Genomic DNA, 57,671 nt, shown 5'->3' with positions numbered 1-57,671 from the left:
GCATCATCGGTCGAACGTCCCCGCCTTGGCAGCGGATGACTAAGGGGAATCGCGATTCACTCACCCGGCAAACAGGTTGTTCCGCTTTTCAAAGAATCATGGACGGCCGCATTGTTCGGCTATGTTTCCCGCGAGTAACGTCACGGCTCAATGCAGGTCGACCCTCAAGGAGACTCCCGAGCCATGAAGAAGAGCATCAGAAGGTCAGCCCTCGTGGTGTGCGCGGCCGCGTCGGCGCTGGGCCTCGCCGCCGCCCCGTCCTCTGCGGCGCCCTCCACGGTGTGGACCGTCACCCCCTCGCCGGCCAACTTCCAGGCGACGAACGTCGGCAACATCGTGCTGACCGCCACCATCCCCATGACGTGTACGGTCTCGAACGCCGCCGGGACGATGGCGAGCACCACCGGCAACCCCGGTGACGTCGCCGACATCACCACCATGAACTTCGGTGCGTCCGGCTCGCCGTGCACCAGCGTGCTGGGCAACGTCACCACCACGTCGGTCACCCCGTGGGACGTCGTCGCGGTGGACTACGACGCCGCCACCGGCGTCACCAAGGGCTACGTCGGCAACGTCAAGGCCAACGTGATCGCCGGCGCCTGCAAGTTCACGGTGACGGGCAAGGCGTCGGGCACGTACACCAACTCCACCGGTGTCCTGGCGATCAGCAGTACCGCCGGTGAACTGGTGGTCACCAACCCCGTCAACTGCGGTGCGATCGTCACGACCGCGACCAAGCCCACCTTCAAGGGCAACTACGCCGTCAAGGTCGCGGGCAGCAGCGTCATCCCGACCATCGTCGGCTCCAACCCGTAGGCCGCCGACCAGCCATGTCCGCCCGGTCGGCACCCCGGCCGGGCGTTCGCGGGCCGTACGCCGTGCCCGACGCCGGCGGCCGTACGCCGTGCCCGACCCTGCCGGGCCGTGTGCCGCGCCCCGAGAAGACCGGCCCCCGTCCGAGCCATCCGAGCGGAGTCGCATGAAAGCCAAGCCAGCCGCCGCCCCGCGGCCGTCCCGGGCCCGGGCCCGTGCCCGGGCCCGGGCCCGGAGCACGTCGATCGCCGCGTTCGTGGTGCTCGCCGCCCTGGTCCCGACCACCGCCTCGGCCTCGGGCACCCAGGAGGTCGAGGCCGAACTCCCCTACGTCTGCGCCCTCCCCTCGGGACAGTTGCCCGCGACGGTGCGGGTCGCGGCCGAGTTCCCGGCGCGCGCCGAGGTGGGCGAGGCGTTCACGCCGTCCGGCGTCACCACCACCGTCGAGCTCCCCGAGGAGGCGGTCGCGGACCTCGCCGGGCGGGGCGCGGCCGAGGTGCGGGCGGCCACCCGGCTCGACGTCGGCGTGGCCCAGAACGCGGCCACGGCGCGGGCTTCCTGGCGGGGCGGGGCGGAGCCGGTGGCGCTGCCCGAGTCGGGTCCGCTGACGCTCGTGACGCGGGGAGACGTGCCCTCGGTGGCCGGCCGGGGCGACGGCGATCTCACGTTCTCCGCGGGTTCCCTCGCCATCGACCTGACGCTCGCGGCGGCGGACGGAACCGCAACCGGCACGGCCACGGCCGACTCCGGCTCCGGCTCGGACTCCGGCTCCGGCTCGCTGACCGTCGACTGCACCCTCGCCGAGGACGCTCCCGGCCAGGGGCTGCTGGCCACCGTGCCCGTCGGCACGGGCACCGGGGCACCGAGCGGCTCGCCGTCCCCGACCGGACCGGCCGGGACCTCCGGAGCGCCGGACGACGGGCAGCCGGACGGACGGGGTGACCGGCAGCCGGAGCGGCAGTCCGAGCGGTCGCCCAAGGTGCTGGAGAACACCCCCGGCACCGCCCCGGACCGCGACGACGTCCCACCCTGCCGCTACGACGAGCAGCACCCGCCCACGGACGTGTCGCTCAACGCCTACGTCACCGGCTACGCCAATGTGAAGAAGTTGAAGGGCGCCGCCTACCTCCCGCCGTCCTGCGTGCTGATCGAGCAGGGCGTTCCCGTGCCGGGTCCCCCCGACCCGGACTACCTGATCTTCGACACCGTGTCGTACGCGAACTTCCACTACCAGGAGCGCAGGCAGACGCCGCCCTTCGAAGCGACCTTCCTGTCCTTCGACTTCGCCCCGGTGAAGGCCACCATGGTGCTGGAGCAGACGGACACGATGCGGATCGACTCCCGCATGAAGATGAGCATGACCGACTTCTCCACGACCACGGACACCTACGTCCGGGCCCCGCTGGTCCTGCACGTGCTGGACCTGGAGGTCAACGGGACGCCCCTGGACGTCGGTTCCGAGTGCCGGACCGAGACGTCCCTCGTCTCCGAGGACCCGGACCCCGCGAACTTCCCCGGTGACCACCTGGTGCTGTACGGCCGGGGCGAGCTGCTCATCGGCCAGCCGGCCACCGGTTATCTGCTGCTCAGCGGCGGCGTGCTGGCCGGCGAGGCGACCATCCCCGCCTTCACCGGCTGCGGCACCGACGGCGAGGACCTCGACCGCCTGCTCACCGCCTCCGTCTCCGGTCCCGGCAACCTCATCAAGCAGGTCCAGGGCCAGACGTGCGCGATCGCCGCCCCCGTGTTCCCGAGCCCGACCAACGAAGGCCAGTGCACCGAGGATCTCCAGCCCTACGAGATCCCCGTCGCCGAGCACTGACCCACCCCTCCCCCGACTCCACGGAAGGCCACCACCATGTCCCCGATCACCACCCGCACCCGGCTCGCCACCGTGTCCGCGCTGACCGCGCTCGGCGCCTTCGCCTCCCTGGGCACGGCCAGTGCCGCCGGTCCCGCGCTGAACGGCGAGTGGGCCCCCTTCACCCGCTGCCCCGTGGACGCACCCGCGATGCTGAACGCCGACGGCTTCGAGAAGACCCCGCAGTGCGTGGTGTCCACCTCGGCGAGCGGCACCATCAAGCTGGGCAAGACCACCGTGACGACCGGCAGGACCAACCTCCAGATGGGCGTCGTCCAGAACGCGGACGGCACCAGCAGCGTGGTCGCCCCGGCCTCCGGCGCGCTGGTCGCCGAGCCCGCCACCGTGCCCGGCGGACTGCTCGGCCTGATGTGCCCGAGCGACATCTTCGTCATCACGGGCATCTGCGAGTCGCTGGAGAACTCCAGCCTCAACAAGATCACCGCGACCATGGAGTCGGTCGGCACCCCCTACGCCTTCGACCAGACGGCGGGCGTGCTCACCGACATGCCCATCGTCGCCCTGCCGGTCCGCATCCACCTGGAGAACCCGCTCCTCGGCGACAACTGCTACATCGGGACGGCCGCGAACCCGATCGTGCTGCGCCCGGAGAACCGCAACCTCCCCGAGTTCGGCATGACCTTCTTCCAGGGCGACGGCACCGAGGACCCGGCCGGCGAGATGAGCCGGATCAACCTCACCGGCGCCACCCAGAACGACAGCACCTTCGCGGTGCCCGGCGCCACCGGCTGCGGCCTGAACGTGGGCCTGATCAACGCCGCGGTGAACGCGAAGACCGGGCTGCCCTCCGCCGCCGGGAACAACAGCGTCACCCTCAACGACACCCGGACCCACCTCACCGGACTCAACGCGCCCGGGACCGTCGTCCCCGACGCCGGCAAGGTCCTGGCCGAGAACTGGCACTCCGCCGTCGAGTAACGGCCAAAGGCACACACAACCGTGACACGATTCCTCCCCAAGAGATGTACAACACAACAAAGTTGATTTACCTTCAGCTTTGCCAGACCGGTGAACGCCCAGCGGGCCGGTCCAGGCGCCGCCCGCCCGGGGCGGGGCCCGGCCGGTCCGCCCCACCGGACATGTCGACGGCAAGGGATCACACATGCCCGCAATCGCGCGTCCCTCGGTGCTCGGTGAACCGCTCGACCCCCTCCCCAAGAAGTTCGCGGCCTTCATGCGACCGCTGCTGCCGGGGCTGCTGAACGAGATACGCACCGAGGTCACCCGCAGCTACCCGGTCTACGGCAGGCTGCTCAACGGCCCGGACGGGGACGCGATCCGCCAGGGCGTCGAGCAGGCGCTGACCGCCTTCGTGGACCGGGTGGCCGACCCCTCCAGCAGCTCGGAGCTGCGCGACGAACTGCTGCGCAGGTTCGGCCGGGTGGAGGCCTACGAGGGCCGCGACCTGGAGGTGCTCCAGGGCGCCTACCGGCTCGGCGCCCGCATCGCGCTGCGCCGGGCCAAGACCCTGGGCCGGCAGTACAGCCTCTCCCCCTCGCTGATCCTCGCCTTCGCCGACGCCCTCTTCGCCTACGTCGAGGAGCTGGAGGCGATCACCCGCGAGGGGTACGCGGAGGTCCGGGAGCGGGCCGCCTCCGAGGAGTCCGCGTTACGAAGACAGTTACTGCACTTCCTGCTGGCCTCCGCGCCGCTGCCCCGCACCGCCGTCTCCGAACTGTGCAAGGCCGCCGCCTGGGAACTTCCCGGGACCTGCTTCCTGGTCGCCCTCCAGTCCCCGGCGCCGGAGCAGATCCAGGCGGGACTCGACCGGGACGTCCTCGCCGACCTGGACATCCCCCAGCCCCACCTGCTCGTGCCGGGGGACGTCACCCCCGCCCGCCTCGACATGATCGCCACCGCCCTGGCCGGCACCCGCGCCGCGGTGGGCCTGACCGTGCCGATCACGCAGGCCGCCGACTCCGTCCGCTGGGCCCGCCGGGTGCTGCAGCTCGTTGACGACGATGTCATACCCGACGCTCCGCTGATCCGCTGCGAGGACCACCTGACGACCCTGTGGCTGCTGTCCGACCCCGCCCTGGTCGACCGGATCGCGGCCCGTGAACTGGCCCCGCTCGACGCGTTGCCGGCCCGGCGGCGCGACCGGCTGGTCGAGACCCTCCGCGTCCACGTCTCCACCCGGGCGCCCGCGGAGCAGGTCGGTGAGGTGCTGGGCGTCCACGCGCAGACCGTCCGCTACCGTCTGCGGACGCTGGACACCCACCTGGGCGACCGCCTCGCCGACCCCGACCACCGCTTCGCCATCGAGGTGGCGCTGCGCTCGCTCCACCTGCGCGGCCACGGCGACGCGGAGTGATGTCCGGGGCCGGCGCATGCGTCCGGGTCAGTGGGCCACGGGCCAGCCGCTGCTCCAGTCCAGCAGGTTGATGCCGAGCTTGGGCGTGCCGTTGTCGTTGCCGTCGTAGTAGTGGTAGACGATCAGGTCGCCGTCCACGTCGTTCATGATCGACTGTCCGCCGGGGCCGATGACGCTGCCGTGCGACTCCAGGACCGGCGTTCCGCCGTTGTTCATCATCGAGACGCCGTTGCGGTCCAGATAGGGCCCGGTGACGCTGGTCGCCCGGCCGACCTTGACCTTGTAGGTGGAGCCGGTGCCGGCGCAGCAGGTGTCGTACGAGGCGAAGAGGTAGTAGTACCCGTTCCGCTTGACCACGTACGGCGCCTCGACGGCCTTGGTGCCGGTCGGGCGGGAGGCCAGGGAGCGGCGGGCGGTGTCGGAGGCGTGCTGCTTGCCGGTGGCCGGGTCGATGCGGATCATCTTGATGCCGGTCCACCAACTGCCGAAGGAGAGCCACCACTTCCCGTCGTCGTCGACGAAGAGGTTCGGGTCGATGGCGTTGTAGTCGCTGGAAGAGTTCGACGTGTAGACGATGCCGTAGTCGCTCCAGCTGCCCGGCGCCCCGGTGGTGGAGCCCGCGAGTCCGATGGCGGAGGTGTTGGAGCCGAAGGACGAGACGGAGTAGTACATCAGGTACTTGCCGCCGTGGTACGAGATGTCGGGCGCCCAGGCCTCCGGTACGGACGAGTACCGCGACCACCAGCCGGGCCGGGTGCCGAAGGCGTCGGCGCCCGCGGCGAAGGCGGTGCGGTCCGAGGACGACTTGCTGCTGATGCCGCCGCCGGTGGCGTAGAGCCGGTACTGCCCGGACGCCGTGCGGATCATCGTCGGGTCGTGCGTGACGACGGAGCCGGTGACCCGGCCGGGGTTGGGGTAGGCCGACGCCGTGGAGGGGACGAGGGCGAGCAGGGCTGCGATGGGGAGAGCGAGGAGTGCGGCTCGTCTGCGACGCATGGGGGGCTCCTGTTCCACTTCTCGTGTTCTGTATCTCGAACACTGGTCGTGTTGTCGGACGCTGCGCAGTGACGGAACCTAGAATCGAAGCGCTTGCGCGTCAATGCCCCGGGCGACAGCGGCGGCCGATGTCCGGAAAACACCGGGTGTCGAAGGTGACCCGCGCGTGAATTCGAACCGGGGAGTCACCGCTTCCGCGCCCCGGCCCGCCCCTCCCCCGCCACCATGGCCTCCCGTGTCACCGTCCTGAGGGGGAGCCGGACGTGAGTGTGTCCTGGGGTTCCGTGGCCGCCGTCCTGGGCCTGGCCGTGCCCGTCGCTGCCGCACTGTGGGAGTTCGTGCTGGCGGGCCGCAAACGACTCGGCTACCGCGTCCAGCTGGACACCACCATCCGGGACTCGGCCGCCTCGGGACCCGCCACGACGGTGCTGCAGCGCATGCAGTGGGACGGCACGAACCTGCGCGACCCCTCGGTGGTCCTGCTGCGGATCGAGAACGCCGGCTGGAGCCCCGTGGTCGCCGCCGACTACGTCGCCCCGGCCAACGACCCCGTGGGCATACGCATCGCCTTCCCCGGCCGCCGCGTGGTCGGCATGACCGTCACCGAGCGCAGCCCGCAGGTGCCGCCCACCTTCTTCGTGCCGGGCGCCGAGGGCTTCGAGACCACGGGCCGGGAGGTCAAGCTGCCCAAGGTGATCCTCAACCGCCGGGCGCACTACAAGGTCCTGGCGGTCCTGGACCGCGAAGAGGGCTTCACCGAACCGGAGTTCCCCGAGCCGGAGGTCACCGCGGGCATCGTCGGCGGGGTGCGCGGCGGGAACATCAGGAAGACCGCGTACTACCCCTTCGCCTCGCGCCAGGTCCGCTGGCTGCTCGCCTCGCTGATCCTGGTGAGCGCCACCCAGTCCGCGTTCGCCCTGAGCGGCGGCGACGAGGTCGCCGCGCCGCTGGACTGCGCCGCCGGGACCCTGCACCTGTCGGGCTCCACGGCCTTCGCGCCGGTGCTGCGGGAGGCCGCGCGGCAGTACGAGCGGACCTGCCCGGACGCGCACATCCCGCTCACCGCGACCTCCTTCAAGGGCAGCGTCGACGGGCTGGACACCCTCGCCGGCGCCGGGGCGGACGCACGGCTCACCGACGGCCGGGGCCTGGGCGACCGGCTGGCGTTCAGCGACGGACCGAAGTCCGACGGCCGTCCGCGCCTGCTGCCCAGGCCCGTCGCGCTGTCCCTGTTCACCCTGGTCGTGCACAAGGACGCCGGAGTCGAGGACCTCTCCCTGCGGCAGGTGCGGGACATCTACGCCGGGAGGATCACCAACTGGAGCCAGGTCAGGGGCAACGACGTGCCCGTCCACCTGATCAGCCGCAACCCCGGCTCGGGCACCCGCACCACGCTCGAACAGCAGGTCCTCGACGGCCGCGCCCTCCCCGCGGTCACCGCCGCCGACTGCGCCGGGCTCGACCGGGACCGGCCGGGCCGCTGCGAGGTGGGCGGCACCGGGACGCTGCTGGACACGGTGGCCTCCACCCCGGGCGCCCTGGGGCACAGCGAGGTCGGCGCCGCCGCCACGCACGACGACGTCCGCCAGATCCGCATCGACGGCTACCCGGCCACCCTGGAGGGCGCCGACCAGGGGGCGTACCCGTACTGGCAGACGGAGATCGCCTACACCTACGGCGAACCGCCGGCCGACTCGATCGCGGCGGGCTTCCTGCGCTACCTCGCCAACGAGGTCGGCAAGGACATCGTCCGCTCCAAGGGCCACCGCCCCTGCGCCGAGCTGGACAAGCCGCTTCTGTGCCGGCCGGACGGCGCGCCCGCCGCGAGGTGAGCGCGGCGGGCGCCCCGGTCAGGACTCCGGGCACTCCTTCCACGCCAGGTGGTAGACGGTGCTGATGTCGCCGTCGGTGGAGTCCATGGTCATGAAGCTCACCCGGCCGGGGTCGGAGGTCCCGGTGCTCACCCGCAGCTCGGTGTTGATGTTGAAGTTGCGCTGGACCCCGCAGGGGGCCCAGACCAGCTGCGCCCAGTCGGTGCTGTCGGTGGCCTGCCAGTTGTCGTTGTACGGGCCGCCGAAGGGATGGGTGCGGTACTCCGTGTTCGGGGAGCCCTGGAAGTAGTACGAGGCCCGCTGGGTGCCCTTCGCACCGGGCTGGAGTGCGGCGAAGCCGCGGTAGTCGGCGCTGGCGACGGCGTAGGTGAAGCCCTGCGGGACGTGGACGAGCAGGTTGAGCTGGCAGTTCTTGCGGAAGTCGGTGGGCGCGGAGTCGCCGCCCGCCTGGGCGAGGTAGTCGCTGTAGGTGACGGTGAACGCCGTGTTGTCCTCGGAGACGGCGACCGCCGCCGTGCCCTGCGGACAGCCGGAGCCGTTGACGGTGGCGACCTTGATGACGATCTTGTCCGGCGGCGGGTCCTCGAACCCGCCGGAGGGCTGGTGCTGCGCGGGCAGCGCGGAGGTGAGGAGCGCGGCGATCGTGCCGCTCAGGAGCAGGCCGGTGGCCATGGGTCTCCCATCCCGGTCGGTGGGGGGTGGATGTGGTGGAACGAGATGTTGTTGAATGCGTCCGCCATCTACACATGGTGTGCACATGACATTCACGGACCGGTCGCATCGTAGGGAGCCCCGCCGGGCCCGCACAGACGCACTCCCGGCCATTCACATCGGGGCGTTCCCATTCCGGCGGGCCGGCCGCCCCACCCCCAGAAAGTGTGTGCGGTCCGTCCGCGCGGCGGTCCTCGTACCGGACCACGGTGCGTCCGCTGGGACAATGGCCCGGCACAGGCGGTCCCGGGCAGCCGACGGGATCCAGAGGTACCGCGCGCAACAGGAGGGGCTCCCTTGGAGCTCAGCAGGCCCCACAGGCTCGGCAGACGAGCGTTCAGCGCCCTCGCGGGCACCACCGTCCTCGGTCTCGCGCTGGGCGGCAGCGTGAGCAGCGCGGCACTGCCCTACTCCGGCCCCGGTCCCGTGCCCACCGGGCCGCCGCCCGGCCCGCCCGGCGCCGACGGCCGGCGCCACCGGGTCGCCCTGGACCGGTACTCCCTGCTGGTGGACGGCAGGCGGCTGGCGCTGTGGTCCGGCGAGATGCATCCGTTCCGGCTGCCGAGCCCTTCCCTGTGGCGGGACGTGCTGCAGAAGCTGCGGGCGTACGGCCACAACGCGGTCGGCGTCCGCCTCGCCTGGAACCAGCACTCCCCCGCCCCCGGCGCATACGACTTCACCGGCGTCCGCGACCTCGACCTGTTCCTGCGCACGGCCGCCGAGTGCGGCCTGTACGTCGTCCTGCACCCCGGCCCGTACATCGGCGCGGGCGTGGACGCCGGGGGCCTGCCCGGCTGGCTGACGACCGTCGGGGCCCGGGCCAGGACCACCGACCCGGCGTACCTGCGCCACGCCGACGAGTGGCTGAGCCGGGTGAACGCGATCGTCGCCCGCCACCAGTTCACCCGGGGCAGCGGGACCGTGCTGCTCTACCGGGCCGACACCCCCGAGCGCGGTGACCTGGACCATCTGCGCGAGCGGCTGCGCGCCGACGGCATCGAGGTGCCCCTGCTGCACGCCGACTCCCCGCTCGCCTGGGAGGAGCCCGAGCGGACCCGGGACGCCGCCGAGGCGCGGCGGCTCCACTTCGCCCGCCTCGCCCACGGGAGCACACTGCACAACGTCCACATGGCGTTCGGCGGCACCTCGTGGGGATGGCTGCCCGCACCGTCCGCGCCCTCTCCCACCTACGACCCCACCGCCGCGATCGACGAGGCGCGCCGCCCGACGGCCAAGCTCGCCCCGCTCCACCAGCTCGGCCACCTCCTGCGCCACGTCCCGGACTTCACGCGGATGACCCAGGCACCGGCGATCCGGGCCGCGGACGCCCGTATCCGGGTCCGGCGCCTGGTCAACCCGGACACCGGCGCCCAGGCGTACGTCCTGCGCAACGACTCCGCGGCCGACGTCACCTCGACGGTGCCGATGGGCGGGACCGAGGTGGAGGTCACCGTCCCCGCCCGGGACGCCAAGCTGCTCGCCACCGGGCTCCACCTGGGCGCCGGGCGCAGACTCGCGTACGCCACCGTGCAGCCCATGCTGGCCCTGAGCGTCGGGAAGCTGGACATCGCCGCGTTCGTGGGGCGGGCCGGCGAGATGGCCCACCTGGTCCTCGACTGCCCGAACGAGCCGTGGCCGACCCGGCTGGACGAGGAGGCCGCCTGGACCTTCGACCACGGCAAGCTGCACGTGATGGTGCCGCTGAAGGAGGACCGGCTGACCCGGGTGCGGGTGCGCAGCGGCGAGACCGACCGCACCCTGCTCCTCCTCTTCGCCGACGACGCCGCCTCGCTGCGGCTGTGGCCGTACGAGACCCCGTCGGGCCGGGTCCTGGTGCGCGGCCCCGAGCTGCTGCGCGAGGCCGCCCTGGACGGTCCCGTGATCCGGCTCACCGGCGACACGGTCGACGAGCGCGAGCTGGAGGTGTGGGCACCGCCCGGCATCACCGACGTCACCTGGAACGGCGAGCGGGTGCAGTCGGGCCTCGGCCGCGCCCTGAGCCTGATGACCGTGTGGCCGCTGCCGGGCGTGCCCGACCTGGTCCTGCCCGCGCTCGACGGCTGGCGGCGGCGCACGGAGAACTTCGAGCGCGAGCCCGACTACGGCGACGAGGGCTGGCCGGTCGCCGACCGCCGCACCTCGCACAGCACGACACCGGTCCCCGACGGCCGGCCCGTGCTCTTCGCCGACGACTACGGCTTCCACTACGGCGACGTCTGGTACCGCGCCCGGCTCACCGGCGCCTTTGGTCTGGAGTCGGTGTCCCTGTCGTACAGCACGGGTGCGCACGGCCTGCTGATGGCCTGGCTGGACGGCGAGCCGCTGGGCAGCCACCGGCCGGACGGGGCGGGCGACGGCAAGGGCACGTGGACGGCCACGGCGGACTTCCGGCTGCCGCGGGCCCTGCGCGCGCGGGGTGGCGACAACAGTGCACCCGCCGTCCTGTCCGTCCTGGTCCGGCGCACGCAGCACGGCCAGGACGCCTACCGGGCGGCCCGCGGCCTGACCTCGGCCCGCTTCGAGGGCGCCTCGCCCGACGTGCGCTGGCGGATCATGGGCGCGGCCGCCCCCGACCCGGTGCGCGGGCCGCTCAACCACGGCGGCCTGTACGGCGAGCGCCACGGCTGGCACCTGCCCGGGTACGACGACACCGCGTGGGAGCCGGGGTCCCCGTCGGCCGCCCCGGACGGGGACCGGCGCCAGGGCGTGACCTGGTACCGGACCACGTTCCGCCTGGACGTCCCACCGGAGATCGACGCCTCCGTGGGCCTCGTCCTGGACGGCTCCCCGGACTTGGACCTGCGCGTCCAGGTCTTCCTGAACGGCTGGAACATGGGCGAGTACGTGGGCGGCGCCGAGGGCACCCCCCGCACCTTCGTCCTCCCGAACGGCATCCTGCGCACCCGCGCCGCCGCCAACACCCTGGCCCTCGCGGTCCTGTCCCCCGGCACCGCGGCGCCGGCCCTCGGCCCGGTGCGCCTGGAGCTGCTGGGCAGCGCGGCCGGAGGAGTCCCGGTGAAGCCCGTTCCCTCCCCCGGCAAGCCCGATTGACCAGAAACGCATGCGGTGCTCGTCCCTGGCCGACGGACGTAGGGACCGCCGACGTCGCCGATGTCTGCCGTCGGTTGGTCCGACTGCCGTCGGTGTTGCCGTCGGACGACCTACTGCCGCGTCAGTCCAGCCGGGTCGATCGCGGCCTGGAAAGGGGCGTCCAGGCGTGTGGTAGCGCCCGCAAGTGCGGTGGTCCGCTCCACGTATCGGCCGCTTTCCAATTCATGGACGACGAGCATCGGGGCCGGGTCGAACTCCAGGCGCCAAAAGTGCGGGATGGCAGCCTCGGCGTAGAGCATCGGCTTGAATTTGCGGTCCACAGTGCGGTTGCCGGGAGAGACCAGTTCGATCACTAGCTGTACGCCCTCGGCGTCGACGCTGACACCGTCGTCGGCGGTCGCACCCGCGTCGGTCACCACGAGATCGGGGACCACCAGGCCGGAGGGCAGGATGACGTTGATGGCCTCCAGCACCTCGACCGGGGCCTCGGCGGCCTGGGCTGCCGCGTGAAGGATCATGGCAAGCCTGAGCGAGGCCCGCTGGTGGCGGATGCCGGGGGCGGGGGACATCACGAGGGACTCCCCCAGCAGCTCGTAGCGGGTGGTGCGGTCTTCGGGCAGGGCCAGGACGTCGGCAACGGTCCAGGGCCCGGTGTGGTCGATGGCAACGCTGCTCATTCCCTTTCACCTCCTGGTCCGACCGGCACTCGGGTTTGACCTCGACAGGCGGTACATGGCCAGCATACGGGTGCTCCCAGCCACTAACACAAGCCTCGTTCCGGATCGCTCGCAAAGGAATCGAGGTCCTCGCTACGAGCGCGATCCCCGCAACCGCAAGGCCCCCTGCGCCAACGTCGGCAGATGCCGCGCCTTCCCGATGCTCACACACCGTCAAGGGCCCAGAGTCCACTCCGGTTCGCGTCAATACAATGCAGCGCCACCATTGTGAGGCAAGAGGTCCTCATAGTCACACGCCGCAACTGCACGAAATCCCGCCGACCACAACGACCTCAGCACTTCGGATATTGTCTGCGCAACTTCTCCGAGTGATGCTCCTTCGATCGGCTCAAATTCCAAAACGGATGGCCAGCCGATAAAGTCATCGTCTGATTTCACTGTCCCTTCGTAGTCATTGCGCCCCAACTCGGCGACGGTGAACGGAAAGCGAAGTTCATTTTCTTCCACGCAAGCTTCGGGTGGATTTTCGAGCAGCGCGATCCTGACCCGCTCCCAGTTCCGCGTTGCGACATATATCGCACACTCCAGCTCCACATCCCACCTCACTTGATACGAACGAACGGACCTTGGTCAAAAGGTCCTCCTACCCTGATTACTGAGACATCCACGTGATCGACTTCATCACCCAAAGCCTTAGCAACATCCTTCTTGATACCACTGAGCCGAGGCCGCACGTCGCCCGCTGTTATCTTACCTGTCGCAACGGCATGGTCCCTAGTTCGCGCTTGACTGGAGCCAGGGTTAACAGAAGACCAGCGTTTCGCGATCAGCGCCTCAAAGGTTTCAGGAGACACGCGAACAGCGATATCTACATCAGATCGACCACCCGTATTACCCGATGCACGACTGCCCTGGATCGAGACCTCCGCCGGAAAACCGAGGTCTTTGTTGAATGACTTTCTCATAGCGGCAAGCTGATTAAGGTTCAAACCTTCAGGGACGCCGGTGACACGAACCCAGCTACCGCGGGGGCGCAGAGCGAAGAACCCCAACGAACCTCCAGTCATACCTGTCTGCACACCTATGTTAAGCAATTCCTCCCGCAACTCACAGACCGTATCGCCGGCTGCACACTTGAGGTCCATCTTCTGAGGGGCAGAGCCCGCTGCAGCTCCTGTCCCGCAGCTACTAGCCGCTGCCCACACGCAGACGCCATTTACCTCATAGCGATTACGGACGGGTGCTTTGACAGGCTCGGGCCCCTCCACAATGAAGTTATATGAAAAGTCTCCCGCTGTGTCACTTGCCACGGCGGTACCTGACGGGTAGATGTCAGCATCCACGAGGTCGTCGACGAAACCCTGCCCGCCATCCGGCCCCCAGTCGTAGAAATTTTCATCAGTACATGTGATCGGGTCGCATCCGCTGCCCCCTTGATCAAGGTGACGCATGAGGCCGGTCGGGTCGCTTGTGGTGACCGGGTTGTTGGCGGCGTAGCTGTATCCGTTGAGTGTTTGTGCGTCGGTGGGGGCGAGGACAGGGTCGACGCTGATGAATTGGCCGATGGTGGAGTCGTATTCGCGGGCACCGATGTGGGTGAGGCCGGTGGTGGTGTCGCGGGTTTTGCCGAGGAGTCCCTTGTCGTCGGGCCAGGGGCCGTACTGGGGTTTGCCGCGGTCTTCGCCGAAGGGGGTGGTGTAACGCTTGGTGAATTTCTGGTCGAGCCGGTCGACGGCCAGAGTGGAGGTGCCGTGGTGGTCGCTGGCGAGGAAGGTGACCTTGTTGGTGCCGGACTCGTTGGAGCGCAGGGCGGCGGTAACACCGCCCGCGGTGTAGTAGCGCTGGGCCCAGGTGGTGCCGTCGGTGCGGAGATGGAGTTCGGTGGTGCCGGCGTAGAGGACGCGTTCGCCGTTCTCGGTGGCGCGGATCAGGAGGGTGCCGTCGGCGCCGTAGAGGTAGTCGGTGGACTGGTCGCCCTCTGTGAGGCGGGTGAGCTTGCCTTCGTCCGACCAGTCGAGGCCCTGGGTGGTGTTGTCGGTGCGGCCTGGACGTTGGATTGTGTTGCCGGTGGTGTCGTGGGTGTAGGTGTGCTCAGGGTTGGTGCAGTCGGTTCTGGTGGTCGTGCCGGTGAGGGTGTGGGGCTGGTTGGTATTGGTGTAGCAGTAAGTGGTTTTGGAGGTGGCGGTGCTGGTGTGCTGGGTCTCGGTAGTGCGCTGGCCCGCGGTGTTGTAGGTGTAGCTGGTCCAGTACGGGGCTGGCCCAGAGAGTGCGGTGGCGGTGCGCGTCTCGGTGCACTTCTGGGAGGCGGGTGTCCAGGCTTCGGTCAGGCGCTGGTGGGTGTCGTACGTGAAGCACTGGGTTTCGGGGCTGCTGGTGCCGCCGAGGGTGGTGGGGTCGCTGATGGAGGTGACGTTGCCGGCCTGGTCGTAGCTGTAGTTCAGTTCCTGCAGGTGGTAGTCGTGGGTGTGGTCCTGGGTGAAGGTTTGGGTGAGGCGGCCGGTGCCCTGTTCGTACCGGTTGGCGACGTAGACGCGGTCTTCGCCGGTGCCCATGGTGAGCAGCAGTGGCTCGCTCAGGGCTGAGTAGTCGATGGTGGGCAGGTAGGTGCCGATGGCGGTGAGGTTGCCCAGGTGGTCGTGTTCGTAGCCGACGATTTCGGAGGACAGGCCGCCCAAGGCCGGGTCTTTGGTCTGCTGGGTCGTGCCGTCGGTGTTGTAGTGCGTCTCGAACGCCAGCGTGGCGGGCTGGCCAGCCTTGACGAAGGGGTCGTCGGCAGGCAGGTGCAGTTCGGTGTCGGTGGCGCGGCCCATGCGGTCGTAGGCCGTGACGGTCTGGGTGTAGGCGTCGCCGTTCTTGCCGCCGACGTAGCGGGTCGACGACGTGGGCAGGCCCTTGAGCAGGGTGTCGTAGGCGTAGCTAGTGAGCTGGCTGGCGTCGGTCTTCGATCCGGCCCAGGTTCCGGTGGGGCGGCCGAGTTCGTCGTAGGCGCTCAGGACCGACTTGCCGCGTGAGTCGGTCGTCTTGGTGACCTGGTCGAGGGCGTTGTACTGGGTAGTGGCCTTACCCTTGTCGGGGTCATCGGCGCTGGTCTGGCGGCCGAAGAGGTCGTAGCCGTAGGACCAGGTGGCGCCGTCCGGGCCGATGATCGTCTTCTGACGGCCGTCGAGACCGTAGGAGTACTTCGTGCGGGTGTAACTGGTGCCGGGGCCAGTACCGAAGTCCGTGTCGGCGGGGCTCTTGCCGGCGTAGGTGCGGGTTTCGGTGGTGCGGCCGCGGATGTCGGTGATGGTGCGCTGGGCGGAGCCGCCGTCGAGGGCGGTGGTGGCGGTGGAATCGCCGGTGTAGCTGGTCGTGGTGGTCCACTTCTTGACGCCGTCGACGAGCAGGGTGTTCGTGGTGGGTCGGCCGGCGCCGTCGAAGATGACTTCGGTTTGGGTGGGAGCACCGCCGTATTCGGCGCGGGTGTAGGTGCCGTTGGGAGTGCTGGTGTTGTCGAAGATGTCAGCGAACGTCTCGTCGGCGAGGCCGCGCGTGTCGTAGCGCGTGTCGGTCAGCAGCCGTCCGCCTTCAGGGGTCGGGGACTGGGTCTGCAGGGGCCGCAACAGGGAGTCGTATATCGCGTAGTTGGTGGTGTAGGTGTTGGCGTTGGTGAGCGTTGCCGTGGACACCCAGGACGGCTCGGTGTTGTCGACGTGGTAGGTGAACTTGACGTTCGGGCTCTCACTGCTGCTGACACGGTTGGGGAGCCATACGTCGGTGACGCGGCCGAGCGCGTCGTAGTGCTGAATGGTCTTCTTGGAGTTGGCGTCGTCGCTGCGCACGGTGAGGCCGCGGCGCGGGTCGAGGGTGTTGCCCGAGTGGTGGCCCTTGGGATCGACGGAGACGGTGCGCGTCAGCGGGCCAGTAGTAGCCGGGTAGTAGGCGGTCGAGGAAGTGTGGCCTGCGGCGTCGGTGACATTCAGCGGGCGGCCAAGGGCGTCGTAGGTGGTGGTTGCCACGGTCTGCCAGTCGGACGGCAGGCGCTGCCCGTCACTGCCGGCAGTGGTGGTGTAGCCGGTGGCACGGCCAGTCCAGGTGACCTGGCCCTTGGTCGGCTTCTGGGTGGCCAGCCAGGTCGTAGCGTCTGCCTTGTCGTATACGGCCGCTGTGTCGGCGAGGACGTCGCCGGATATGGTGCTGGTGGCGGGCAGGTTCAGGCTGGCGTCGGTGACCGAACACGTTCCGGCGACGGTGCGGGTGCGGGAGACCAGGCTGGTGATACTTGCATCGGGGTTACGGGCGTACCAGGTGCGGGTGCAGGTTTCATCGCCGCCCAGGCCGGCCTGGCCCCAGTCGTCGGCGGCGTACACCATGCCGAGGGCGTCGTACTTCTGGCCGGTGGTGTGGGTGCGCCAGGTCTCGGAGCCGGTGAGGTAGGTGCTCGTGTACGTGGAAGAGTTGCGCACCCACAGCGCGGTGTGGTCGGCGGCGTCGGGGACCGTCTGGGTGGCAGTGTTCTTGTAGGTGTAGTTCTTGAAGACGCTGCTGATGGGTTGGCTGCCGTTGTAGGTGACCTGCTGGCGCAGTACGCCCTTGTACCGGTCGCTGTCGTAGGGGGCGGAGAAGTCGACGTCCGTGTCCATCAGGGGTGGGACGGTGACGGACTTGGTGGTGCCGTCCTTCTTCTTGTCACCGTGCATGCCCTGCATGTAGAGGGAAACGGTCTTGGAGCGGGTGTCACCGGCCGTGCCGGTGTAGGCCGTGACCTGACGGTAGCCGCGCCAGTCGGACCAGGTCCGCTCGTCCTTCGGAGTGAACGGGTCGTCGTTGTAGTGCCAGGCCGCGCCGCTGTAGGAGTAGGCGTACTCCACGGCCGGGTTGATGACAGCGGCGTCGTGAACGGCGACGGCGGTGACTCGGTACTTGTGGAACCAGTCGATCGCCGCGTTCTCCGCGCCGTTGATGTGCCAGTACTGCGGGTAGCAGGAGCGGGTGTTGGTGTCCGGCGCCGCGCCTAGAACCTCGCTGCGCTTGCACTCGGGCGAGGACATGATCACGTTGGTGATGGCGCCGGTCTCGGACGTGATGGTGGAGATGCGCGGGCGGGTTAGCGGAAGGATGTCGTCGGTGCCGTCGACCCGGTTCGGCCGCGTCTGGTACGTGAACGTGATCGGGTTGACCTTGATGGCCGTGTCGCCGGCTTTTGCGGTGCGCTGGAGGTCGGTGAGGGTGAGTACCTGGTCGGAGCTGTCGCCGATGTCACCGCCGTCCAGGTACTTCTCGGTCAGGGCCCAGGAGTCCACCGGGTCGTAGGCGCTGGTGGTGGCGTTGTAGGAGGAGGTGTCGATGCTGGTCAGGCGCTTGCGAGTGAAGAAGGACGGGCCGGCCGCGTTGCATTCGTCGTCGTCCTTGGAGCAGATCGCGTCGAACGGCACGTCCGGCCAGTTCTCCGCGGTGTCCTTGGACAGGCTGCCGCAGTCGGAGACGGTGCAACGTTCGGCGTACTTGAGAGTGACCTTGGCGTCGGCCTTGTCGGTGAACAGGGCGTCCTTGCGCAGGCCGTACTCGATGCGGTCGAGGTGGCCGCCGCGGTCGTAGGGCTCGCTGGCCTTGGTCGCCTTGTTCTTCTTGTAGTAGTTCGATTCCTTGGTGTACCAGTACGTGGACGCGTTGCCGCGGGTGTCCTCGACGTAGTCGAGGTTCCAGCGCCAGGCCTGAGTCAGCGCCCGGTCGGCGAAGGCGTCGCCGCCGCCGTAGCCGGGCTCGCCGGAGTCGTCACCGAAAACCGGAACGGTCCAGGTCGAGTGCGTGCGCTGGCTGTCGGCACCGTCGAGCTTATTCTTGCCAAAGACGTACTTGGTGCCGTCGCCGGTGATGACCGTCCAGTACTCGCCGTTGTCGTCGTCGTTGTCGGCGCCGGTGGAGCGGGTCACCGTGGAAGCGTCGTCGTTCTCCAGGTGCCACTTGCCGCTGTCGTCGTCCTTGACCAGCCGGATCGACTTGCCGTTCAGGACCAGGCGCGCGTTGTCGTACTTCCAGCACTGGTCGAAGACGTCGTCAAGTCCGTCCTCGTCACAGGAACCGTAGGTGCGGGTGATGTAAGACTCCGTGAGAGTGAAGCCCTCGCCCACGGATGTGGTCTGGTTGTTCGTCGTGGCGGTGCGGCCGTCGACACTGCCCGAGTCGTAGGACAAGGACAGCGGCGGCACCGGGCCTGCCGCGGCCGGGGGCATGGTGAAGTCGTAGGACCAGGTGAAGGAGCCGGAGCTGCTGCCGGCCTGCCAGGACGAGGATTCGGACAGCTTCGTCGCCGAATAGTCACCCGCGCCCTTGGGTGACTGGCCGGAACCCGCCGAAGCGGCGGTCACCGCAAGAACGGCCGCGCTGGATGCGCCGCTGCCCATCTCGCCCATCAGCTGTGTGGACGGGCCGTTCGATGCATGGCCCAGGCGGACCCTTGCCGAGACTGTCTGATCGTGCAGATCATTGTTGGAATTCAGCGGTGTCTGCTTGCGGCACTCCGCCTTGGCCGGAGTTGTCAGTACACAGGCCGGCAGCTGGACCAGGCGCAGGCGCTGGGACCACCCGCCGCCGATCGCCGAGGCGAAGCCTGCGTACTCCACACGAACGTCAGCTGTGCCTGGTGTGTCGGCCGCTGCCGTCAGGAGCACGCCCGTGACGCCGACACTGCGGGCGGTCTTCTGGTCCAGGACCGTGATCCGTGCCTGACCCGCCGCAGCCGACGGGGCGAAGGAGCGGGTCTTCTTGGGTCCGGCGGACGGGGTCACGGTTACGGGCAGGCCGCCCGGGGCAGCCTTGCTGCTCGCGCCGCTGTCCAGGGTGACAGTTGCGGTCGCCTTCTTCGGCCAGGCCGCCTGCCGCTCGGCCGTCGCCTGCTTGACCTGCTTGGTGTTGGCCTCCCGTTCCTTGGCGACCTTGCCCCGCGCCTTCTTCACCCCCGAGGTGTCGAAGGGTTTGACCTTGGTCACCCTGGACTTGGGCACGTCGGGACGGCCCAGGCCGCCCTGTTGTTCCACGGCTGCTGCCACCTGGGCCAGGCCGGTGGGCACGATCAGGGCCAAGGCCAGCGACTGCGCCAGAAGGCGGCCTGCTCCTCGCCGAGCTGTCTCACCCCGCCGTCTTGACGTTCCTATGCCAAAGGTCATCGTTTCTCGTCCCACCAAGTCGCAAGTTGTGTGCCCGCGTCGTGCGAGCAGGCCATCGCTGCAAAACCGTCGTCTGATGCGGTGAGGACGCCCGCGCCGGATTCCGTCCCCACCGTCCGCCTATCAGTCACGCACGGTCTCTTCGAGCTGTTCGTAACTGGCCATCGCGCCGGCCCAGAGGCGTGCCTCGCTCACCCGGGCGGGCAGATAGTGCGCCCACGTCCCGTCGGAACTGCCCTTACCGAGAGCGAAGTCACCCGAGCCGATCTTCGCGGTGAAGGTTTGAGGATCCCCTGTACGGACGCTGCTCAGGTACAGACTGATCGTGCCTTCGGAAGCGTTGAAGACGCCGGTCAGCCGGACCGCCCCGTCCTCCACAGGCCCCGCTGCCGAGGCCACCGCGCTGAAGGTGCCGTTGGTGTTGAGCCTGCCGAAGTACCACGCGCCCACCGGCACGGCCTCGTCCAGGCCTGTGTCCCAGTTCGTCACGTACTCGACAGCTGTCTGTTTGTACCAGATGCCCCAGGCCGAGCCGTCGGCGGTGCGCTGACCCAGAACCTGTCCTGTGTAGCCGACTGGCTTGGTCGCGAGCTTCTCCGGGTCCAGCGCCGCCAGCGTGGTCACGGTGAACGAGCCGGTGTCATCCACCATCGGTCCGGAAGCAGTGGCCGCGTCGTCCACGCCGTCAAGGACGATCGCCCTGCCGTCCAGCGACGCTCCGCCGGTCAGGGTCAGCGACTTGCCGTAGCCCGAGGCCGCACCGTCGGGGATGGTGGTGCCACTGCCGTGGTCGGCCGACCAGTTCGCCACCAGTTCCACGGCCGCTCGGTTGGGCGAGTTCATCGGCTGCGCCAGATCGGCGATCTCCTCAGGCTGCAGTGCCCGCTGCCAGATGGTGGGCTCGTCCACGTTGCCCTTGAAGTAGTCGCTGTAGGTGTCCGACCACTGAGTGCGGCCGATCTGCAGCGGGCCGGTCGCCGCCCACGCCGTCGTATAGGGCTTGGCCCCCTGAAGCCTGCCGTTGACGTAGAGCCGGATCTCCTTCATCTCCGAGTCATAGACACCGGTCAGAAGGGTCCAGGCTCCGATGGTCGGCGCGTCAACCGAGTCGACCTTGGCGTACGACCAGGTGTCCGTGACCGGGGCGTCCTTGTTGACCGCGCGTAGCGCCCATCTGCCGGCCGAGTGCTCGTATCCGAGGTAGAAGGGGCTGCGGTGTGTGCCGTCCTGGCTGAGCACCGTGGAGTTGTGCGTCGGTGCCTCGGTCAAGCGCGCCCACGTGGAGATGGTGTAGGAGGCCCGTGTTTCCAGCACCTGACCGGACGTGGCCGCATAACTGGTGGTGCCGTTCAATGTCAGGGCCTGGTCGGTGACGGGGGCCGACAGCGGCACGTCCTCGTCATCATGGGTGATCAGACCGAGGCGGCCGTGGTCGTCACGTTTCGCTCCCCCGGCCAGGGCTGCGTTGTCCGCGTTGTCTTCCTTGGTGGCGGAGTCGACCGCTGTGTCGCCTTCCCCTTCGTCGTTGAAGTGCCACTCGCCGACCCGGACGCCCCCATCATCGACCATGAAATCGATGACAGTCCGCTCGCCCCGCCTGCCGATACCGACATCGTCCTGGGGTATCACGTACAAGCTGTAGAAGCCTGCGCGTGGCGGTGTGACCTCAACCGAGACTGTGCTTCCCTCCTTGGTGGACCAGGTTTCGTCGGTGGAAAGCCGGTACATGTAGAGAGAGATCGTGTCTCCCGCCACGGGCTCGAAGGTGAAGTCGACCTTCTCTCCCGGAGCGCCGCCCGGTGCGCAGGCGTTGGTGGTGCACTGGGTGTATGGGGTCTCAATGGTGACCTTCGGCGCTTTGGGCGCAGTCTTGTCGATCTTGAAGAAGCAGAAGCCGTCGGACTCCTTGCTGCTCAGATGGGACCCGTTGCCGTAGTAGGACCAGGTCCAGGCGTGGAAGCGGTACAGCTTGCCCTCGGCCAGGTTCGACCATTCAAGCGATACCGGCTGGTTGTCTCCTACTGGAGACGGGTTGAGCGAACCGCCGGCAGGCGGGGTGACATCCGACCAGGTGTTGTCGGCGTTCTTCACATCGACGTCGAAGTACACCTTCAGCTGGGCATCCTCCCCGCCGCCTGGCTTGGTATGCGGAGTGGCCCTGAACGATGGCGTGGGGTCGGAGGTGACCGCCGCCATGTCCTCATTCGGCTCGCAGTCGGGAGTGATGCCCGCTTGGGGTGGCTGGAAGCCGACCGGGTCCGGCTTTTCCGGCAGGCCGACGAAGTCGACCGCCAGCACGGCATCGTTCTTGAACCGCTTCCACGCCGAGGCGTCCGACTCGTCGTGTGCCCGGATCTCCAGGGTGAGGCGGGAAAACTTGCCCGCGGCGAAACTCTGGACGGTCGGGGTGAGGTTCTCGTTCGACTCCTCAGGATTGTCGTTGAACTCGATTGGTGCGTCCGGCGAGTCCGGGTCGCACAGCGAGCCCCGGCCCGCCGAAACCCACCGGTCGCCCATCCAGTCCAGTTCCTTCGGCCGTGACGACCACGTGGTGGACGAGGAGATGTTGTTGGTGCGGACCAGATCCACCCAGCGCGGATCGCACTGGAACGCCCACGGCTCCGTGACCCGGAAGGTGGCATCCAGGATCTTCTTGCCTGCCAGCTTCTCGGGAGAGAACTCGAAGTACAGCTTCTGCACATAGCCGGGACCGCAGTAGTAGCCGGACCAGGAACCACACTTCCCCGCGCCCTTGCCCATGCCGTCGTCCCCGTTGCCCCAGCCGTAGGACTCGTAGCCGTCGCTGCGCAGCAGGGTGCGCTCCGACGCGCCCCACGTCACCGGAGGATCGATGAAAACCGGGAAGGCCGAAGGCTCGGTGGAAGTGAGCATTTCTGCATCGGGGATGACCGACAGTGCGTCCTTGGTGACCTCGACGTCAATGCGGGCCACCGTGTCCCCCTGGCCCGGTTCCAGGCCCGAGCCGGACGGCGCGCTCTCCGCCGGGTCCGACGGCTGCCCCTCCTGGGCCCCGCCCGGGGTGTCCGCAGCCTGTACGGTCACCCACTGCGGTTGGGTGTCGCTGTCCTGGCCGGCCGAGTCCCACATCCGGGCCGGCGGCGCTTTGAAAACCGTGGTGCCGTTTCCGTCGACCGCCGCCAGGTTCCCGGCCGCGCCCTCACGGACCGTCAGGTTCTCTATATCCAGGTCGAAGGTGAGCTTCTCCAGCTCATCACTCGCCGCAGCCTCCGGAGTCTTCACCACGAGTACGTACTTGAAGCTCTCCGACGTGGCGGTCACCTGCAGGTCGACGTCCTTCAACACCTCCGGGTACACGGCACTGGGCCCGTCCAGGCGCGGGGCGGGCAACTTCCCCGGCCAGTCCAGCGCCAAAGACCGTCCCTGATCCTCGATCCGCGCCAACGGGCCGGTGTCACCGCCGCCGGAGAACGCCATCTGCACGGCAGCCCCCTTCGGGCCCACCGTGCCGTCCGCACGCTTCACCAGGGTCGGATCCGGTGCCTGCCACCCACCGTCGGCCGCTGGAGCACGGACCGGCGTGGACGACTCCTCCAGCGTGAACGTGTAACCATCCGGATTGGCGAACACGGTCGTCCGCGCCGTGCGCTGACCGGTCACCTCCACCCGCTGACCAGACTCCTGCGCCTGTTCGAGAGCCTTCTGGCTCTCCGACAACGGCGCGGTGGGAAGCTCCTCCCCAGCCGCGGCGTAAGCCGTTGCCCCCGGCACAACGGCCGCGACGACCGCCATGCACACCGCAGCCGTCAGACCCACGCCGACGGCGCGGCCGCGCCTGCCGTCCGGTCTCCTCGCACGGCCCTTCTGTCCGGGCCGCACGCGCTGCCCGTCCCGCAACCGGGTCCACATCCCCGCCACACCCCACCCACAAGATTTACAAAGTAGCCAGGAGTAACTAACGCCTCGACAGAACGCCAGGTCAACAGGACGGAAACGGACATCAACATGCCAAGTTCCGGAAAGTCATGTGAGGAACCCAACGTTTGACAGAGGTTGCACGCCACGGGATCACTCTTCCGCATCTATCCCAACACGCCATGGCAACCGCGCTGAGTCTGGCTACGGGTGAGATCCTGCCGAATGGTGCAGCGTTGACGCTGTCTGCGGCACTGGGCCGAGAGAGGTGCCGCACCGAAAGTCGCCGGTGCTGGGTCGGCGAAATCCGCAGCGCCCTGACGTCATGCTCGCCAACACGAGACGCGTCCTGCTCCAAGGGGGAAGGTCATTCTTCCTTGAGGTCCGTGATGAACGACGTCCACCCGCCCGCCGAGAACACCACCGCTGCCCCGCCTGGCACCTTCGAGTCACGGACGGGTATCCCAGCGAGGTACCCGTCTATCACCTCCACGCAACTACCGGCCTCGTTGCCGCTGTAGGTGGACCTGCGCCAGCCCACGAGGTCGGCAGCGTTCGCAATGTGCTCAGGCATCGTCTTCGTAGTCCTTCGCCGTCGACTTGAGCAGGGCGAGCGATTCACGTAGGGACAGTGCGTCGCTCAACGCGTGATAGTAGGCGCCCTGCAACCGCTCGACGACGGTCGGACTGTCGTGCATCTTGGCGACGTGGATGCCCTCCGAGTACGCCACCGGGGGCTGGTCTTCGAACCACAGCAGGCTCAGCATGCTCTGCATGACCGGATACGCCCCTTGGTGGTGGGGCATGACATGCACCCGGACGCGACCGCTCTCCACCAGCTGGGCGAGATGGGTGAGTTGGTCCGCCATGACCTGCCGACCGCCGATCACGCGGTGCAGCAGCGCCTCGTCCAGCAACCCCCAGAAGACGGGAGTGATCGGATCGTCGAGGATCTTCCCTCGCTCGAGGCGTGTGACAAGGCGCCTGTCACATTCCTCGGCGGTCAACGGAGGGTACGTGGTGCTGAGAACAGCACGTGCGTATCCCTCCGTCTGCAGGAGGCCGGGAAAGAAGGTCACGGCTGACTCCCGAATCACCACCGCCTGCGCCTCCAGCAGCCGCGCTGCCTCAAAATAGTCCGCGACCACCGCCTCCTCCGGAGGGAGAAAGCTGGTCAGGACATCCCCCGTGTTCAGCGCCGTGTCCAGCCGCCGCGCGTCCTCCTTCGACGGCACCCGCCGCCCTGCTTCGATGTGCGCGATGTGCGACCGCGTCATAATGGCCATGTCGGCAAGCTGCTGCTGCGTCAGGTCGGCCTCCTCGCGCTGCTGCCTGAGCCAGTCGCCGTAGATGTTGCTCATCCGTTCGACTCCCATGTGACAAAGGCGCTGTCACATCCGCACCTCTGGCGAGCCTAGCCGCGACCGTCTCACTCTGTATGCAGATCGCTACGGAAAGCGAGACCCCCGCGACCGTCGCACCGGTCCGGGGGCGTGGTCACCGATCACCACGGAGTCGACGACATGCGTCACCGTATCGCCCGCCTCGCCGGGCCACCCCTGCTTCTGCTGCTCGAACTCCTGCTGCCCGCCTCGGGACGACGGCGCCGACGACGGCGTCCGATGACGACGCCCACGGCGCCCGCCCGCCTCGCGGACGCGACAACCACCCGCGCCGGCACGCCCGCCCTGCGCGGCGAGGACAACGCCCTCGTACGCCCGTGCCTCCTGGCCCGCGAGCGAAGCGAGGAGGTCAGGCGGCAGCGGGCCCAGCGCCGTGCCCTGTGGTTCGCGGTGCACGGCATCGACCTCGGGCCGCGGGTGATCCACGGCGTGGAGTTGGCGCGGTGAACGACGGGAACCGGCCCGCCCGTCTCCTGCCCTGGACGGGCTCCGAGGGCAAGCCCTGCTACCTCCTGACCGACGGCGACGGACCGCTGTCCCGGATGGCCGACGTGATGGAGCGAACCCAACTCGACATGGCCCAGGGACTGCTGGACCACGCCGCCGACCTGCTCGGAGACGTGCGGGCGACGCCCGAGCAGCTCCGCTTTCTGCTGACCCGGATGCGAGAGGCGCTGACGGATGTGCACCGCATCGCCGAGAGCCGGGGCATGTGATCGCGCTGGGCAGCGCGGCCGGAGGAGTCCCGGTGAAGCCCGTTCCCTCCCCCGGCCGGCGCCGCTGACCGGCGCCGGGGTCAGCGCAGCCGGATCACGTTCCAGGAGAGCGGTTCGAGGGCGGCGGTGAGCGTGCCCTCGGCCAGGGTGGTGCCGTCCACCGGGTGCGGGGCGACGCGCTCGGGGTCGGCGAGGGTGTTGCGGGCGTCGGGGTCGGCGTCCGCGAGGGCGCTGTGCTCGACGACCTCCGTCAGGTGCAGGCCGCTGAGGGCGACCTCCAGCGGGAGGGCCTCGGTGCGGGAGCGGTTGACGGCGAAGACGGTGACCGAGCCGTCCTCGGCGCGCACGGCGGTGGCGTGCAGGAGGTCGGCCTCGCCGTACTTCGCGGTGTCGTACGTCGGGGAGTCCACGCGGACGTCGAGGACCTCGCCGCGGCCGTACTTCGAGGCCTGGGAGAAGGGGAAGAAGGTGGTCTGGCGCCAGGCCGGGCCGCCCGGCTCGGTCATGATCGGGGCGATGACGTTGACGAGCTGGGCGAGGCAGGCCACGGTGACGCGGTCGGCGTGCCGCAGCAGGGCGATCAGCAGCGAGCCGAAGACGACCGCGTCCATGACGCTGTAGTTGTCCTCGAGGATGCGGGGCGCCTCGGGCCAGTCCAGGACGCTCACCTGGGCCTCGGTCCGGCTCATGTACCAGACGTTCCACTCGTCGAAGGAGAGGTTGATCCTCTTCTTGGACTTGAGGCGGGCGCCGACGTGGTCGCAGGTGGCGACGACGTTCTCGATGAACGACTCCATGTCCACGGCGGAGGCGAGGAAGGAGTCGACGTCCCCGTCGTGCGGTTCGTAGTAGGCGTGCAGGGAGATGTGGTCGACCAGGTCGTAGGTCTCCTGGAGGACGGTGGCCTCCCAGGCGGCGAAGGTGTCCATCGCCTGGCTGGAGGACCCGCAGGCGACGAGTTCGACGTCCGGGTCGATCTGGCGCATGGCGCGGGCGGTCTCGGCGGCGACGCGGCCGTACTCCTCGGCGGTCTTGTGGCCGGTCTGCCAGGGACCGTCCATCTCGTTGCCCAGGCACCACAGGCGGATGCCGAAGGGGTCCTTGTCGCCGTGCTCGGCGCGCAGGTCGGACAGGGCCGTGCCGGAGGGGTGGTTGGCGTACTCCTGGAGTTCCAGGGCCTCCGCCACGCCTCGGGTGCCGAGGTTGACGGCCATCATGGGCTCGGCCTGGGGGCCGATCTTCTTGAGGAAGGCGATGTACTCGGAGAGGCCGAAGCGGTTGGTCTCGGTGGAGCGCCAGGCCAGGTCGAGGCGGCGCGGGCGGTCCTCCACCGGGCCGACCGAGTCCTCCCACTTGTAACCGGAGACGAAGTTGCCGCCGGGGTAGCGGACGGCGGTCACACCGAGCTCGCGGACCAGGTCCAGCACGTCCTGGCGCAGGCCCTCGGCGTCCGCGGTGGGGTGGCCCGGCTCGAAGACGCCGGTGTACACGCAGCGTCCGAGGTGTTCGACGAAGGAGCCGAAGAGGCGGGGGTTGACGGCGCCGACGGTGAAGGCGGGGTCGAGGGTGAAGCGGGCGGGGCGCATCTTGTCCTTTCGGGGGTGACTTGTCCTCGTACGGGGCTCTCTACTGGCCGGCCAGGCCCGTGTGGGCGACGCCCGCCACGATCTGGCGCTGGAAGAAGACGAAGACGACGATCAGCGGCAGGCCCGCCATCAGGCCGCCGGCCATGAGCTGGGCCCACTGGATGCCGTAGGAGTTCATGACGGTCGCGATGCCGTTCGGCATGGTCATCAGGTCGGGGTTGTTGGTGACCATGTACGGCCACAGGAAGTTGTTCCAGGAGCTGATGAAGGTGAAGATGCCGACCGCCGCGAGCGAGGGGCGGGAGAGCGGCACGATGATCGTGAAGAAGACGCGCCAGCGGCCGGCGCCGTCGATGAAGGCGGCCTCCTCCAGCTCGCGCGGGATGCCCTGGAAGAACTTGTAGAGGATGTAGACCATCGCGGCGGGCGCGCACTGCGGCAGGATCATGCCCCAGTAGGTGTCGACCATCCCCATCTGCTGGACGGTGGTGAACAGCGGGACGCCGAGCACGGCCGGGGAGACCATGAGGCCGGCCATCACCACACCCATCAGGACGCCCTTGCCGCGGAACTCGGTGCGGGCGAAGCCGTATCCGGCGAGCGCGGCGACCAGCAGCACGATCGTCGTCACGCACACGGACACGACCAGCGAGTTGACGAACCAGTTGGTGATGTTGCCGGTCTCGAAGAGGGCCGTCCAGGCCTGGCCGGTCCAGTCGTGCGGCAGCCAGTGCGTGGGCACCTCGACCGCCTCGGTCTCCGACTTCAGCGAGGTGAACAGGGCCCAGGCGAGCGGGGCGAGGAACACCGCGGAGACGGCGGTGCCGAGCAGGGTGAGCACGATCTGGCCGGGTGTCCACCCCCGGCGCGGGCGGGTGCGGGTGCGGATCGGCGGTGCGGCGGTGGTCATCGGCCGCCCTCCTCACGGTTGCGCAGCAGCCACATCCGGGCGAGGGCGACGGCCGCGATGAGCACGAAGAAGATGATGGAGATCGCGGAGGCGTAGCCCACGCGGTAGCTGGTGAAGCCCTGTTCGAGCGTGTACTGCACGAAGGTGCGGGTGGAGTTCTCCGGGCCGGGCCCGAAGTCCTGCATGACGACGGCCTGGTCGAAGACCTGGAGCGAGGCGAGGATCTGCAGCGCGACGACGAGGCCGGTGATGTTGCGCAGCATCGGCAGCGTGATGTGGACGGTGCGGTGCCAGGCGTTCGCGCCGTCGAGCTTGGCCGCCTCGTAGAGGTGGGCGGGGATGCCCTGGAGTGCGGCGAGGTAGAGCAGGAAGCTGAAGCCGACGGTCCACCACAGCGTGGTGATGACGACGGCGAGCATGGCGTACGACTTGTCGGTCAGCCACGGGGTGTCGAGGCCGAAGACGTGGTTGATCATGCCGGTGCCGGGGTTGAACAGCCACTGCCACAGGTTGGCGGCGACGGTGGACGGCAGCAGGAACGGCAGGAAGAAGCAGAGCCGCCACAGCCACTTGCCGCGCTCGATGTGGTGGGCCAGCATCGCCAGGAGGAAGGCGAGGACGGTGATGCAGGGCACGACGAGCAGCGTGAAGTAGGCGCTGTGGCCGAGCGCGTCCCACATCAGGGGGTCCCGGAGGGCCTCGCGGTAGTTGTCGAGGCCGATGAAGCTCGCGCTGTCGCCGGAGATGTTGGCGTCGGTGAAGCTCAGGTAGAGGCCGCGCAGCAGCGGCCAGACCACGAACAGGGCGAAGAGGGCGAGGAACGGGGCGACGAACCAGCCGCCGTGCTGGAAGCCCTGCCCGCGGCGGACGCCGACGCTGTCGGCGGCGGCGGTCCTCGCACGTGTCGGGCGGACGATCGTCTCGGCGCCGGTGGCGGTCATGCGGCGGCACCTCCCTGTGCGGCGGTACGGCCGTCCATGGGGTTCTTCATGGCGAGCAGTTCGGCGAGGGTGCTCTTCATCCGGCGGGCGGCGGACTCGGGCTTCGTGGAGCCCGTCGTCGAGGAGACGACGATCGGGCCGACGCGCTGGGCGAGGATGCCGGTGGAGCCCGCGAACCACACCTTGGGCTCGGTGGCCTGGTGGTCCATGGCCGAGACGTACTCGTTCTGCGGTTGCAGCTTCCGGTACGCGGCCGTGGACAGGGTCGGCGTGTAGGCGGGGATGTGGCCGCCGGCCGCCCACTGCCGGGCGTGCTTGACGACGTAGGCGGCGAGCCGGTGCGCGCCCTCGTTGGTGGCGCCGCCGCGGTCGGCCTGGTGCGGCAGGACGAAGGAGTGCGACTCGGCGTGGGTGGCCCGCCTGCCGAAGACGGGCGGCAGCGGGGTGGCGCCGTAGTCGAGCTTCGCGGCGTCGAAGACCGGCACGGACCAGTTGCCCTCCCAGCAGAAGGGCGAGCCGTTGACGAACTGTTCGGCACCGGCCCCGCCGCCGAAGGAGGGGTTGGCGTACCCGTCGGCGACGTGCTTGCGCAGGAACTCCAGGACCTGGACGGCCTTGTCGGTGTCGAAGGCGACCTCGGTCTTCGCGTCGTTGAACCAGGTGCCGCCGAGCTGGGTGTAGAAGGCGACGAAGAACCACCACTGGAAGTTCTGGTCGTTGTGCCACAGCCCGATGGTCTGCAACCCCTTCGCGGTGGCCTTCCTGGCCTCCTTGAGCACGTCGAACCACTCCTCGGTGGAGGTGACCGGCACGATCCGGCCGTCCTCGCCGAGCAGGCCCGCCTTCTTCAGCACGTCCTTGCGGTAGAAGCAGAGCTGGACGTGGATGTCGAGCGGGAGGGCGTAGAGCCTGCCGCCGATGACGGCGCGCTTCCACAGCTCGGGGTTGAAGTCCTCTTCCCGCACTCCGTACTTGGCGAGCAGGGCGGGGTCCCAGGGGTCGAGGAGGCGGCCGGGTGAGAAACCGGTGACGCGGCCGAGGTGCATGACGCCGAGGTCGGGCGCGCGGTTGCCGGCGGCGGCCATGGCGAGCTTGGTGTAGAAGGGGCTGCCCCACTGGAGGGTGGAGTCCTCCACGTCGATGCCGGGGTTGTCCCTGCGGAAGGAGTCCAGCATCGCGATCATGTTGTAGCCGTCGCCGCCGCTGAAGAGGTTCCAGTACCGCACCCGGGTGTCCGCTCCGGAGGCGAGCGCGTCGGCGCCGGTGCCGAGCGCGGCGAAGCCGAAGCTGCCCGCGACCGTCAGGCCGCCGGCCGCGGCCAGAAAGTGCCTGCGATTCAGGCCAGGTCGTCCCATGCCCTGCCCTAACTGTTCGATATACCGAATGTCGCTCGTAACTTCGAACGGGAAACGTAGGTGGGAAGCGCTTGCGCGTCAATGGTTCGGGCAGGATCCCGGCCGGGACTTTTCCCGGGAGTACGGAGTCGGCCACGGACCTGCCGCGGAACTGGCCCACAGGGCACGCCTCTTGGCATATTGCAGGGGTGGCCGGAGGACAGCCCGGGGGAACGAGGAGACAGCGGTGCGTACCAGGAAGGAGATGCGGCGTCTCGCCGACGCCCTCATCGACCCCATCCGGGTGGCCGTGCCGGCCGACCCCGAGGTGCTGTTCGACGCGCTCGTCGCCTCCGTCAGCGCGTGGCGGGGCCGGGAGGTGGTCGTGCACCGGGCGGCGTTCCCGCCGCACACCGCGAGCGGACTGTGGCTGGAGCGCGAGAGCCACGACGACGTGGTGGTGGACGAACGCGCGGCCGTCTGGCACCAGATCGTGATCCTCTGCCACGAGGTCTGGCACATGAGCCGCCGCCGGGCCGAGGCGGAGCGGGAGGCGGCGGCGAACGCCCGGGCGGGCAGCCGGAACCGGCCCGTCGTCCGGAACCGGCCGGTGGCCGCGCGCACCGACTTCTCCCTGGCCGAGGAGCAGGAGGCGGACCGCTTCGGCATGCTGATGGGCAGCCGGCTGCGCGTCTGGCTGGACGCCTCCACCGACTCGGTGTTCGCCGCGGAGGGCGGCGACGCGGACAGCCCGCGCAGTCTCGCCGGGCGCATCGGGGCCGCGCTCAACTACCGCGGGACGACCGGATGAACAGCCTGATCAACTACACGAGTTGCGGGGCGCTCTGGCTGGGTCTCGCGGTGAAGGCCCCCGACCTGCTGCGGCACCGGCACGATCCGTATCTGCGGGCCATCTGCGCGGTGCTGGGGCTGGCCGGGCTCTGCTTCCTGCTCGGGGCGCCGCCGACGGTCGGCGCCGTCAACCGGCTGAGCGGTGTGCCCAACCTCGCGGCGCCGCTCACCTACGCGGCGATCACCGGGTACTGCGCCGCCTCCCAGGTCCTCGTCGTCCACTGGCGCGGCGGGCCCCGGGTGCGCCGCACCGCCCGCCGGTGGACGCTCGCCTACGCCGTCGTGGTCCTCGGCATCGGGGTGGCCTTCGCCCTCGGCGACGCGCCCGTGGAGCGCCGCACCGACCTGGACACCTACTACGCGACGACCCCGTTCATCGCCCAGATGATCGTGCTGTACCTGGTCGCGCACCTGACCGCGGTGACCGTCACGACGGTGTCCGCGCTGCGCTGGGCCCGGCAGGTGCGCGGCGGGCTGCGGGCCGGCCTGCTGCTGCTCGGCGCCGGTTCGCTGTGCGGCGCCGGCTACAGCGCCGTCAAGCTCGTCGCGGTGAGCGCCCGCTGGTCCGGGCGGGACTGGTCGGCGCTCGGCACCACCGTCTCCCCGGCCGCGGCCGGCCTCGGCGCCCTCCTGGTGGTCGTCGGGGTCCTCGTACCGCTGGCGGCGCCGTGGCTGGCCGAGCGGCGGCGCGCGTCCCGCGCCTACGTCCGGCTCGAGCCGTTGGAGCGGGCCCTGGACGACCTGCTCGTCCGGCGGGCGCTGCGGCTGCCGCGCCCCCGGTTCGCCTCGCCCGCCACCCTCCTGATGTGGCGCCGCACGAGCATCCACAACGCGCTCGGCCAGCTGGCCGCGTACTGCGACGGGGACCTGTACGACCGCACCCGTGCCGACGCGCTGGCGGCGACGGGGGATCCCGGGCTGGCCGGTGCGCGGGCGTGGGCCGCGGTGCTCACCGACGCGCTGCGGCGCGAGGCCGGCCCCGGGCGGACGTCGCCCCCGTCCCCCGGCACCGGCCGGTCCCCGGTGCCGTCACCGGACCCGGCGACCCTCGCGCGGATCGCCGACGTACTCGCCGGCACCGTGCGGGTGCCGGCCGCCTCCGCCCTGCCGGGCGACAGGACCACGGCGGGCACCGCGTGACGGGCGGCGGGCCGACCGGAAGCCGGCGCGGCGCGGCCGGGGAAGTCCCGCGGGAGAGGAGTGGTCGGGCGTGAGTCTCGTCGTCTACCTGGCGGCACTGGTGTTCGGCATGACCTCGGTGCTGCTGTTCCGCCGTCCGCGCACCGCCGTCCGCGACCCGCTGACCCTGTCCACCTGCGCGGCGATCGTCCTCGGCGCCCTGGTCTTCGTGTGCGCCGCCCCGGCCACCCTCGGCACCGTCAACCGGCTCACCGGCGTCCCCAACTTCGGCGCCCCGCTGACCTACGGCATGCTCTCCGCGTACAGCTGCGCGGTGCTGGTGCTGCTGATCAACTGGCGCGGCGGTCCCCGGTCGGTGGTGCGGCGCGCGGTGCTGCGCAGCATGGCCGCCTACGGTCTGCTGGTGGCCGCCATCGTCGTGCTGTTCCTGCTCGCCGACGCGGACACCGAGCGGCTGACCGACCTCGACACCTACTACGCGGACACCCCGTTCATGCGGGAGATGATCCTGCTGTACCTGCTCGGGCACAGCGCGGCGATGCTGGTGATGTGCGCCGTCTGCGTCAAGTGGAGCCGTGAGGTGGACGGCCTGCTGCGGGCCGGGCTGCGGCTCATCGTGCTGGGCGGGCTGCTGGACCTGCTGGGGTTCCAGCTCGCCAAGTACACGGCCGTGGTGGCGCGGTGGGCGGGTCACGACCTCGACGTGCTCTCCACCACGGTGGCCCCGCCGATGGCGTCGCTGGCGGCGCTGGTGTGTTCCGTGGGCTTCACCCTGCCCCGGCTGCTGCCGTCCGTGCTGGCGCACTGGCGGGGGCTGGACGACTACCGGCGGCTGGGTCCGCTGTGGTCGCTGGTGAAGCCGGTGTCCACGGCGCCCCGGCAGCCCGCCGCCCGGTGGCAGCTGCCCCGGGCCCGGCTGCAGTGGCGGGAGGTCTCCATCCACGACGCGCTGCTCACCCTGGCGCCGTACTTCGACCACCGGGTCCGGGAACGGGAGCGGGACGCCGCCCTGCGCGCGGGCCGCTCCCCGCACGAGGCCCGGCTGGCGGCGGAGGCGGTGATGCTCGCCGACGCGGTACGCCGGGCCGCCGCCCACGAGGAACCGCCCGACGCCGCCCCTTCCTACCGGCTGCATGCCACCGAGGTGCCCGGCCCGAGCGGGCTGGTGGCACTGTCGCAGGCCCTGCACCACCCGCCCGGCCGGGCCGGCGCGCCCGGCGGCACGAACCCGTCCTCCCTGCCCGGCCCCCTGACCGAACCCGAGGAGCCCCATGTCGCGTAGAGCTGTCGTCGTCGGTGCCGGACTGGCCGGGATGCTGGCCGCGGCCGTACTGGCCGACGCGGGAGTGGCGGAGGTCGTGGTCCTGGACCGCGACGAGCTGCCCGACGGGCCGCGCCCGCGCCGGGGGCTGCCGCAGGGCCGGCACGCGCACCTGCTGATGGCCGGCGGGCTGGCCGCGATGGAGGAGATCGTGCCCGGCGCGAGCCTGCGCGGGCGGCTGCTCGGCGCCGGGGCGCACGAGATCTCCCTCAGCTCGGGCACGCTGGCCCGCACCCCCGAGGGCTGGCTGCGCCGCTGGCGGCGCGAGGGGCCCGCCATGCTCACCTGCACCCGCGCGCTGGTGGACTGGACGGTGCGGGACGCGGTGCTCGCGCACACCCCGGTCGAGGTGCGCGAGGCGACGGCGGTCGGTCTGACGGGGTCGGCGGGCCGGGTGCGGGGCGTGCGGGTGTCGGGGCCCGACGGAGAGACGGTGCTCGACGCCGACCTGGTCGTCGACGCGAGCGGACGCGGTACGCGGATCGTGCCCTGGCTGGCGGGGCTCGGGCTGTCCGGCGTGCGGACCCGGACCGTGGACTCGGGGCTGGTCAACGCCTCGCGCCTGTACCGGGTGCCGGCCGGGGCGGAGCGGTTCCCGCTGACGGTCGTGCACGCCGATCCGTACGTGTCCCGGCCGGGCCGCAGCGCCATGGTGATGCCGGTCGAGGGGGGCCGCTGGCTGGTCAGCTGCGGCGGCACGCGCGGCGGTGAGCCGCCGGCCGACCCCGAGGGCTTCCTGCGCTACACGCTCGGCCTGCCGGACCCGATCGTCGGACGGCTGATCTCCGGCGCCGAACCGCTCACCGACGTGCGTCTGAGCCGGTCCACCAGCAATGTGCGGCACTACGTGGACAAGGTGCCGCACTGGCCCGAGGGCCTCGTGGTCCTCGGCGACGCGCTCGGCACCTTCAACCCGGCCTACGGGCAGGGCATGTCGGTGGCCGCGTTCGGCGCCCGGGTCCTCGGCCGGGAGCTGGCGCGGGCCGGCCGTCTCGACGCGCCCGGACTCGCCCGGCGGGTGCTGCGCGGCGCGGCGCGCCCGGTGGACGCGGCCTGGGCGATGGCCGTCGGGCAGGACGTCCTCTACCCCGAGACGCGCGGCGGGCGGCGGCCGGGGCTCGGCGACCGGGCGGTGACGGCGTACACGCGGCGCATGACGAGGGCGGCCACCGGCAGCTTCGCGGCGGCCTCGGCGCTCTGGGACGTCACCAGCATGCGCACCCCGCCGACCCGCATGTTCCACCCGTCGGCGGTCCTGGCCGCCCTGGCCGGCCCGCCGCTCCCCCCACTGTCGGGGCCGCCGCTGACGCCCGGCGAGCGCGAGGTGCTCGCCGGGCTCGACCGCGCGGGGGTGTGAGCGAGCAGCCGGTCCACGCGCGGAAGCACGACCGCCCCCGCCTCCTCACCCGGCCTCTCCCGGCAGCCCCCACCGGGGCCTCCGTCTCCGCCGTACCGGACCGCCGCCGACCCCGGCGAGCGCGAGGTGCTCGCCGGGCTCGACCGCGCGGGGATGTGAGCGGACGGCCGGACCGGCACCGGGTTGGCGTCCGTGCGGCAACGGAGTGCAGTCGCGGCGCTCACCCCGCGAACGCGGGCTGCGCCACCCCCCGTCCGGCCCCCGGCACCACCAGCAGCGAGCCCGCCAGTGGGTGCGGGGCCGTCAGGCCGACCCGGGCGGTGGTGAGGTACAGGTCGGTGAGGTCCGGGCCGCCGAAGGCGCAGGCCGTGACGCGCGGGACCGGGAGGGTGAGCACCCGGTCCAGGTCGCCGGACGGGGTGTAGCGGCGTACCGCGCCGCCGTCCCACAGGGCGACCCACACACAGCCCTCGGCGTCGACGCACAGGCCGTCGGGGAAGCCCGCGCCCTCCTCGACGGTGGCCAGGGGGCGGCGGTTCGCGACCCGGCCGTCCGCGGCGACGTCGAAGACGTCGATGCGGCGGGTCGGGGTGTCGATGTAGTACATCAGCGTGCCGTCGGGGCTCCAGCCGGTGCCGTTGCTCACCGTCACGTCGTCGAGGACGGTCTCGGCGGTGCCGTCCCCGGTGAACCGGGACAGCGTGCCGCCGCCCGGAGCCTCGTCGTAGCGCATGGTGCCCGCCCACAGGCTGCCGTCGGGGGCGACGGCGGCGTCGTTGGCGCGGCGGCCGGGGACGGGCTCCCGGTGCAGCCAGCGGAAGGTGTCGTCGGGGTCGAGCAGGCCGACGCCGTCCCGCAGGTTGAGGACCAGGCCGCCGCCCGCGCGGGGCTTGACGGCGCCCACGTGCTGGTCGGTGCGGCGCAGCGTGCGCCGGCCGGTGGCCGGGTCGTAGGTGTGGACGCGGGAATTCAGGATGTCGAGCCACAGCAGGCGGTCGGTCGCCGGGTCCCAGGTGGGGCCCTCGCCGAGGGTCGCTTCCGCGTGGACGGCCACCTCGAAGGCCGTGCCGTTCGTCGTCATGCCGCGCTCCTGTGACCGAGCCGCTCGGAGAGGTCGGCGGCGCCCTTGACGGCCAGCTGCTCCAGTTCGGCGCGGCGTTCCTCGCTCCAGCGGATCATGGGCACCGAGATCGACAGCGCGGCGACGACGCGGCCGGTGCGGTCGCGGACCGGGGCGGCCACGCAGGAGACGTCCGGGTTGGACTCGCGGCTCTCCACGGCGGTCCCCCGCTCGCGGATCCCGGCGAGGGCCTCGCGCAGGGCGGCCGGGTCGGTGATGCTGTTCGGGGTCATCGCGGTCAGCTCGGCGCCGTCGGGAAAGCGCGCGGCGACCTCCGGCTCGGGCAGGGAGGCCAGCAGCATCTTGCCGACCGACGTGCAGTGCGCGGGCAGCCGCCGTCCCGCCGCGGAGACCATGCGCACCGCGTGCGTGGAGTCGACCTTGGCGATGTAGATGACGTCGGTGTCCTCCAGGATCGCCACGTGCACCGTCTCGTCGCAGGTCTCGGCGACGGTCCGGGCGACCTGCTGGCCCTCCGCGGCGAGGTCGAGGTGTTCGGCGTAGCGGGCGCCGAGCTGGTACGGACGCACGCCGAGCCGGTACCGTCCGGACTGCCCGGGGACCGGGACGATGTACTTGCGGGCGGCGAGCGTGGTGACCAGCTCGTGCACGGTGGTCCGCGGCAGCTGCAGCCGGCGCACGATGTCGGGGGCGGAGAGCGTGCCGTCCCCGTCGAGGAAGAGCTCCAGTATGTCGAGAGCCCGGGTCACGGCCGGCACGAGGCGTCCCATGTCCAGCCCCCTCCCTGAGTGTGTTCGAGATTTCAACAGACGGTCGGAATAACGAACACAGGCTACTCATATCGCGTTTGCCTGGGCAATGGTCGGGTGATGATGGGTGCCATGCCGACCGGAAAGCAGTCCGCGGGTCCGTTCACCCCGCGCGACTTCCAGCTCGTCCTGCTGCGCCGCATGGCCGACCACAACCCCGGCCCGGTCGAGGACGCCCGCCGCGAGCTGGGCGCCTCGGTCGCGGACATGCGCGAGGCCAACAGGCGCTGGCAGGCGATGCTCCACTCACCCCGGTCCCGCTCGGCGGCCGCCCGGTACCGCTCCGTCCTGGGCGAGCCGGAGTCGGTGGCGCCGCGCCGGATCGGCGACCTGGAGTGCGAGGCCCGGCAGTGGGCGCTGCCCCTGTGGCCGGACCTGCGCTTCGAGGTGCTCGTCGCGGACAAGGGCGTCGTCTGGAACGAGTGGCTGGTCCGCGCCCCCGGCGCACCGGCGCCCGAGCTGCGCACCCTGGACGACCTCACGCCCTGGTCGTGCACGGTGGACGAGGCGGCCCGCGCCTTCGCCCCCGCCCGGCCGCTCCAGGGCTCGGCCCCGACCCGGTGGGGGCTGGCCTTCACCGCCCCGGACCGGGACGGCGTACGACACGAGGTGGTCGCGGAGTTCACCTGGGGGCTGCTCCAGCGCACCGCGGTCGGCGCATAGGGAAGGGCCCCCGGTCAGCGCTCGTCCTCCGGGTCCCAGTCCAGCAGGCGGACCTTGGCGACCGTACGGACGTGGCGGCGCATCGCGGCGGCGGCCTGCCGGGGCTCCCGGGCGGCGACGGCGTCCAGGATCGCCCGGTGCTGGGCCAGGGAGCGGCCGGGGCGGCCGGGCTGGCGCAGGGACTCGGTGCGGCTCTCGGCGATCTGGTGGGCGATGGAGCGCATGAACTCGGCGAGCAGGCTGCTGTGCGCCGCCGCCGTCACCGCCGCGTGGAACAGCCGGTCCCCCTCGACACCGTGCCCGTCGCGGTCGATCTCCTCGGCCATCACGTCCAGCGCGGCCCGCATCGCGGCGAGGTCGTCCTCCGTGCGGCGCTCGGCGGCCAGTTCGGCGAGCTTGGTCTCCAGCGCCTCACGGGCCTCCAGGACGTCCGGAAGTCGGCGCCGGCGTTCGACCATCGCCTCGACCGGTTCGACGTCGAGGCTGTCGCGGACCAGATAGGTCCCGCCGCCGTGCCGCGCCTCCACCAGGCCCTGCACTTCCAGGACCACGATGGCCTGCTTCACCGAGGCGCGGCTGACGCCGAGGCGGTGGGCGAGGTCCCGTTCGGGCGGAAGGCGGTCGCCGGCCCGCAGGCCGCCGTCGGTGACGTACTGGCGCAGCCGCTCCAGCACCTGTTCGTACAGGCGCTGCTTGGTCATGGGGCGCAGGGCGTCGGTCATGAGGTCCCCCCTCTCGACGGGAGCGTAGCACCGGGCGGGAGGTGGCCCGGTGGCCGAGTGGCTGAGTGGCTGAGCCAATTGTTGCGCGACCCCTTGACGCCGGCTCCCGCCGGGCCCACGCTGACCAGCCAACCGCACCATCCAAGTGGCTCAGCCACTCAGCCACTCCCCATCGGCAGTCAGGTCAGCACTCGGGAGCCCCCGCATGTCCCCCGAACTCATCTCGATCCTCGTCCTCGTCGTGGTGTTCGTCATCGCCACCACCCGCTCCGTCAACATGGGCGCGCTCGCCTTCGCCGCCGCGTTCGGGGTGGGCACGCTCGTCGCCGACCTCGACGCGGACGGCATCTTCGCCGGATTCCCCGGCGACCTGTTCGTCGTCCTCGTCGGTGTCACCTACCTGTTCGCGATCGCCCGGGCCAACGGCACCACCGACTGGCTGGTGCACGCGGCCGTCCGGCTGGTGCGGGGGCGGGTCGCGCTGATCCCGTGGGTGATGTTCGCGCTCACCGGCGCGCTCACCGCGATCGGCGCGGTCAGCCCGGCCGCGGTCGCGATCGTCGCGCCGATCGCCCTGAGCTTCGCCACCCGGTACTCGATCAGCCCGCTGCTCATGGGCACGATGGTGGTGCACGGCGCGCAGGCCGGCGGGTTCTCGCCGATCAGCATCTACGGCTCGATCGTCAACGGCATCGTGGAGCGCGAGAAGCTCCCGGGCAGCGAGGTCGGCCTGTTCCTGGCCTCCCTGGTCGCCAACCTCCTCATCGCGGCCGTGCTGTTCGCCCTGCTCGGCGGGCGGAAGCTGTGGGCGCGCGGGGCGGTGCCGCCGGAGGACGGCGGCGCCCTGGGCAAGGGCGGCACGGGGACCGGCGCAGGCAAGGGCACCGGCACCGGCACGAGCGCTGGCACCGGCGGCACCGCCCCCGCCGCCGTGGCCGTCCGCCCCGACCAGGAGACCGGCGGCGCCGAGGGCACCGGCGTACGCCTCACCCCCGCCCGCGTCGCCACGCTCGTCGCCCTGGTCGCCCTCGTCGTGGCCGTCCTCGGCTTCGACCTGGACGCGGGTCTGACCGCCGTCACCCTCGCCGTGGTCCTGAGCACCGCCTGGCCGGACGACAGCCGCCGCGCGGTCGGCGAGATCGCCTGGTCCACGGTGCTGCTGATCTGCGGTGTCCTCACCTACGTCGGCGTGCTGGAGGAGATGGGCACCATCACCTGGGCGGGTGAGGGCGTCGGCGGCATCGGCGTCCCGCTGCTGGCCGCCGTACTGCTCTGCTACATCGGCGCGATCGTGTCGGCCTTCGCGTCCTCCGTGGGCATCATGGGCGCGCTGATCCCGCTGGCGGTGCCCTTCCTCGCGCAGGGCGAGATCGGGGCGGTCGGCATGATCGCGGCGCTCGCGGTGTCGGCGACGGTGGTGGACGTCAGCCCGTTCTCGACGAACGGCGCGCTGGTGCTGGCCGCGGCCCCGGACGTGGACCGGGAACGTTTCTTCCGCCAGTTGATGATCTACGGCGGGATCGTGGTGGCGGCCGTGCCGGCGCTGGCCTGGCTCGTGCTGGTGGTGCCCGGCTTCGGGTAGACCCACCTCGCGGATCCCGCGCGATCCGGCAGCCTTGAACGACAGCTCGGACGACAGCTCTCGGGCGACAGCTAAGGAGTACTTCGCGTGTCCTCTCTCTTCCCGGCCCTCTCCCCGGCCCCGACCGGCGCTCCGGGCGACCGGCCCGCGCTGCGGTTCGGCGAGCGTTCCCTGACCTACGCGGAACTCGCCGCCGCGGCGGGCGCCACGGCCGGGCGGATCGGCGGCGCCGGCCGGGTCGCCGTCTGGGCCACCCCGGCGATGGAGACCGCCGTCGCCGTGGTGGCGGCGCTGCTGGCCGGGGTCGCCGCCGTACCCCTCAACCCGAAGTCCGGCGACAAGGAACTCGCGCACATCCTCTCCGACAGCGCGCCCTCCCTGCTCCTGGCGCCCCCGGACGCCCAACTCCCGCCCGCCCTCGGCGCCCTGGAGCGTGTCGACGTCGACGTGCGGGCCCGCGGGAGCGTCCCCGAGGACCGCGCCGACGAGGGCGACCCCGCGCTCGTCGTCTACACCTCCGGCACCACCGGCCCGCCCAAGGGCGCCGTCATCCCCCGTCGTGCCCTGGCGACGACCCTGGACGCGCTCGCCGACGCCTGGCAGTGGACCGGCGACGACGTCCTGGTGCAGGGGCTGCCGCTGTTCCACGTGCACGGGCTGGTGCTCGGCGTCCTCGGCCCGCTGCGCCGGGGCGGCTCGGTGCGCCACCTGGGCAGGTTCTCCACCGAGGGCGCCGCGCGGGAGCTGAACGACGGCGCGACCATGCTGTTCGGCGTGCCCACGATGTACCACCGGATCGCCGAGACGCTCCCCGGCGACCCGGAGCTGGCGAAGGCGCTCGCCGGGGCCCGGCTGCTGGTGTCGGGGTCGGCCGCGCTGCCGGTGCACGACCACGAGCGGATCGCCGCCGCCACCGGACGCCGGGTGATCGAGCGCTACGGCATGACGGAGACCCTGATGAACACCAGCGTGCGCGCCGACGGCGAGCCGCGCGCCGGGACGGTGGGCGTGCCGCTGCCCGGCGTGGAGCTGCGGCTGGTGGAGGAGGACGGCACGCCGATCGCGGAGCTGGACGGGGAGAGCGTGGGCGAGATCCAGGTGCGCGGCCCGAACCTGTTCACCGAGTACCTCAACCGCCCCGACGCCACCGCCGCCGCCTTCACCGCGGACGGCTTCTTCCGCACCGGCGACATGGCGGTGCGCGACCCCGACGGCTATGTCCGCATCGTCGGCCGCAAGGCCACCGACCTGATCAAGAGCGGCGGTTACAAGATCGGCGCCGGGGAGATCGAGAACGCGCTGCTCGAACACCCGGGTGTGCGGGAGGCCGCGGTCACCGGGGAGCCCGACCCCGACCTCGGGGAGCGGATCGTGGCCTGGATCGTCCCGGCCGACCCCGCCGCGCCGCCCGCCCTCGATGAGCTGGCCGACCATGTCGCGGGCCGGCTCGCCCCGCACAAGCGGCCCCGCGTCGTCCGGCACCTCGACGCGCTGCCCCGCAACGACATGGGGAAGATCATGAAGCGGGCGCTGGACCGTGGCTGAGCGCCCGACCGCGCGGGAGTTCCTCGCCCTGGTCACCGACGACGCCACCTTCGCCGAACTCCCCCACCCGGACGGCTCCTGGCAGCCCGACGGCCCCCTCGGCTGGCCCGGTTACGACGCCGCGCGGGCCCGCGCCGCCGAGCGCACCGGCGAGACGGAGTCCGTCGTCTGCGGCACCGGCGACGTCGAGGGCACCCGGGCCGTGCTCGTCTGCTTCGAGTTCGGCTTCCTCGGCGGCTCGCTCGGCCACCGCACCGGCGACCGTCTCGAGGCGGCGTACGCGTACGCCCGTGAACACCGGCTCCCCGTGGTGCCGTTGGTCGCCACGGGTGGCAGCCGGATGCAGGAGGGGATGCTCGCGCTGACCCAACTCCAGCGGGTGGCAAGGCAGTCGGCGCTGACCCGGGCGGCAGGTCTGGCGCAGATCGCGGTGGTGCGGGACCCGGCGACCGGAGGCGGCTGGGCGACCCTGGGCGCGGGCGCCGACGTGGTCCTCGCCCTGCCCGGCGCCCAGGTCGGCTTCGCCGGCTCGCGGGTCCGGCCGCCGGACGCCGACCCGGCGGCGTACACGGCCGAGGCGCAGGTGGCGGCGGGCAGCGCGGACGCCGTCGTACCGCCCGGGGAGCTGCGCGCGACGCTGGGGCGGTGGCTGCGGCTGCTGACGGCACCGTCGAACGCTCCGGCGCCGGTGCCTCGGCCGCTGGGCGCGCGGGACCTGCCGGCCGACGGCTGGGAGGCGGTACGCCGGGCCCGCGCCCCCGAACGCCCGCGTGCGGGGGCGTACCTGGACGCCTACTTCACCGAACGGGTCGTCCTGTCCGGCGACCGCTGCGGCGGTCGGGACCCGGAGGGCATGCTGTGCGGCTTCGGCACGCACGCGGGGCGGACGGTCGCGTACGCCGCCCAGACCGGCGCGGCGACCCGGCCCGCCGGGTACCGCACCGCGACCCGGCTCGTCCACCTCGCGGACCGGCTCGGCATCCCGGTGCTGACCCTGGTGGACACGCCGGGCGCGGCCAACGACGCGGAGGCGGAGCGGCAGGGGGCGGGTCCGGCGATCGCGGACCTGTTCGGCGCCGTGGCCTCGGTGCGCACGCCGGTCACCACGCTGGTGATCGGCGAGGGCGGTTCGGGCGGCGCGCTGGCCCTGGCGGCACCCGGCAGCACCTGGGCCACGCCGGACAGCTACTTCTCCGTCATCGCGCCGGAGCACGCGGCGGCGATCCTCAAGCGCCCGCCGGAGGAGGTGGAGGCGACGGCCGGTCAACTGCGCCTGCGACTTCAGGACTTGACCGAACTTGGCGTGATCCGAACAAGCGAGCAGGTGTTCCCTGGAACAGGTGATCGTCGCTCTGAAGAGCGCATGTGACTGCAGGGACCAACGATACTTACGGTGTGCAAGCAACGGGCTGCAGACCGTAGTTGACGCACATGTCCCACGTAGTCCCGGCGGGGCCCCGCGGTCCCGCACATGAACAGCGCAAGGAGCTGCACGATCATGAACCTTCTCACCGACATCCTCGCCGGCCTCGTCCACTTCGTCGGCTGGCTGGTCTGACGGTCCGAGAAACCAGGCGGCGCCGCCTCCCCGTCCCAGGGAGGCGGCGCCGTCCGCGTGCGGCCGTTCGGGGGTGGCCCTACCGCACGGCCACCGCCCGCACGATCTCCTGCGTGACCGAGCCGCCCCGGTCGTCGTGCGCGGAGGCCCGCAGCGAGACGTGCTCGGCGTCGCGCGGCACGCTCAGCGTCCCGTGCCAGGACGCCTCCCCGTCACCGCCGCGCAGCCGGACCTGCTGCCAGGTCTTCCCCTCGTCGTAGGACACCTCCAGCTTCCCGCCGCCGATCGTCCCGGTGTCCGGGGCGCCCGCCACGTACTCCGCGCCGAGTCCGATCCGCAGCTTCTTCCCGCCGCGCACCTTCCCCGCGAGGTCGGTGTCCACGTCGAAGGAGAGGTTGATCAGCGGCAGGAAGGTCCACCGGTCCTCCGGCGTGGCCGCCGACCGGAAGGTCCACTCCGCGTGGCCCTCGCTCGCGAGCGGCCAGCGCTTCGCGTCGAGCGCGGTGTCGGTGACGAGCCGGTACGTGTGCTCGTCGGCGGGCATGTCCCACGCGTACGCGGCGGAACTCGGCCCCTGGTCGACCAGTTCGCCGTCGAGGTACACCGACGTGGTCTGCGACATGCCGCTGCCCTCGCTCCACACGTCGCCGAAGCCGGTGTGGTCGGGTCCCGAGTCGCCCCAGCCGGGCGCGTTGAACCGGAGCTGGTTGCCGGAGCGCTGCTGCCCCCAGCCGAGCCCCGTGCCGAGGTAGGGGTGCCACACCGGCTTGAACCAGTTCAGCTCCGCGCGCGAGCCGCCCCGGTAGGCGGACAGTCCGCCGCGTTCCTCCAGTGCTCCGTCGGCGCTGGTCACGGTCTCGTGCCAGAGCTGGCCGGGGCCGGTGGACACGTACTCGGTGCGCTCGACGGGGTAGTCGATCCGCTCCCGGAAGCCGAGGCCGACCGGGAAGGTGTCGGTGATCGAGTACCGGAACTCGCCGCCGCTCGACGGTTGGTCGCCGTGGTACTTGGTGTGCAGCACGGCGAGGTCGCGGTGGCCCGGCGCGTAGGTGAGGTCCCGGTCGGGCACGGCGCCCCTGTGCCCTTCGGACAGGTCGTACACGTAGGGCGTGTCGCGGGTGCCGGTCATGTCGACCCGTCCGGCCTCGCGCAGCCGGCGGGCGTCGGCCGCGTCGACCGTGGCGATCTGCAGCGGCCGGTCGGCGTTGTCGTCCGTGCCCCACCACGCCATCAGCCGGCCGGGGGCGTCGTCGGTCACGAACAGCGCCTCGACGCCCGCGTCCTGCGCGGCCCGGGCGAGCGCCGAGGGTTCGGTCCCGTCCGTGAGCCGGGCGAGAACCGCCTTCCCGCGCACGCCGTCCGGAAGCGGCCCGTCCCCGACGTCCCCCACGTCGACCAGCGGCAGCCGGGTGCGACCCTCGATCAGGGTGCCCCCGGACTGGACGGTGGCCTCGCCGATCCCCTTCACCTCGAGGAGCGGCTTGCCGAGCCGCCACACGGTCCGGTACTCGAAGCCGCCCTCGGTGACCTTCTCCGTGGGCGCGGCGAAGATGCTGTCGTACGTCAGCGGCACCTGGACGGCGCCGAAGAGGTCGGAGCCGTTCGCGCTGCGGTCGTACTCCATGAGCAGCTGCCGGGTCTCGGTGCGCTTGCGGACGTCGGCGTCGAGTTCGCGCAGTTCACGGCCGTCCAGGGTGATCTCGCGGTCCCGGTCGACGACGACCTCCGGGGCGGCGAGGAAGCCCAGGCCGAGCGAGTCGGCGCCGTGGCTGCCGCGCACGTCGAGGAACGACGTCAGGCTGTACGTGCCGGGCCTGAGCCGGAGCTTCAGGGTGCCGGACTCCCCGACGTGGGCCGGGACGGGGTCGATGCCCTCGGCGAGCTGCTGGACGGTCAGGTCGGCCGGCGTCGCGGCACCGGAGCGGTCCTTGACGTGCACGGTGAGCGTGTACCGCTCCTCCTCCTTGACCAGCCCGAACGCCGTGTGCGCGAGGGTGGTGCCGCTCGCGTCGGCCGCCACGATCCGCCCGCTCGTGGTGCCGACCGGCGCCTTGGCTCCGTCCCCGGTGACGGTGGTGGCGGCGGTGCCGTGCGCGGGCACGGTGAGGGAGGTGTCGGCGAGGGTGGCGACGCCCTCGGGGGCGCCCTCCACGGACAGCTTCAGCTCGACGTCCGTGTCGGAGGAGTTGGTGTAGGTGACGGTCCTGGTGACCGGCTCCTCGGCGTCGTACGGCCAGGAGTAGAAGCCCAGGTCGGCGCTGCCGGTGGCGGTGACGTCGGCGTGGACGGCGCCCGGCACGCTGACCCGGCCCGCGCCCAGCTGGTAGGCGGAGGCGTCCAGCTCCTTGGACGTGGACATCAGCGCGTCCTTGAGCCGGGCGCCGGTCCAGTCCGGGTGCTCCTCGGCGAGCAGGGCGGCCACGCCGGTGATGTGCGGCGTCGCCATCGACGTACCGTCCATGCTGGTGTAGTCGCCGCTGCCCTCGGTGAGCCGGGAGCGGGCGGCGAGGATGCCGACGCCCGGGGCCGACAGGTCGGGCTTGAGCGCGTTGTCGCCGTAGCGGGGCCCGGCGCTGGTGAACCAGGCCGCCCGGTCGGCGGAGTCGACGGCGCCCACGGTGAGGGCGGCGTCGGCCGCGCCGGGCGAGCCTATGGAGGACGGGCTGCCGGTGTTGCCGGCCGCGATGACGAACAGGGCGCCGGTCTCCCGGGACAGGGTGTTGACGGCCTCGGCCATCGGGTCGGTGCCGTCGCTCGGCTCGGTCGAGCCGAGGCTCATGGAGACGATGTCGGCGTCCACGTCCCGGGCCGCCCACTCCATGCCGGCGATGATCTCGGACTCGCTGCCGAAGCCCTCGTCGGAGAGGACCTTGCCGACCGCCAGGGTGGCGCCGGGTGCGACGCCCTTCTCCTTGCCGTCGGAGGCGGCTCCGCTGCCGCCCACGGTGGAGGTGACGTGGGTGCCGTGGCCGTTGCGGTCGGCGACCTCCTCGCCGGGGATGAAGCTCCTGCTCTCGGCGATGCGCCCCGCGAGGTCCGGGTGCCCGGCGTCCACGCCGCTGTCCAGCACGGCGACGGTGACGCCCTTGCCGGTCAGTCCGGCCTCCCAGGCCTCGGGCGTGCCGATCTGCGCGTTGGACTCGGCCATGGAGGCGGTGACCCGCCCGTCGAGCCACACGCCGTCGATGCCGGCGCCGCGCCGGGTGAACTCCCGCCAGAAGTCCCGCCCCTTGTCGGCCTCGACGGCGGCCCCGCGCACGCTGGGCAGCGACCGCGTCCGCTCGGCGCCCCTCGGGGTGGCGACCCGCGCACGCTTGTCGTAGGTCACGATCAGCGGCAGCTCGCCGGTCTCGGTGTCGGCGAGCCCCTGCTCCAGCAGCGCGCCGACGTCGAAGAGCCGCTCGTCGAGGCTGCCGTCCCGCAGGTACGGCAGGGCCTCGTCCGGTACGACGACGGTCCGCCCGCCGGAGCTGCTGGTGCGCACGGCTCCGGTGGCGCCCTCGGGCCGGTCGACCGTGATGGTCTTCTTGCCGCCGCCGAGTTCGGTGACGGTCACCCGGTCGCCGGTGACGAGGGTGACGGTGCGGGCCGCGTCGGCCGCGGAGGCCGTGCGCGGGGTGCGCGCCGGGTCGGGGGGCGGCTCCTGCGCCGCCGCCGTTCCGGCCGGCAGCAGCGCGATCACGAGCCCCGCCGACAGGAGGGTCGCCCCACGTCTGACTGGTCCTGTGCTCATCCACGTCTCTCTTCATGTCGTCGTAGAGTGCTGTGACGAGTGCTGTGAGCAGTCTCAGGGGGCCTGCGGGACAAGGGAGTTGACCGAACGCGGCGGAAAGCTGCCCTGGCGGGTTCCCGCCAGTGGCGCGGGGCGCGACGGTGGGAGGCGGGGCACGTCCCGGATCGGCGGCCGGGGCCGGTCCCCCGGCGGGTCGGGCCCCTCCCCCGTTCAGCGGCCCCCCGCCCGGCCCCCTCCAGCAGGCGCACGGACGTGTCGCCGCGCACGATCGGTGCCTAAGGGCCGGCCACCGTACGGCCCGTCACGGTCCGCGCTCTCGGGAGGATTCGCCATGACCGCCAGTACTGCCAATACCGCCAGTCTGGAGGCGCTGCGCCGCTGCCACTTCGCCGTGGACCTGGGCGCGGCGCGGACCCGCGTGTACGTGAAGGGGGCGGGACTGGTCGTCGACCAGCCGTCCGCCGCGGCGGTCAACACCCGCACGGGCGCCCTCATCGCGGTCGGCGAGTTCGCGGAGAAGATGACGGGCCGCACCCCCGGTTACATCCGTGTCGTGCGTCCGGTCTCCGGCGGCACGGTCGTCGACATCGAGATGGCCCAGCGCATGCTGCGCCACCTGCTCGGCGACAAGATCCGGCGCGCCCTGCGCCGCAAGCCCCGGCTGCGGGCCGCCGTCTGCACCCCGCACGACGCGGACCCGCTGTCCCAGCGGGCGGCGATCGAGACGCTGGTCGGGCTCGGCGCGCGCCGGGTGGAACTCGTCGACACCCTCATCGCGGCGGCGGTCGGCTGCGGACTGCCCGTGGAGCGGCCCGAGGCGACCATGATCATGGTGTGCGGTGCGCACGCCACGCAGGTCGCGGTCCTCTCCCTCGGCTCGATCGTGACCGCGGAACGCATCCCGGTCGGCGGCGAGGCCGTGGACCACGCGATCGTGCAGCTGCTGCGCCACCAGCACGAGCTGGTACTGCCCAGCCAGTCGGTACGCCCCCTGCAGCTCGCCCTGTCCGGCAACGGACTGACCCCGCAGGGTCCGGCGTCCACCGAGATCCACGGCCGGGACGTGGCGACCGGCCTGGCGCGCAGTGTGCGGGTCGACACCGCCACGGTGCGCAACGCCATCCAGACGCCGCTGACGGCCGTGCTCGACGGCATCGGCAAGGTGCTGCGGGACTGCCCGCCGGACCTGGTCGCGGACCTGGCCGACCGCGGGATCATGATGGTCGGCGGCAGCGCGCTGCTGCCGGGATTCGACCAGATGCTGCGTCAGGCCACCGGCATGCCGGTGCACATCGCGGAACGGCCCGACGTGTGTGCCGTCCAGGGCCTCGGCAGCATGCTGGAGGGCCGGGTCGAGCCGCTCGTCCTGCACCCGACGACCTCGGACCTCGGTGTCGGCGTCGGCGCCCGCTCCGGCACCGGCGCGGACACCGATGCCGGCCCGGACTCCGGCACCGGCATCGGCGGCGACTCCGGCTCCGGCCCCGGCTCCGGCTCCGGCTCCGACTGATCCGCCGCCGTACGACCGAGGGGGCCGGGACAGCGGGGGGCGGCAGGAAACCGAGGATGCCCGACGGATGACCGCGCAGCCCGCGCCCCGACTGACCCGTCTCCTCGAAGCGCTCCTGGGCGCCGGCACCGACCTCGATCTGCGCGCCGTCCTGCGGCGCATCGTGGAAGGCGCCGCCGAACTGACCGGCGCCGGCGGCGCGGCCCTGGTGGTCACCGACCCCCGCGAGGGCGGCCTCGCCGGGATCCGCACGCCCGGCCCGGAGCCCGCGCCGGGGACGGCACCCCTGCTGCGGGTGCCGGTCCACGTCCGGGACGAGGAGATCGGCGAGCTGCGGTTGACCGGGCGGCCCGGGGCGGGTCCGTTCACGGTCGGGGACGAGCAGCTGCTGCGGGTCCTGGCCACCCAGGCCGGCATCTCCATCGGCAACGCCCGGCTGTACGAGACGGCCCGGCAGCGCGAGCGCTGGATCGAGGGCGCGGCGGCGGTCACCACGGCGCTGCTCACCGAGGAGGGCACCGACGACGCGCTGACCACGGTGGCCGAACGGGCCCGGCTGCTCGCCGACGCCTCGGCGGGCGTCATCCTGCACCCGACCGCCGAGGGCGGCATGGAGATCGTGACCGCCTCGACCCCCGACGACCCGGACGGCATGGTCGGCGCCACCATCACACCGGGCAGCCCGGTCCTGGAGCAGCTCCTCGGCGGCGAGCCGGTGTTCATCGACGACTCGGCGACCGACCCGCGCATGACGACCCACGTACGGCACCGGTTCGGGCCGAGCATGATGCTGCCGTTGCAGGCGAGTGGCCGGCTCATCGGCACCCTGGCCCTGCCCCGCCGTCGCGGTGGGCGCCCCTACACGGACGTGGAACGGCTGCTCGCGACGCAGTTCGCCTCGCAGGCGGCGCTCGCCCTGGTCCTGGCCGACGCCCGCCGGGGCCGGGAGCGGCTGGCGGTCTACGAGGACCGCGACCGCATCGCCCGCGACCTGCACGACCTGGTGGTGCAGCGACTGTTCGCCACCGGCATGATGCTGGAGTCCACGCGGCGCAGGCCCGGCGCGCGGGAGGTGGACGACATCCTGGGCCGGGCGGTGGACGAACTGCGCTCCACGGTCCAGGACGTGCGCACCACCATTCTCGCCCTCCAGCAGCCCCCGGCCGAACCGCCGACGGGCCTGCGCGGCCGGGTCCTGCGCGAGACCGCGGCCGCCGCCGCCCGGCTGGGTGCCGCGCCCTCCACGCACTTCCGGGGCGCCGTCGACACCCGGGTGCCCGACCGGGTCGGCGACCGCCTCCTCACCGCCCTGCGCGAGGCCCTGGCGGGCGCCTCCGCACGTCCGGGCGTCTCCCGCGTCGAGGTCACCGTGGAGACGCCGGCCACGTCGCCGGAGGGCCGGGAGGGCGTACGCCTGAGGGTCGCCGCCGACGGCGGGGGCGGCGGGCGAGGGGGCACGACGGTCACCTGGTGGGCGCCCCTGTAGCGGACGGTGGCGTCGCCCCGGACGGGGTACTCGGCCGACGACCCGACCGGCAGGAGGAGGTACCACCATGAGCGAGCCCACCCCGTCCCAGGCCGAGGGCGAACGCGACGACGAGCCGGACACCCCCGACGTGCCGCACAGCACGCCCTCGCAGGCGGAGGGCGAACGTGACGAGGAGGACGAGAGCGTCGGGCGGGAACCGGAACCGGAATCCCGGTGACGCGGCACCACCGCAGACCAGAAGGTTTCTGCAGAAGTGGTGCGGAGTGGGGCGGGTGGGACTCGAACCCACGGCCGACGGATTATGAGTCCGCTGCTCTAACCGGCTGAGCTACCGCCCCAAAGCGGCGTGTCGCGTACACGTGTGCGCGCCGTCTGCCGCAGCATAGCCGCTCATACGATCTCCTGCCTCGGATGGTCGGCTTCCACGGCTGCCTTCATGACCTTGAGGACTCCGCAGCGTGCCGCGTGGTTCCCGGGACTTGGGACGGACATGAGGGCACATGAAAAAGGACCCCGGAGGGTCCTCGTTCACCGTGCTCCCCCGACTGGACTCGAACCAGTAACCTGCCGGTTAACAGCCGGCTGCTCTGCCAATTGAGCTACGGAGGACCGAGCTCCCCGGACTGGACTCGAACCAGTAACCTGCCGGTTAACAGCCGGCTGCTCTGCCAATTGAGCTACCGAGGAATGTCGGTGTCGCATCGAACGCGTCTGCCTGGGTATTCGCCAGGGGGCGCGCGCTCGCTGCGACACATACATTAGCGCAAGCAGGGGGGTGCTCCGCCAATCGGTACTCTCCAGCACCCCCGGAGCCAGTGAAGGGAAGGGTGGCCGCCATGCGTTACCGGCTCACGTTCGTCGTCGGACTAGCGGTGGGTTACGTGCTCGGCACGAAGGCCGGGCGGGAGCGTTACGAGCAGTTGCGGAAGTCCGCGCAGCAGGTCGCGCAGAACCCGGCCGTGCGCAACACCGCGGAGTCCGCCGCCCAGCAGGGCAGGCACTTCGCCGACAGGGCGTACCACGTGGTGAGCGACAAGGTCGGGGACCGGATGCCGGACTCGGTGGCCCACCGGGTCCGCTCGCTGCGGGAGCGCGGCACCAACGGCAGCGGTCCGGACGACTGGGGCACGAGCAACACCTGAGCCCCCGGGCGGTACGGCCACCGCACCCGGTGCGGCAGAATTTCGGGTATGGGGATAGTCGCCGGGTTGGACAGTTCGCCCGATTTCACTCGTATCGTCGTCTGCGATTCGGACACGGGTGCCGTGCTGCGCCAGGGCTACGCGCCGCACCCGCTGGAGAGCCCCGAGGGCGGGGGCCGGCCGGCGGACGTCGATCCGCAGGCCTGGCTGCTGTCCCTCGGGGAGGCGGCCGGCGGCGGGCTCCTCGAGGGCGTGCAGGCCATCGGCGTGTCGGCGCAGGCCAACTCGGTCGTGCCGCTGGACGCGCAGGGCAACACCGTGCGCCCGGCGATGGTCGGCGGCGACAAGCGTTCGCAGGTGGCGGCGGCCGACCTGATCGACGCGCTCGGCGGGCGCGAGGCGTGGGCGCAGGCCGTCGGCTCGGTGCCGCAGACCGCGCAGCCGGTGACGAAGCTGCGCTGGCTGGCGCGGAGCGAGCCGGAGGCCGCCGCCCGGACCGCCGTACTGCTCCAGGCCCACGACTGGCTGGTGTGGCAGCTGCTCGGGCGGCCGGCGCGCCGGACCACCGACCGGGGCGGTGCCTCGGGCACGGGGTACTGGTCGGCGGCGACCGGCGGCTACCGGCCCGACCTGGTGGAGCTGGCGCTCGGGCACCAGGCGATGCTGCCGGAGGTGATCGGCCCGTCCGACGCGGCCGGTACGACGCCGGAGGGGCTGCTGATCTCCGCCGGGACCGGCGAGACCCAGGCCGCGGCCTTCGGGCTCGGGATCGGGCTGGGCGACGCGGTGGTGTCGCTGGGCGCCTCCGGCTCCGTGATGGCCGTGCACACCGAGCCGCTCGTCGACCAGTCCGGGATGATCACCGCCCTCGCCGACGCCACCGGCATGCACCTGCCGGTCGTCACCACCCTGAACGCCGTACGGACCCTGCGCGGCACCGCCGAACTGCTCGGTGTGCCGGACCTGGAGAGCCTGTCCGAGCTGGCGATGAAGTCGACCCCCGGGTCGCACGGCCTGGTGCTGCTCCCCTATCTGGAGGGCGAGCGGACGCCGAACCTGCCGCACACCGCCGGGACGCTCGCCGGTCTGCGGCGCGAGTCGATGAAGCCGGAGCACCTGGCGCGGGCCGCGTTCGAGGGCATGCTGTGCGGTCTCGCCGACGCCCTGGACGTGCTGCGGCTGCGCGGCGTGGACGTACGGCGGGTGTTCCTGCTGGGCGCGGCGGCCGAGCTGCCGGCCGTGCAGGCGGCGGCGCCCGCGCTGTTCGGGACGCAGGTCGTCGTGCCGCAGCCGGCGGACTACGCGGCGATCGGCTCGGCCCGGCAGGCGGCCTGGGCGCTCGGCGTCTCCCAGGGCACGCTGGACCCGCGCACTCCCCCGGCCTGGCAGGGCGCGGTGGCGCAGGTGCTGGAGCCCGGCGAGGAGCTGGCGGTGGGGCAGGCGGTGCGCCAGCAGTTCGTGTCGGTGCGCGAGCAGACGCACCCGGGCGCGCTGTGACCCGGGGGCCGCATCGCTCGTGACGTGACCCCTCGTAGGCCGGAATTTGCCGTGCTCTTGGGTTAATCGGTTGAGGTAACGCGGGTGGAGTGTTCGACGATAGGGGCCAGGGGCAACCAACCGCGGCCCCTGTCGCCGACTCCGAGAGACTCAGTGTGCTCATACGACTACTGCGGACCTATCTCAGGCCGTACAAGAAACCCATCGCCCTGCTGGTGGCGCTGCAGTTCCTGCAGACCTGCGCCTCCCTCTACCTGCCGACCCTGAACGCGGACATCATCGACAACGGTGTCGTGGAAGGTGACTCGGGCTACATCCTGAGCTACGGCGCCCTGATGATCGGCATCTCGCTGGCCCAGGTGGTCTGCAACATCGGTGCCGTCTTCTACGGCGCGCGCACCGCCGCCGCGCTCGGCCGGGACGTGCGCGGTGCCGTCTTCGACCGGGTGCAGTCCTTCTCGGCGCGCGAGGTGGGCCACTTCGGCGCGCCCTCGCTGATCACGCGGACCACCAACGACGTGCAGCAGGTCCAGATGCTGGCCCTGATGTCGTTCACGCTGATGGTGTCGGCGCCGATCATGTGCGTGGGCGGCATCGTGATGGCGCTCGGCCTGGACGTGCCGCTGTCCGGGGTACTGCTCGGGGTCGTGCCGGTGCTGGCGATCTGCGTCACGCTGATCGTGCGGAAGCTGCGCCCGCTGTTCCGCAAGATGCAGGTGCGCCTGGACACGGTGAACCGGGTGCTGCGCGAGCAGATCACCGGCAACCGCGTCATCCGCGCCTTCGTGCGCGACGAGTACGAGCAGCAGCGTTTCCGGAAGGCCAACACCGAGCTGACCGAGGTGTCCCTCGGCACCGGCAACCTGCTGGCGCTGATGTTCCCGGTGGTCATGACGGTGGTGAACCTGTCGTCGATCGCGGTGGTCTGGTTCGGCGCCCACCGGATCGACAGCGGCGGGATGCAGATCGGCGACCTGACCGCGTTCCTCGCCTACCTCATGCAGATCGTCATGTCCGTGATGATGGCCACCTTCATGTTCATGATGGTGCCGCGCGCGGAGGTGTGCGCCGAGCGCATCCAGGAGGTCCTGGGGACCGAGAGCAGTGTGGTGCCGCCGGTGGCGCCGGTCACCGAGCTGCGCCGGCACGGGCACCTGGAGATCCGGGAGGCGGGCTTCCGCTACCCGGGTGCCGAGGAGCCGGTGCTCAGGAACATCGGCCTGGTGGCCAAGCCGGGCGAGACGACCGCCGTCATCGGCTCGACCGGCAGCGGCAAGTCGACGCTGCTGGGCCTGGTCCCCCGGCTCTTCGACGCCACCGACGGGGAGGTCCTGGTCAACGGCGTGGACGTGCGCACCGTCGACCCGAAGACGCTGGCCAAGGTGGTGAGCCTGGTGCCGCAGAAGCCGTACCTCTTCGCCGGCACCGTCGCGACCAACCTGCGGTACGGCAATCCGGACGCCACCGACGAGGAGCTGTGGGACGCGCTGGCGGTGGCGCAGGCCAAGGAGTTCGTCTCCGAGCTGGAGGGCGGGCTCGACGCGCCGATCTCCCAGGGCGGCACCAACGTGTCCGGCGGTCAGCGCCAGCGGCTCGCCATCGCGCGGACGCTGGTCCAGCGCCCGGAGATCTACCTCTTCGACGACTCCTTCTCCGCCCTCGACTACGCCACCGACGCGGCGCTGCGGGCCGCGCTGGCCCAGGAGACCGCCGAGGCGACGGTGGTCATCGTGGCGCAGCGGGTGGCGACCATCCGGGACGCGGACCGGATCGTCGTGCTGGACGAGGGGCGGGTGGTCGGCGTGGGCCGGCACCACGAGCTGATGGCGGACAACGAGACCTACCGGGAGATCGTGCTCTCCCAGCTGACGGAAGCGGAGGCTGCCTGATGGCCGGGCCTGCGGGTCGCATGATGGCCGGGGGCGGCCCCGACCAGCGTTCGATGGACTTCAAGGGGTCGAGCAAACGGCTCGTCGCCCAGTTCCGGCCGGAGCGGGCGACGCTGTTCACGCTGCTGGCCTGCGTGGTCGTCAGCGTCGGCCTCAACGTGGTCGGGCCGAAGATCCTCGGCCGGGCCACCGACCTGGTCTTCGCGGGCATCGTCGGGCGGGACATGCCGTCCGGTGCCACGAAGGAGCAGGTCCTGGACTCCATGCGCGAGCACGGTGACGGCAACGTCGCCGACATGCTCCGCAGCACGGACTTCACCCCGGGCCAGGGCATCGACTTCGGCGCGGTGGGCGAGGTGCTGCTCCTGGCGCTGGCGACCTTCGCGGTGGCCGGGCTGCTGATGGCGGTGGCGACGCGGCTGGTCAACCGCACGGTCAACCGGACGATGTTCCGGCTGCGCGAGCACGTGCAGGCGAAGCTGTCCCGGCTGCCGCTGTCCTACTTCGACAAGCGCCAGCGCGGCGAGGTGCTGAGCCGGGCGACCAACGACATCGACAATATCCAGCAGACGCTCCAGCAGTCGATGGGCCAGCTGATCAACTCGCTGCTCACCATCATCGGCGTGCTGGCGATGATGTTCTACGTCTCCTGGATCCTGGCGCTGGTCGCCCTGGTGACCGTGCCGCTGTCCTTCGTGGTGGCCACGCGGGTGGGCAAGCGGTCGCAGCCGCAGTTCGTGCAGCAGTGGCGCTCGACGGGCGCGCTGAACGCGCACATCGAGGAGATGTACACCGGGCACGCGCTGGTGAAGGTGTTCGGGCGGCAGGAGGAGTCGGCGAAGCAGTTCGCCGAGCAGAACGACGCGCTGTACGAGGCCGGGTTCAAGGCGCAGTTCAACAGCGGGATCATGCAGCCGCTGATGATGTTCGTGTCCAACCTGAACTACGTGCTGGTCGCGGTGGTCGGCGGTCTGCGGGTGGCCTCGGGCCAGCTGTCCATCGGCGACGTGCAGGCCTTCATCCAGTACTCCCGGCAGTTCTCGATGCCGCTGACGCAGGTCGCGTCGATGGCGAACCTGGTGCAGTCGGGCGTGGCGTCGGCGGAGCGGATCTTCGAGCTCCTGGACGCCGAGGAGCAGTCGGCGGACCCGATCCCGGGCGTTCGCCCGGAGGACCTGCGCGGCCGGGTGGAGCTGGAGCACGTCTCCTTCCGCTACGACCCGGAGAAGCCGCTGATCGAGGACCTGTCCCTGAAGGTGGAGCCGGGCCACACCGTCGCCATCGTCGGTCCGACGGGCGCGGGCAAGACGACCCTGGTCAACCTGCTGATGCGGTTCTACGAGGTGACCGGCGGGCGGATCACCCTGGACGGCGTCGACATCGCGAAGATGTCCCGGGACGAGCTGCGGGCCGGCATCGGCATGGTGCTCCAGGACACCTGGCTGTTCGGCGGCACCATCGCGGAGAACATCGCGTACGGGGCCTCGCGGGAGGTCACCCGCGGGGAGATCGAGGAGGCCGCGCGGGCCGCGCACGCCGACCGGTTCGTACGGACGCTGCCCGACGGCTACGACACGGTGATCGACGACGAGGGCACGGGGGTGAGCGCGGGTGAGAAGCAGCTGATCACCATCGCGCGGGCGTTCCTGTCCGACCCGGTGATCCTGGTGCTGGACGAGGCGACGTCGTCCGTGGACACGCGCACGGAGGTGCTGATCCAGAAGGCGATGGCGAAGCTGGCGCACGGGCGGACGTCGTTCGTGATCGCGCACCGGCTGTCGACGATCCGGGACGCGGACACGATTCTGGTCATGGAGGACGGGGCGATCGTGGAGCAGGGGGCGCACGCGGAGCTGTTGGCCGCGGATGGCGCGTACGCACGGCTCTACAAGGCTCAGTTCGCGGAGGCGGTGGCTGAGGTGGGGTGAGGGGTTGCCCGGCGTCGGGGTGCCGCGCCCACCCGTGCCGCCCTGCGGCACGATTGCCCGCGGCTACGCGGCTCAGTCCAGGTAGCCCCTCAGTTGGTCCGCGTAGGCGTGGTCGCGGAGTTTGTTGAGGGTTTTGGATTCGATCTGGCGGATGCGTTCGCGGGTCACGCCGAAGAGGCGGCCGATCTCCTCCAGGGTGCGGGGGCGGCCGTCGACCAGGCCGTAGCGGAGCTGGACGACCTTGCGTTCGCGTTCGCCGAGGGTGGAGAGCACCGCCTCCAGGTGCTGGCGCAGCAGCAGGAACGCGGCCGACTCGACGGGGCTGGCGGCGTCGCCGTCCTCTATGAGGTCGCCGAGGGCGACGTCCTCCTCCTCGCCGACCGGGGCGTAGAGCGACACCGGCTCCTGGGCCAGGCGCAGCACCTCGCCGACCCGCTCCGGCGGGAGGTCCAGGTGGGCGGCGACCTCCTGCGGGGTCGGTTCGTAGCCGCGTTCCTGGAGCATCCGGCGCTGGACGCGGACGACCCGGTTGATCAGCTCCACGACGTGGACGGGGACGCGGATGGTGCGGGCCTGGTCGGCCAGGGCGCGGGACATGGCCTGGCGGATCCACCAGGTGGCGTAGGTGGAGAACTTGTAGCCGCGGGCGTAGTCGAACTTCTCGACGGCGCGGATCAGGCCCAGGTTCCCCTCCTGGACCAGGTCCAGCATGGTCAGCCCGCGTCCGACGTACCGCTTGGCCACCGACACCACGAGCCGCAGGTTGGCCTCGATCAGGCGGCGCTTGGCGACGCGGCCCATGACGACGAGCCGGTCGAGGTCGAGGGCGAGACGGTCGTCGAGACCGGGCGTGTGCCGCAGCTTCTCCTCGGCGAACAGGCCGGCCTCCACCCGCCGGGCCAGGTCGACCTCCTCGGCGGCGGTGAGCAGCGGGATCCGGCCGATCTCGCGCAGGTACTGCCGGAACAGGTCGGCGGAGGGCCCGCCGGACTCCGTTCGGGTGGGCGGCGGCGGCTCGGCGGGCTCCGGAAGGTCCGCGGGGGCGTCCGCAGGACCGCCGGGGTGCCGCACGGCCGCCCCGGCACCGGGCTGGGCCGGCATCGCGACGAGCGTGACGCGCTCCGCGTCCGGCTCCGCACCGCCGGTACCGGTGTCGGTCTGGGTGAGGGTCTGGGTCTGCACGGGGGCGACCTCCAGGATGGACGCGGCCGGCGGAGGCCGGCGGCGGTACGTCGGGGGCGGAGCCGGCTCACCGGCCGTCGTCCGCCTCGCACGCGTGCACTCAGGTACCGCCCCCAGTGTGGGGTACGACACATCGCCGCCACGAGGGGCGTGCGGTGACTTTTTGCGTCCGTCCCGTGACCGACGGGTTACCGGCGAGTGTTCCGCGGGCCCGTCCTAGAGCGCGGCGGCGCCGTGTTCGCGCAGGTTCTGGTCGTACTGCTGGAGGACCCACAGCTCGTTCTGTACGGCGGCCAGTTCGGCGGGGTCGCCGTGGCCGGAGAGGCGGGTGAGGCGGCCGGTGATGTCGCGGATGCGGCGTTCCACGGCGCGGCGGCGGACGGTGACGAGCTGGGCGCCGGCGTAGACCTCGTCGACGCCCTTCACGCCGCGGTGCAGCATGATCGCCTCGACCGCGAGTTCGGTG

The 57,671-nt window shown here is 71.3% G+C and carries 40 protein-coding genes, 3 tRNA genes and 1 pseudogene (1 of these 44 cut by a window edge); 23 read left to right on the top strand and 21 right to left on the bottom strand.

The features are described from left to right. Nucleotides 1-183: 183 nt before the first annotated feature. From D1J63_RS25365 to D1J63_RS25350, 4 genes are all read left to right on the top strand, one after another. On the top strand, nt 184-816 hold the full coding sequence (locus D1J63_RS25365) for a hypothetical protein (RefSeq protein ID WP_125631916.1): 633 nt from the start codon (nt 184-186) through the stop codon (nt 814-816). Nucleotides 817-979: 163 nt separating this feature from the next. Then, nucleotides 980-2,635: a DUF6801 domain-containing protein gene (locus D1J63_RS25360; RefSeq protein ID WP_125631914.1), complete on the top strand. Its 1,656-nt coding sequence runs from the start codon at nt 980-982 to the stop codon at nt 2,633-2,635. Between the two features lie 36 nt (nt 2,636-2,671). After that, nucleotides 2,672-3,613, top strand: coding sequence for a hypothetical protein (locus D1J63_RS25355; protein WP_125631912.1), 942 nt, complete (start codon nt 2,672-2,674; stop codon nt 3,611-3,613). A 184-nt stretch (nt 3,614-3,797) separates the two neighbouring features. Then, entirely contained in the window at nt 3,798-5,009 is a 1,212-nt protein-coding gene (locus D1J63_RS25350; RefSeq protein WP_125631910.1) for a helix-turn-helix domain-containing protein, read from the top strand. 27 nt (nt 5,010-5,036) lie between these two features. Here D1J63_RS25350 and D1J63_RS25345 read toward each other — a convergent pair whose 3' ends face one another. After that, nucleotides 5,037-6,005: an arabinan endo-1,5-alpha-L-arabinosidase gene (locus D1J63_RS25345; RefSeq protein ID WP_125631908.1), complete on the bottom strand. Its 969-nt coding sequence runs from the start codon at nt 6,003-6,005 to the stop codon at nt 5,037-5,039. Nucleotides 6,006-6,268: 263 nt separating this feature from the next. On the opposite strand from D1J63_RS25345, the gene D1J63_RS25340 reads away from it, so the two are divergent. Continuing rightward, a complete protein-coding gene (locus D1J63_RS25340; RefSeq protein ID WP_125631906.1) occupies nt 6,269-7,837 on the top strand; it encodes a substrate-binding domain-containing protein in 1,569 nt (522 codons plus the stop codon). Nucleotides 7,838-7,855: 18 nt separating this feature from the next. Here the strand turns inward: D1J63_RS25340 and D1J63_RS25335 are convergent, their stop codons facing one another. After that, a complete protein-coding gene (locus D1J63_RS25335; protein ID WP_125631904.1) occupies nt 7,856-8,509 on the bottom strand; it encodes a DUF4360 domain-containing protein in 654 nt (217 codons plus the stop codon). Between the two features lie 336 nt (nt 8,510-8,845). On the opposite strand from D1J63_RS25335, the gene D1J63_RS25330 reads away from it, so the two are divergent. After that, nucleotides 8,846-11,599, top strand: a complete 2,754-nt coding sequence (locus D1J63_RS25330) for a beta-galactosidase (RefSeq protein WP_125631901.1) — start codon at nt 8,846-8,848, stop codon at nt 11,597-11,599. 110 nt (nt 11,600-11,709) lie between these two features. Here D1J63_RS25330 and D1J63_RS25325 read toward each other — a convergent pair whose 3' ends face one another. The 6 genes from D1J63_RS25325 to D1J63_RS25300 form a co-directional block, all read right to left on the bottom strand. Continuing rightward, nucleotides 11,710-12,276, bottom strand: coding sequence for a Uma2 family endonuclease (locus tag D1J63_RS25325; protein WP_164712969.1), 567 nt, complete (start codon nt 12,274-12,276; stop codon nt 11,710-11,712). Between the two features lie 243 nt (nt 12,277-12,519). Then, nucleotides 12,520-12,870 (bottom strand): hypothetical protein, encoded by a 351-nt coding sequence (locus D1J63_RS25320; RefSeq protein WP_125631899.1) that lies wholly within the window; start codon nt 12,868-12,870, stop codon nt 12,520-12,522. Between the two features lie 8 nt (nt 12,871-12,878). After that, on the bottom strand, nt 12,879-19,421 hold the full coding sequence (locus tag D1J63_RS25315) for an RHS repeat-associated core domain-containing protein (protein WP_241235605.1): 6,543 nt from the start codon (nt 19,419-19,421) through the stop codon (nt 12,879-12,881). 123 nt (nt 19,422-19,544) lie between these two features. Beyond that, nucleotides 19,545-23,192: a LamG domain-containing protein gene (locus tag D1J63_RS25310; RefSeq protein ID WP_125631897.1), complete on the bottom strand. Its 3,648-nt coding sequence runs from the start codon at nt 23,190-23,192 to the stop codon at nt 19,545-19,547. 490 nt (nt 23,193-23,682) lie between these two features. Next, entirely contained in the window at nt 23,683-23,889 is a 207-nt protein-coding gene (locus tag D1J63_RS25305; RefSeq protein WP_125631895.1) for a DUF397 domain-containing protein, read from the bottom strand. Then, the gene (locus D1J63_RS25300; RefSeq protein WP_125631892.1) at nt 23,882-24,676 is read right to left on the bottom strand and encodes a helix-turn-helix transcriptional regulator; all 795 of its coding nucleotides are present in this window, start codon (nt 24,674-24,676) and stop codon (nt 23,882-23,884) included. Before D1J63_RS25300 ends, D1J63_RS25305 begins: the two co-directional genes overlap by 8 nt. A 162-nt stretch (nt 24,677-24,838) precedes the next feature. On the opposite strand from D1J63_RS25300, the gene D1J63_RS25295 reads away from it, so the two are divergent. Both D1J63_RS25295 and D1J63_RS25290 read left to right on the top strand, forming a co-directional pair. Continuing rightward, nucleotides 24,839-25,165, top strand: a complete 327-nt coding sequence (locus D1J63_RS25295; protein ID WP_206436787.1) for a hypothetical protein — start codon at nt 24,839-24,841, stop codon at nt 25,163-25,165. After that, nucleotides 25,162-25,434 (top strand): hypothetical protein, encoded by a 273-nt coding sequence (locus D1J63_RS25290; protein ID WP_125631890.1) that lies wholly within the window; start codon nt 25,162-25,164, stop codon nt 25,432-25,434. Before D1J63_RS25295 ends, D1J63_RS25290 begins: the two co-directional genes overlap by 4 nt. A gap of 80 nt (nt 25,435-25,514) precedes the next feature. On the opposite strand, the gene D1J63_RS25285 is transcribed toward D1J63_RS25290, so the two are convergent. The 4 genes from D1J63_RS25285 to D1J63_RS25270 are packed head-to-tail and all read right to left on the bottom strand — an operon-like array spanning nt 25,515 to nt 30,226. Then, complete coding sequence (locus D1J63_RS25285; RefSeq protein ID WP_102932010.1) at nt 25,515-27,020, bottom strand: alpha-N-arabinofuranosidase; 1,506 nt, start codon at nt 27,018-27,020, stop codon at nt 25,515-25,517. Between the two features lie 40 nt (nt 27,021-27,060). After that, nucleotides 27,061-27,930, bottom strand: coding sequence for a carbohydrate ABC transporter permease (locus tag D1J63_RS25280; protein ID WP_125631888.1), 870 nt, complete (start codon nt 27,928-27,930; stop codon nt 27,061-27,063). Next, nucleotides 27,927-28,871 (bottom strand): sugar ABC transporter permease, encoded by a 945-nt coding sequence (locus D1J63_RS25275; RefSeq protein WP_125631886.1) that lies wholly within the window; start codon nt 28,869-28,871, stop codon nt 27,927-27,929. Before D1J63_RS25275 ends, D1J63_RS25280 begins: the two co-directional genes overlap by 4 nt. Then, on the bottom strand, nt 28,868-30,226 hold the full coding sequence (locus tag D1J63_RS25270) for an extracellular solute-binding protein (protein ID WP_125631884.1): 1,359 nt from the start codon (nt 30,224-30,226) through the stop codon (nt 28,868-28,870). The genes D1J63_RS25275 and D1J63_RS25270 overlap by 4 nt, the downstream gene beginning before the upstream one ends. A gap of 226 nt (nt 30,227-30,452) precedes the next feature. On the opposite strand from D1J63_RS25270, the gene D1J63_RS25265 reads away from it, so the two are divergent. The 4 genes from D1J63_RS25265 (at nt 30,453) to D1J63_RS25250 (ending at nt 34,875) form a co-directional block, all read left to right on the top strand. Continuing rightward, entirely contained in the window at nt 30,453-31,016 is a 564-nt protein-coding gene (locus D1J63_RS25265) for a toxin (RefSeq protein WP_125631882.1), read from the top strand. After that, nucleotides 31,013-32,197 carry an MAB_1171c family putative transporter gene (locus tag D1J63_RS25260; protein ID WP_125631880.1) on the top strand — a complete coding sequence of 395 codons (1,185 nt, stop codon included), beginning with the start codon at nt 31,013-31,015 and terminating at the stop codon, nt 32,195-32,197. The genes D1J63_RS25265 and D1J63_RS25260 overlap by 4 nt, the downstream gene beginning before the upstream one ends. A 70-nt stretch (nt 32,198-32,267) precedes the next feature. After that, nucleotides 32,268-33,479 (top strand): MAB_1171c family putative transporter, encoded by a 1,212-nt coding sequence (locus tag D1J63_RS25255; RefSeq protein ID WP_125631878.1) that lies wholly within the window; start codon nt 32,268-32,270, stop codon nt 33,477-33,479. Further along, the gene (locus D1J63_RS25250) at nt 33,469-34,875 is read left to right on the top strand and encodes an FAD-dependent monooxygenase (RefSeq protein WP_125631876.1); all 1,407 of its coding nucleotides are present in this window, start codon (nt 33,469-33,471) and stop codon (nt 34,873-34,875) included. The genes D1J63_RS25255 and D1J63_RS25250 overlap by 11 nt, the downstream gene beginning before the upstream one ends. Before the next feature lie 220 nt (nt 34,876-35,095). Here D1J63_RS25250 and D1J63_RS25245 read toward each other — a convergent pair whose 3' ends face one another. Together D1J63_RS25245 and D1J63_RS25240 are read right to left on the bottom strand one after the other, a co-directional pair. Next, nucleotides 35,096-35,956, bottom strand: coding sequence for an SMP-30/gluconolactonase/LRE family protein (locus tag D1J63_RS25245; RefSeq protein WP_125631874.1), 861 nt, complete (start codon nt 35,954-35,956; stop codon nt 35,096-35,098). Continuing rightward, nucleotides 35,953-36,726, bottom strand: coding sequence for an IclR family transcriptional regulator (locus tag D1J63_RS25240; RefSeq protein ID WP_125631872.1), 774 nt, complete (start codon nt 36,724-36,726; stop codon nt 35,953-35,955). The genes D1J63_RS25245 and D1J63_RS25240 overlap by 4 nt, the downstream gene beginning before the upstream one ends. Before the next feature lie 99 nt (nt 36,727-36,825). Between D1J63_RS25240 and D1J63_RS25235 the strand changes: the two genes are divergently transcribed. Beyond that, nucleotides 36,826-37,428: a hypothetical protein gene (locus tag D1J63_RS25235; RefSeq protein WP_125631870.1), complete on the top strand. Its 603-nt coding sequence runs from the start codon at nt 36,826-36,828 to the stop codon at nt 37,426-37,428. Nucleotides 37,429-37,442: 14 nt separating this feature from the next. Here D1J63_RS25235 and D1J63_RS25230 read toward each other — a convergent pair whose 3' ends face one another. Then, complete coding sequence (locus D1J63_RS25230) at nt 37,443-38,150, bottom strand: FadR/GntR family transcriptional regulator (RefSeq protein WP_125631868.1); 708 nt, start codon at nt 38,148-38,150, stop codon at nt 37,443-37,445. Nucleotides 38,151-38,355: 205 nt separating this feature from the next. Between D1J63_RS25230 and D1J63_RS25225 the strand changes: the two genes are divergently transcribed. The 3 genes from D1J63_RS25225 to D1J63_RS25215 all read left to right on the top strand — a co-directional run bounded on the left by D1J63_RS25225 (nt 38,356) and on the right by D1J63_RS25215 (nt 42,646). Beyond that, on the top strand, nt 38,356-39,732 hold the full coding sequence (locus tag D1J63_RS25225) for an SLC13 family permease (RefSeq protein ID WP_125631866.1): 1,377 nt from the start codon (nt 38,356-38,358) through the stop codon (nt 39,730-39,732). Nucleotides 39,733-39,819: 87 nt separating this feature from the next. Then, nucleotides 39,820-41,277: an acyl-CoA synthetase gene (locus tag D1J63_RS25220; RefSeq protein ID WP_125631864.1), complete on the top strand. Its 1,458-nt coding sequence runs from the start codon at nt 39,820-39,822 to the stop codon at nt 41,275-41,277. After that, on the top strand, nt 41,270-42,646 hold the full coding sequence (locus D1J63_RS25215) for a carboxyl transferase domain-containing protein (RefSeq protein WP_125631862.1): 1,377 nt from the start codon (nt 41,270-41,272) through the stop codon (nt 42,644-42,646). Before D1J63_RS25220 ends, D1J63_RS25215 begins: the two co-directional genes overlap by 8 nt. A 268-nt stretch (nt 42,647-42,914) precedes the next feature. Here the strand turns inward: D1J63_RS25215 and D1J63_RS25210 are convergent, their stop codons facing one another. Beyond that, the gene (locus tag D1J63_RS25210) at nt 42,915-46,568 is read right to left on the bottom strand and encodes a S8 family serine peptidase (RefSeq protein WP_125631860.1); all 3,654 of its coding nucleotides are present in this window, start codon (nt 46,566-46,568) and stop codon (nt 42,915-42,917) included. Between the two features lie 331 nt (nt 46,569-46,899). Between D1J63_RS25210 and D1J63_RS25205 the strand changes: the two genes are divergently transcribed. The 3 genes from D1J63_RS25205 to D1J63_RS36805 all read left to right on the top strand — a co-directional run bounded on the left by D1J63_RS25205 (nt 46,900) and on the right by D1J63_RS36805 (nt 49,784). Beyond that, on the top strand, nt 46,900-48,078 hold the full coding sequence (locus D1J63_RS25205; protein WP_232250411.1) for a rod shape-determining protein: 1,179 nt from the start codon (nt 46,900-46,902) through the stop codon (nt 48,076-48,078). Nucleotides 48,079-48,145: 67 nt separating this feature from the next. Beyond that, nucleotides 48,146-49,564 carry a GAF domain-containing protein gene (locus D1J63_RS25200; protein WP_125631858.1) on the top strand — a complete coding sequence of 473 codons (1,419 nt, stop codon included), beginning with the start codon at nt 48,146-48,148 and terminating at the stop codon, nt 49,562-49,564. A gap of 67 nt (nt 49,565-49,631) precedes the next feature. Then, complete coding sequence (locus D1J63_RS36805; RefSeq protein ID WP_164712968.1) at nt 49,632-49,784, top strand: hypothetical protein; 153 nt, start codon at nt 49,632-49,634, stop codon at nt 49,782-49,784. A 47-nt stretch (nt 49,785-49,831) separates the two neighbouring features. Here the strand turns inward: D1J63_RS36805 and D1J63_RS25195 are convergent. The 3 genes from D1J63_RS25195 to D1J63_RS25185 form a co-directional block, all read right to left on the bottom strand. Next, nucleotides 49,832-49,905: transfer RNA gene (locus tag D1J63_RS25195), tRNA-Ile, on the bottom strand. 198 nt (nt 49,906-50,103) lie between these two features. Continuing rightward, nucleotides 50,104-50,176 (bottom strand) — tRNA-Asn (locus D1J63_RS25190). Between the two features lie 5 nt (nt 50,177-50,181). After that, nucleotides 50,182-50,254: transfer RNA gene (locus D1J63_RS25185), tRNA-Asn, on the bottom strand. A gap of 149 nt (nt 50,255-50,403) precedes the next feature. Between D1J63_RS25185 and D1J63_RS25180 the strand changes: the two genes are divergently transcribed. The 4 genes from D1J63_RS25180 (at nt 50,404) to D1J63_RS25165 (ending at nt 56,023) form a co-directional block, all read left to right on the top strand. Further along, a complete protein-coding gene (locus tag D1J63_RS25180) occupies nt 50,404-50,709 on the top strand; it encodes a YtxH domain-containing protein (protein ID WP_164712967.1) in 306 nt (101 codons plus the stop codon). 48 nt (nt 50,710-50,757) lie between these two features. Further along, entirely contained in the window at nt 50,758-52,206 is a 1,449-nt protein-coding gene (locus tag D1J63_RS25175; protein WP_102931588.1) for an FGGY family carbohydrate kinase, read from the top strand. 155 nt (nt 52,207-52,361) lie between these two features. Continuing rightward, nucleotides 52,362-54,095, top strand: coding sequence for an ABC transporter ATP-binding protein (locus tag D1J63_RS25170; RefSeq protein ID WP_125631856.1), 1,734 nt, complete (start codon nt 52,362-52,364; stop codon nt 54,093-54,095). After that, nucleotides 54,095-56,023: an ABC transporter ATP-binding protein gene (locus D1J63_RS25165; RefSeq protein WP_125631854.1), complete on the top strand. Its 1,929-nt coding sequence runs from the start codon at nt 54,095-54,097 to the stop codon at nt 56,021-56,023. The genes D1J63_RS25170 and D1J63_RS25165 overlap by 1 nt, the downstream gene beginning before the upstream one ends. 72 nt (nt 56,024-56,095) lie before the next feature. Here D1J63_RS25165 and D1J63_RS25160 read toward each other — a convergent pair. Both D1J63_RS25160 and dnaG read right to left on the bottom strand, forming a co-directional pair. Further along, nucleotides 56,096-57,297, bottom strand: a pseudogene (locus tag D1J63_RS25160) (RNA polymerase sigma factor). 124 nt (nt 57,298-57,421) lie between these two features. Further along, a protein-coding gene (gene dnaG / locus D1J63_RS25155) for a DNA primase (protein WP_125631851.1) crosses the window boundary here: on the bottom strand, nt 57,422-57,671 show its 3' portion. The gene runs 1,676 nt beyond the window's last position; only the last 250 of its 1,926 coding nucleotides appear in the window; the start codon falls outside the window, past its right edge — the gene reads right to left on this strand; the stop codon is at nt 57,422-57,424.

This window comes from Streptomyces sp. KPB2 (assembly GCF_003950055.1).
In the GTDB taxonomy this organism is placed as follows: domain Bacteria; phylum Actinomycetota; class Actinomycetes; order Streptomycetales; family Streptomycetaceae; genus Streptomyces; species Streptomyces salinarius.
This window is presented reverse-complemented; position numbering and strand designations above follow the sequence as displayed.

Coding starts and splice junctions, on each gene's coding strand:
- D1J63_RS25305 (WP_125631895.1), bottom strand. CDS start 23,889: ATGCCTGAGCACATTGCGAACGCTGCCGACCTCGTGGGCTGGCGCAGG.
- D1J63_RS25310 (WP_125631897.1), bottom strand. CDS start 23,192: ATGGCGGTCGTCGCGGCCGTTGTGCCGGGGGCAACGGCTTACGCCGCG.
- D1J63_RS25235 (WP_125631870.1), top strand. CDS start 36,826: ATGATGGGTGCCATGCCGACCGGAAAGCAGTCCGCGGGTCCGTTCACC.
- D1J63_RS25270 (WP_125631884.1), bottom strand. CDS start 30,226: ATGGGACGACCTGGCCTGAATCGCAGGCACTTTCTGGCCGCGGCCGGC.
- D1J63_RS25250 (WP_125631876.1), top strand. CDS start 33,469: ATGTCGCGTAGAGCTGTCGTCGTCGGTGCCGGACTGGCCGGGATGCTG.
- D1J63_RS25295 (WP_206436787.1), top strand. CDS start 24,839: ATGCGTCACCGTATCGCCCGCCTCGCCGGGCCACCCCTGCTTCTGCTG.
- D1J63_RS25165 (WP_125631854.1), top strand. CDS start 54,095: ATGGCCGGGCCTGCGGGTCGCATGATGGCCGGGGGCGGCCCCGACCAG.
- D1J63_RS25360 (WP_125631914.1), top strand. CDS start 980: ATGAAAGCCAAGCCAGCCGCCGCCCCGCGGCCGTCCCGGGCCCGGGCC.
- D1J63_RS25180 (WP_164712967.1), top strand. CDS start 50,404: ATGCGTTACCGGCTCACGTTCGTCGTCGGACTAGCGGTGGGTTACGTG.
- D1J63_RS25345 (WP_125631908.1), bottom strand. CDS start 6,005: ATGCGTCGCAGACGAGCCGCACTCCTCGCTCTCCCCATCGCAGCCCTG.
- D1J63_RS25210 (WP_125631860.1), bottom strand. CDS start 46,568: ATGAGCACAGGACCAGTCAGACGTGGGGCGACCCTCCTGTCGGCGGGG.
- D1J63_RS25350 (WP_125631910.1), top strand. CDS start 3,798: ATGCCCGCAATCGCGCGTCCCTCGGTGCTCGGTGAACCGCTCGACCCC.
- D1J63_RS25225 (WP_125631866.1), top strand. CDS start 38,356: ATGTCCCCCGAACTCATCTCGATCCTCGTCCTCGTCGTGGTGTTCGTC.
- D1J63_RS25205 (WP_232250411.1), top strand. CDS start 46,900: ATGACCGCCAGTACTGCCAATACCGCCAGTCTGGAGGCGCTGCGCCGC.
- D1J63_RS36805 (WP_164712968.1), top strand. CDS start 49,632: ATGAGCGAGCCCACCCCGTCCCAGGCCGAGGGCGAACGCGACGACGAG.
- D1J63_RS25240 (WP_125631872.1), bottom strand. CDS start 36,726: ATGGGACGCCTCGTGCCGGCCGTGACCCGGGCTCTCGACATACTGGAG.
- D1J63_RS25175 (WP_102931588.1), top strand. CDS start 50,758: ATGGGGATAGTCGCCGGGTTGGACAGTTCGCCCGATTTCACTCGTATC.
- D1J63_RS25300 (WP_125631892.1), bottom strand. CDS start 24,676: ATGAGCAACATCTACGGCGACTGGCTCAGGCAGCAGCGCGAGGAGGCC.
- D1J63_RS25260 (WP_125631880.1), top strand. CDS start 31,013: ATGAACAGCCTGATCAACTACACGAGTTGCGGGGCGCTCTGGCTGGGT.
- D1J63_RS25325 (WP_164712969.1), bottom strand. CDS start 12,276: ATGAGCAGCGTTGCCATCGACCACACCGGGCCCTGGACCGTTGCCGAC.
- D1J63_RS25315 (WP_241235605.1), bottom strand. CDS start 19,421: ATGACCTTTGGCATAGGAACGTCAAGACGGCGGGGTGAGACAGCTCGG.
- D1J63_RS25335 (WP_125631904.1), bottom strand. CDS start 8,509: ATGGCCACCGGCCTGCTCCTGAGCGGCACGATCGCCGCGCTCCTCACC.
- D1J63_RS25275 (WP_125631886.1), bottom strand. CDS start 28,871: ATGACCGCCACCGGCGCCGAGACGATCGTCCGCCCGACACGTGCGAGG.
- D1J63_RS25280 (WP_125631888.1), bottom strand. CDS start 27,930: ATGACCACCGCCGCACCGCCGATCCGCACCCGCACCCGCCCGCGCCGG.
- D1J63_RS25355 (WP_125631912.1), top strand. CDS start 2,672: ATGTCCCCGATCACCACCCGCACCCGGCTCGCCACCGTGTCCGCGCTG.
- D1J63_RS25285 (WP_102932010.1), bottom strand. CDS start 27,020: ATGCGCCCCGCCCGCTTCACCCTCGACCCCGCCTTCACCGTCGGCGCC.
- D1J63_RS25245 (WP_125631874.1), bottom strand. CDS start 35,956: ATGACGACGAACGGCACGGCCTTCGAGGTGGCCGTCCACGCGGAAGCG.
- D1J63_RS25365 (WP_125631916.1), top strand. CDS start 184: ATGAAGAAGAGCATCAGAAGGTCAGCCCTCGTGGTGTGCGCGGCCGCG.
- D1J63_RS25200 (WP_125631858.1), top strand. CDS start 48,146: ATGACCGCGCAGCCCGCGCCCCGACTGACCCGTCTCCTCGAAGCGCTC.
- D1J63_RS25230 (WP_125631868.1), bottom strand. CDS start 38,150: ATGACCGACGCCCTGCGCCCCATGACCAAGCAGCGCCTGTACGAACAG.